Origin of the sequence: Bradyrhizobium sp. HKCCYLS3013 (assembly GCF_051167615.1) — a bacterium.
Lineage (GTDB): Bacteria > Pseudomonadota > Alphaproteobacteria > Rhizobiales > Xanthobacteraceae > Bradyrhizobium.
In genome coordinates this window covers 229,259-281,413 of record NZ_JBNPTK010000009.1, presented here as the reverse complement: position 1 = coordinate 281,413, position 52,155 = coordinate 229,259, and the positions used below count along the sequence as shown (strand labels likewise).

At 65.3% G+C, this 52,155-nt stretch carries 48 protein-coding genes and 1 tRNA gene (1 of these 49 running past the window's edge); 23 read left to right on the top strand and 26 right to left on the bottom strand.

The window, feature by feature from the left end; genetic code table 11:
* Positions 1 to 218: 218 nt before the first annotated feature.
* The gene (gene ybaL, locus ACQR1F_RS18570) at positions 219 to 1,967 is read right to left on the bottom strand and encodes a YbaL family putative K(+) efflux transporter (RefSeq protein ID WP_434913601.1); all 1,749 of its coding nucleotides are present in this window, start codon (positions 1,965 to 1,967) and stop codon (positions 219 to 221) included.
* Between the two features lie 165 nt (positions 1,968 to 2,132).
* Here ybaL and ACQR1F_RS18565 point away from each other — a divergent pair, with 165 nt between their 5' ends.
* The gene (locus tag ACQR1F_RS18565; RefSeq protein WP_434839001.1) at positions 2,133 to 2,696 is read left to right on the top strand and encodes a DinB family protein; all 564 of its coding nucleotides are present in this window, start codon (positions 2,133 to 2,135) and stop codon (positions 2,694 to 2,696) included.
* A gap of 84 nt (positions 2,697 to 2,780) precedes the next feature.
* Here ACQR1F_RS18565 and ACQR1F_RS18560 read toward each other — a convergent pair whose 3' ends face one another.
* The 7 genes from ACQR1F_RS18560 to ACQR1F_RS18530 form a co-directional block, all read right to left on the bottom strand.
* A complete protein-coding gene (locus tag ACQR1F_RS18560) occupies positions 2,781 to 3,335 on the bottom strand; it encodes a GNAT family N-acetyltransferase (protein ID WP_434839000.1) in 555 nt (184 codons plus the stop codon).
* Positions 3,336 to 3,503: 168 nt separating this feature from the next.
* The gene (locus tag ACQR1F_RS18555) at positions 3,504 to 4,673 is read right to left on the bottom strand and encodes an acetyl-CoA acetyltransferase (RefSeq protein ID WP_434838999.1); all 1,170 of its coding nucleotides are present in this window, start codon (positions 4,671 to 4,673) and stop codon (positions 3,504 to 3,506) included.
* A 72-nt stretch (positions 4,674 to 4,745) separates the two neighbouring features.
* Positions 4,746 to 5,729, bottom strand: coding sequence for a D-erythronate dehydrogenase (gene denD / locus ACQR1F_RS18550; protein ID WP_315803138.1), 984 nt, complete (start codon positions 5,727 to 5,729; stop codon positions 4,746 to 4,748).
* A gap of 270 nt (positions 5,730 to 5,999) precedes the next feature.
* A complete protein-coding gene (locus tag ACQR1F_RS18545; RefSeq protein ID WP_316180726.1) occupies positions 6,000 to 6,935 on the bottom strand; it encodes a carbohydrate ABC transporter permease in 936 nt (311 codons plus the stop codon).
* Positions 6,932 to 7,888: a carbohydrate ABC transporter permease gene (locus ACQR1F_RS18540; RefSeq protein WP_315803136.1), complete on the bottom strand. Its 957-nt coding sequence runs from the start codon at positions 7,886 to 7,888 to the stop codon at positions 6,932 to 6,934. Before ACQR1F_RS18540 ends, ACQR1F_RS18545 begins: the two co-directional genes overlap by 4 nt.
* A 247-nt stretch (positions 7,889 to 8,135) precedes the next feature.
* Positions 8,136 to 9,458 carry an ABC transporter substrate-binding protein gene (locus ACQR1F_RS18535; RefSeq protein ID WP_315803135.1) on the bottom strand — a complete coding sequence of 441 codons (1,323 nt, stop codon included), beginning with the start codon at positions 9,456 to 9,458 and terminating at the stop codon, positions 8,136 to 8,138.
* A 69-nt stretch (positions 9,459 to 9,527) separates the two neighbouring features.
* On the bottom strand, positions 9,528 to 10,589 hold the full coding sequence (locus ACQR1F_RS18530) for an ABC transporter ATP-binding protein (RefSeq protein WP_315803134.1): 1,062 nt from the start codon (positions 10,587 to 10,589) through the stop codon (positions 9,528 to 9,530).
* 303 nt (positions 10,590 to 10,892) lie between these two features.
* On the opposite strand from ACQR1F_RS18530, the gene ACQR1F_RS18525 reads away from it, so the two are divergent.
* The 7 genes from ACQR1F_RS18525 (at position 10,893) to ACQR1F_RS18495 (ending at position 17,367) form a co-directional block, all read left to right on the top strand.
* Positions 10,893 to 11,972: a LacI family DNA-binding transcriptional regulator gene (locus ACQR1F_RS18525; protein ID WP_434892526.1), complete on the top strand. Its 1,080-nt coding sequence runs from the start codon at positions 10,893 to 10,895 to the stop codon at positions 11,970 to 11,972.
* A gap of 138 nt (positions 11,973 to 12,110) precedes the next feature.
* A complete protein-coding gene (locus ACQR1F_RS18520; RefSeq protein WP_316180723.1) occupies positions 12,111 to 13,934 on the top strand; it encodes an IlvD/Edd family dehydratase in 1,824 nt (607 codons plus the stop codon).
* Between the two features lie 137 nt (positions 13,935 to 14,071).
* Positions 14,072 to 14,806, top strand: coding sequence for an SDR family oxidoreductase (locus ACQR1F_RS18515; RefSeq protein ID WP_315803131.1), 735 nt, complete (start codon positions 14,072 to 14,074; stop codon positions 14,804 to 14,806).
* 126 nt (positions 14,807 to 14,932) lie between these two features.
* A complete protein-coding gene (locus ACQR1F_RS18510; protein WP_434913600.1) occupies positions 14,933 to 15,679 on the top strand; it encodes an SDR family NAD(P)-dependent oxidoreductase in 747 nt (248 codons plus the stop codon).
* 97 nt (positions 15,680 to 15,776) lie between these two features.
* Positions 15,777 to 16,166, top strand: coding sequence for a GFA family protein (locus ACQR1F_RS18505; RefSeq protein WP_316216296.1), 390 nt, complete (start codon positions 15,777 to 15,779; stop codon positions 16,164 to 16,166).
* Positions 16,167 to 16,220: 54 nt separating this feature from the next.
* Positions 16,221 to 16,901, top strand: a complete 681-nt coding sequence (locus ACQR1F_RS18500; protein WP_434873002.1) for a site-2 protease family protein — start codon at positions 16,221 to 16,223, stop codon at positions 16,899 to 16,901.
* Between the two features lie 61 nt (positions 16,902 to 16,962).
* A complete protein-coding gene (locus ACQR1F_RS18495; protein WP_316180740.1) occupies positions 16,963 to 17,367 on the top strand; it encodes a hypothetical protein in 405 nt (134 codons plus the stop codon).
* Between the two features lie 21 nt (positions 17,368 to 17,388).
* Here the strand turns inward: ACQR1F_RS18495 and ACQR1F_RS18490 are convergent, their stop codons facing one another.
* The 7 genes from ACQR1F_RS18490 to ACQR1F_RS18460 form a co-directional block, all read right to left on the bottom strand.
* A complete protein-coding gene (locus ACQR1F_RS18490; RefSeq protein WP_315803127.1) occupies positions 17,389 to 18,177 on the bottom strand; it encodes a cell envelope integrity protein TolA in 789 nt (262 codons plus the stop codon).
* Positions 18,178 to 18,193: 16 nt separating this feature from the next.
* On the bottom strand, positions 18,194 to 18,673 hold the full coding sequence (gene exbD / locus ACQR1F_RS18485; RefSeq protein WP_434873003.1) for a TonB system transport protein ExbD: 480 nt from the start codon (positions 18,671 to 18,673) through the stop codon (positions 18,194 to 18,196).
* A 6-nt stretch (positions 18,674 to 18,679) separates the two neighbouring features.
* The gene (gene exbB / locus ACQR1F_RS18480) at positions 18,680 to 19,615 is read right to left on the bottom strand and encodes a tonB-system energizer ExbB (RefSeq protein ID WP_434913599.1); all 936 of its coding nucleotides are present in this window, start codon (positions 19,613 to 19,615) and stop codon (positions 18,680 to 18,682) included.
* 11 nt (positions 19,616 to 19,626) lie between these two features.
* A complete protein-coding gene (locus ACQR1F_RS18475; protein ID WP_434873005.1) occupies positions 19,627 to 20,316 on the bottom strand; it encodes a Fe2+-dependent dioxygenase in 690 nt (229 codons plus the stop codon).
* Positions 20,317 to 20,318: 2 nt separating this feature from the next.
* Entirely contained in the window at positions 20,319 to 22,739 is a 2,421-nt protein-coding gene (locus ACQR1F_RS18470; protein WP_434913598.1) for a TonB-dependent receptor, read from the bottom strand.
* Positions 22,740 to 22,998: 259 nt separating this feature from the next.
* On the bottom strand, positions 22,999 to 23,259 hold the full coding sequence (locus tag ACQR1F_RS18465; RefSeq protein ID WP_316237838.1) for a hypothetical protein: 261 nt from the start codon (positions 23,257 to 23,259) through the stop codon (positions 22,999 to 23,001).
* 375 nt (positions 23,260 to 23,634) lie between these two features.
* Positions 23,635 to 24,096: a MarR family winged helix-turn-helix transcriptional regulator gene (locus ACQR1F_RS18460; RefSeq protein ID WP_434838991.1), complete on the bottom strand. Its 462-nt coding sequence runs from the start codon at positions 24,094 to 24,096 to the stop codon at positions 23,635 to 23,637.
* 146 nt (positions 24,097 to 24,242) lie between these two features.
* Here ACQR1F_RS18460 and ACQR1F_RS18455 point away from each other — a divergent pair, with 146 nt between their 5' ends.
* Positions 24,243 to 25,424 carry an efflux RND transporter periplasmic adaptor subunit gene (locus tag ACQR1F_RS18455; RefSeq protein ID WP_409997941.1) on the top strand — a complete coding sequence of 394 codons (1,182 nt, stop codon included), beginning with the start codon at positions 24,243 to 24,245 and terminating at the stop codon, positions 25,422 to 25,424.
* Positions 25,421 to 28,567 carry a multidrug efflux RND transporter permease subunit gene (locus tag ACQR1F_RS18450; protein ID WP_434838990.1) on the top strand — a complete coding sequence of 1,049 codons (3,147 nt, stop codon included), beginning with the start codon at positions 25,421 to 25,423 and terminating at the stop codon, positions 28,565 to 28,567. The genes ACQR1F_RS18455 and ACQR1F_RS18450 overlap by 4 nt, the downstream gene beginning before the upstream one ends.
* A 26-nt stretch (positions 28,568 to 28,593) precedes the next feature.
* Here the strand turns inward: ACQR1F_RS18450 and ACQR1F_RS18445 are convergent, their stop codons facing one another.
* Complete coding sequence (locus ACQR1F_RS18445; RefSeq protein WP_434913597.1) at positions 28,594 to 30,873, bottom strand: sulfatase-like hydrolase/transferase; 2,280 nt, start codon at positions 30,871 to 30,873, stop codon at positions 28,594 to 28,596.
* A gap of 168 nt (positions 30,874 to 31,041) precedes the next feature.
* On the opposite strand from ACQR1F_RS18445, the gene ACQR1F_RS18440 reads away from it, so the two are divergent.
* From ACQR1F_RS18440 to ACQR1F_RS18430, 3 genes are all read left to right on the top strand, one after another.
* A complete protein-coding gene (locus ACQR1F_RS18440; RefSeq protein ID WP_434913596.1) occupies positions 31,042 to 31,752 on the top strand; it encodes a TetR/AcrR family transcriptional regulator in 711 nt (236 codons plus the stop codon).
* A 181-nt stretch (positions 31,753 to 31,933) separates the two neighbouring features.
* Positions 31,934 to 32,007 (top strand) — tRNA-Gln (locus tag ACQR1F_RS18435).
* Between the two features lie 230 nt (positions 32,008 to 32,237).
* Positions 32,238 to 34,466 carry a tetratricopeptide repeat protein gene (locus ACQR1F_RS18430; protein WP_434913595.1) on the top strand — a complete coding sequence of 743 codons (2,229 nt, stop codon included), beginning with the start codon at positions 32,238 to 32,240 and terminating at the stop codon, positions 34,464 to 34,466.
* Positions 34,467 to 34,486: 20 nt separating this feature from the next.
* Here the strand turns inward: ACQR1F_RS18430 and ACQR1F_RS18425 are convergent, their stop codons facing one another.
* Entirely contained in the window at positions 34,487 to 35,824 is a 1,338-nt protein-coding gene (locus ACQR1F_RS18425) for a sulfotransferase family protein (protein ID WP_434913594.1), read from the bottom strand.
* Between the two features lie 232 nt (positions 35,825 to 36,056).
* On the opposite strand from ACQR1F_RS18425, the gene ACQR1F_RS18420 reads away from it, so the two are divergent.
* Positions 36,057 to 36,212: a hypothetical protein gene (locus ACQR1F_RS18420; RefSeq protein WP_315803114.1), complete on the top strand. Its 156-nt coding sequence runs from the start codon at positions 36,057 to 36,059 to the stop codon at positions 36,210 to 36,212.
* A 26-nt stretch (positions 36,213 to 36,238) separates the two neighbouring features.
* Here the strand turns inward: ACQR1F_RS18420 and ACQR1F_RS18415 are convergent, their stop codons facing one another.
* The 4 genes from ACQR1F_RS18415 to ACQR1F_RS18400 all read right to left on the bottom strand — a co-directional run bounded on the left by ACQR1F_RS18415 (position 36,239) and on the right by ACQR1F_RS18400 (position 38,731).
* Positions 36,239 to 36,757, bottom strand: coding sequence for a hypothetical protein (locus tag ACQR1F_RS18415; protein WP_315803113.1), 519 nt, complete (start codon positions 36,755 to 36,757; stop codon positions 36,239 to 36,241).
* 168 nt (positions 36,758 to 36,925) lie between these two features.
* On the bottom strand, positions 36,926 to 37,843 hold the full coding sequence (gene hpaD / locus ACQR1F_RS18410; protein ID WP_315827378.1) for a 3,4-dihydroxyphenylacetate 2,3-dioxygenase: 918 nt from the start codon (positions 37,841 to 37,843) through the stop codon (positions 36,926 to 36,928).
* 170 nt (positions 37,844 to 38,013) lie between these two features.
* The gene (locus ACQR1F_RS18405) at positions 38,014 to 38,535 is read right to left on the bottom strand and encodes an Hsp20/alpha crystallin family protein (RefSeq protein ID WP_315714485.1); all 522 of its coding nucleotides are present in this window, start codon (positions 38,533 to 38,535) and stop codon (positions 38,014 to 38,016) included.
* 28 nt (positions 38,536 to 38,563) lie between these two features.
* On the bottom strand, positions 38,564 to 38,731 hold the full coding sequence (locus ACQR1F_RS18400; protein ID WP_434913593.1) for a hypothetical protein: 168 nt from the start codon (positions 38,729 to 38,731) through the stop codon (positions 38,564 to 38,566).
* Between the two features lie 291 nt (positions 38,732 to 39,022).
* Here ACQR1F_RS18400 and ACQR1F_RS18395 point away from each other — a divergent pair, with 291 nt between their 5' ends.
* Positions 39,023 to 40,777, top strand: coding sequence for an ATP-binding protein (locus ACQR1F_RS18395; protein ID WP_315803111.1), 1,755 nt, complete (start codon positions 39,023 to 39,025; stop codon positions 40,775 to 40,777).
* Between the two features lie 158 nt (positions 40,778 to 40,935).
* Positions 40,936 to 41,520, top strand: a complete 585-nt coding sequence (locus tag ACQR1F_RS18390) for a peroxidase-related enzyme (RefSeq protein ID WP_315803110.1) — start codon at positions 40,936 to 40,938, stop codon at positions 41,518 to 41,520.
* Between the two features lie 5 nt (positions 41,521 to 41,525).
* Here the strand turns inward: ACQR1F_RS18390 and ACQR1F_RS18385 are convergent, their stop codons facing one another.
* Entirely contained in the window at positions 41,526 to 42,152 is a 627-nt protein-coding gene (locus tag ACQR1F_RS18385) for a ParB-like protein (RefSeq protein ID WP_315803109.1), read from the bottom strand.
* A 239-nt stretch (positions 42,153 to 42,391) separates the two neighbouring features.
* Here ACQR1F_RS18385 and ACQR1F_RS18380 point away from each other — a divergent pair, with 239 nt between their 5' ends.
* From ACQR1F_RS18380 to ACQR1F_RS18350, 7 genes are all read left to right on the top strand, one after another.
* Positions 42,392 to 42,742 carry a hypothetical protein gene (locus ACQR1F_RS18380; protein ID WP_315803108.1) on the top strand — a complete coding sequence of 117 codons (351 nt, stop codon included), beginning with the start codon at positions 42,392 to 42,394 and terminating at the stop codon, positions 42,740 to 42,742.
* A 216-nt stretch (positions 42,743 to 42,958) separates the two neighbouring features.
* The gene (locus ACQR1F_RS18375) at positions 42,959 to 43,240 is read left to right on the top strand and encodes an acyl carrier protein (RefSeq protein WP_006609130.1); all 282 of its coding nucleotides are present in this window, start codon (positions 42,959 to 42,961) and stop codon (positions 43,238 to 43,240) included.
* A 9-nt stretch (positions 43,241 to 43,249) separates the two neighbouring features.
* Positions 43,250 to 43,720: a 3-hydroxyacyl-ACP dehydratase FabZ family protein gene (locus ACQR1F_RS18370; RefSeq protein WP_315803107.1), complete on the top strand. Its 471-nt coding sequence runs from the start codon at positions 43,250 to 43,252 to the stop codon at positions 43,718 to 43,720.
* On the top strand, positions 43,717 to 44,922 hold the full coding sequence (locus ACQR1F_RS18365) for a beta-ketoacyl-ACP synthase (protein ID WP_315803106.1): 1,206 nt from the start codon (positions 43,717 to 43,719) through the stop codon (positions 44,920 to 44,922). Before ACQR1F_RS18370 ends, ACQR1F_RS18365 begins: the two co-directional genes overlap by 4 nt.
* A 38-nt stretch (positions 44,923 to 44,960) precedes the next feature.
* A complete protein-coding gene (locus ACQR1F_RS18360) occupies positions 44,961 to 46,235 on the top strand; it encodes a beta-ketoacyl-ACP synthase (protein ID WP_409997940.1) in 1,275 nt (424 codons plus the stop codon).
* Positions 46,236 to 46,251: 16 nt separating this feature from the next.
* Entirely contained in the window at positions 46,252 to 47,184 is a 933-nt protein-coding gene (locus tag ACQR1F_RS18355) for a lipid A biosynthesis lauroyl acyltransferase (protein WP_434913592.1), read from the top strand.
* A 158-nt stretch (positions 47,185 to 47,342) separates the two neighbouring features.
* The gene (locus tag ACQR1F_RS18350; RefSeq protein ID WP_315803104.1) at positions 47,343 to 47,720 is read left to right on the top strand and encodes a VOC family protein; all 378 of its coding nucleotides are present in this window, start codon (positions 47,343 to 47,345) and stop codon (positions 47,718 to 47,720) included.
* Positions 47,721 to 47,822: 102 nt separating this feature from the next.
* On the opposite strand, the gene ACQR1F_RS18345 is transcribed toward ACQR1F_RS18350, so the two are convergent.
* The 4 genes from ACQR1F_RS18345 to ACQR1F_RS18330 form a co-directional block, all read right to left on the bottom strand.
* A complete protein-coding gene (locus tag ACQR1F_RS18345) occupies positions 47,823 to 48,929 on the bottom strand; it encodes a polyamine ABC transporter substrate-binding protein (RefSeq protein ID WP_316180696.1) in 1,107 nt (368 codons plus the stop codon).
* 12 nt (positions 48,930 to 48,941) lie between these two features.
* Positions 48,942 to 50,105 carry an aminotransferase gene (locus tag ACQR1F_RS18340; protein ID WP_434907836.1) on the bottom strand — a complete coding sequence of 388 codons (1,164 nt, stop codon included), beginning with the start codon at positions 50,103 to 50,105 and terminating at the stop codon, positions 48,942 to 48,944.
* A gap of 9 nt (positions 50,106 to 50,114) precedes the next feature.
* A complete protein-coding gene (locus ACQR1F_RS18335; RefSeq protein WP_315714496.1) occupies positions 50,115 to 50,444 on the bottom strand; it encodes a rhodanese-like domain-containing protein in 330 nt (109 codons plus the stop codon).
* A 108-nt stretch (positions 50,445 to 50,552) separates the two neighbouring features.
* Positions 50,553 to 52,155, bottom strand: partial view of a potassium transporter Kup gene (locus ACQR1F_RS18330; RefSeq protein ID WP_316180692.1) — the 3' portion only. 320 nt of this gene lie beyond the right edge of the window; the window shows 1,603 of its 1,923 coding nt (coding positions 321–1,923); its start codon lies beyond the right edge, outside the window; its stop codon occupies positions 50,553 to 50,555.

Here is a 52,155-nt window from a genome sequence, read left to right as displayed (position 1 = left end):
TTGGCGATGCTCAAGATCGCAGAAGAATCCACGCCATGCGCCTTGTCCAGCCTGCCTGAACCGGACAGCCGTGGGCTCCGTCCCGGGCATCCACGTCGTTCTCGGCACGCCGAGCGACGTGGATGGCCGGGACAAGCCCGGCCATGACGACGCTGAGGGAGATGGGCACAAAACAAAGCTGCAGCCCTTGAATCCGTAGTGACAAGCCTGCGCCCGGGCTACGCCTGGACCTGCACGCTCTCCGCCGCGCGTTCCGGCACCAGCTCGGGCGCGGCATCAGGCGGCCGCGTGTCCAGCTCCTCGATCATGCCGCGCGCGATCTCGCGCTCGCCCATGATGACCCTGTCGGCGCCGAGCGACTTCAAGTGCTCGACTTCGGCATCGGAATGCGCGCGCGCCACGATGTGCAGGGCTGGATTGGCGGCGCGCGCCTGCTCGACGATCTGCCCGGCCTCGAACGCCTCGGGGATGGCGATCACCAGCGCATGCGCGCCAGCCGGATTGGTCGCACGAAGCACGTTGCTCCGGGCCGCGTTGCCGGTGATGGTCTCGACACCGGCTTCCTTCAGCTGCTTCAGGATGTCCTCGGAGGTCTCCACCGCGAGGAACGCGTGCCCACGCTGCCGCAGGGCCTCGCCGACCAGACGGCCGACGCGGCCGTATCCGATGATGATCGTGTGCTCGGTCAACTGAGTCACCGGCATCTCGGCAGGCTTCGGCGCTGGCGTTGCAGCCTCATCCGTACGACGGCGCCGCAGCCGCGGCAGCAGCCAATCCAGCGCAGCGAACATCAGCGGATTGAGCATGATCGAGATGATGGCGCCGGCCAGGATCAGGTCGCGCCCGGCTTTCGGCAAGAGATTCGAGGCGCCGCCGATCTCGGCGAGGATGAAGGAGAATTCGCCGATCTGCGCAAGGCTCGCGGAGATCGTCAGCGCGGTCGAAGCCGGACGGCGGAAAGCGATCACGATCAGGAACGCGGCAACCGACTTGCCGAACAGGATGATGAACAAGGTCGCGAGCAGCGGCCAGGGCTCGCGGATCACGCTTCCCGGATCGAACAGCATGCCGGCGGAGACGAAGAACAGCACCGCGAAGGCATCGCGCAGCGGCAGCGATTCCTGCGCGGCGCGCTGGCTCAGCGGGGACTCGCCGAGCATCATGCCGGCGAAGAAGGCGCCGAGCGCGAGCGACACGCCGAACAGCTTTGTCGAGCCGAAGGCGACGCCGAGCGCGATTGCGAGCACCGCCAGGCGAAACAGCTCGCGCGAGCCGGTGTGGGCGATGTAGTGCAGGATCCACGGGATCAGGCGGCGGCCGACCAGCAGCATCACCGCCATGAACACGCCGATCTTGACGAAGGTCAGCAGCAGCACGCCGGTCAGCCCGAGCCCGAAGCGGGCGGCGAGCGGATCGGCGGCGGCGACGTCGCCATTGCCGTTCTGCAGGCTGGCAAAGGCTGGGATCAGCACCAGCGCCAGCACCATCGCGAGGTCTTCGACGATCAGCCAGCCCACCGCGATGCGGCCGCGCTCGGTGTCCATCAGCCGCCGCTCCTGCATCGCGCGCAGCAGCACCACAGTGCTGGCGACCGAGAGCGCGAGACCGAACACGAGGCCCCCGCCGATCGACCAGCCCATCGCCCAGCTCAAGGCCATGCCCATCAGGGTCGCCACCGTGATCTGCACGATCGCGCCGGGCACGGCGATCGCGCGCACCGACATCAGGTCCTTGAGCGAGAAGTGCAGGCCGACGCCGAACATCAGGAGAATGATGCCGAGCTCGGCGAGCTCGGTCGCCAGCGCCTGGTCGGCGACGAAGCCGGGTGTGAACGGACCGACGGCGACGCCGGCGAGGAGGTAGCCGACCAGCGGCGGGAACCGGAACCGTTGCGCGAGCGCTCCGAAGACGAAGGCCAGTCCAAGGCCGGCGACGATGGTCGCGATGAGGGGTGTGTCGTGCGGCATCTCAACTTGTTGCACAGGAGGCGCAGCGATGCACCGCGACCAATTGTGGCAGAGTTCCGCAAATGCGCATGGGGATGGTGCACGGACGGCTGCGGAAATCGGTGGTGAATGGCGTCATCAGTTCCGTATGATGTGAAGCGAGCCATCACGGGGTGCCCTGTCCCAATGCCCGCCGATCTCGTTCAGACGTTTCGCGCCTTCGCCTATAACAACGCCTGGGCCAATCACCGGCTGCTGACCTCCTGCGGCCAGCTCAGCGCCGAGGACTTCGCCGCCGAGCGCACCGGCTTCTTCCCGAGCCTGCAGAAGACGCTGAACCACATCTACATCATCGACCTGTTCTACGTCGACGCGCTGGAAGGCGGCTGGCTCGGCCCGATGGCGTGGCAGAACGAGGTGCCGTTCCCGCGCCTCGCAGATCTTGCGAAGGCGCAGGGCGCGATGGACCGCCGGCTGATCGCGTTCTGCGAGGCGCTGACGCCCGCGCGCCTCGACGACACCGTTCGCATCAACCGCGAGAGCCGGGTGCAGAACGAGCGCTGCGACCGGCTGCTGCTGCATCTGTTCCAGCACGACATCCATCACCGCGGCCAGGCGCATGCGATGCTGTCGGCGACGTCCGTCAAGCCGCCGCAGCTGGATGAGTTCTTTCCGGCCGATGACGCCGGCCTGCGCGCGAAGGATTTCGCCGAGTTGGGGTTCAGCGAGGAGAAGATCTGGAAGCCGTAGCCCAGATGACTGCCCACGACGCACACTCTCTCCGTCATTCCGGAGCGCGCGCTGCGCGAGCCCCGGAACGACGAGGAGGAGAGATCAGCGCGAGGCGCCTTCCCACAGGGCGCGTGGGAGCCGGTACATCACTTGCCGGCACAACGGGCTGTCCGCCTCGACGCGCGGATGATCGAAATCGGAGGCCTCGTCCCTGATCATGCCGAGCTTGCGCATGACGTTCTGCGAGGCTTCGTTGGCCGGCGCGGCGTAGGCGATGATCTCATCGAGACCGAGCCGATCGAAGCCGAAGGCGAGCGATGCGCGCGCGGCTTCCGTCGTTATCCCCCGCCCCCAGGCCGCGCGCGCGAGCCGCCAACCGATCTCGACCGCCGGCGTGAACGGCGCATCGAAGAACACGCGGAATAAGCCGGTTGCTCCGAGGAAGCTGCCGGTGGCGCGGTCTTCGACCACCCAGAAACCGAAGCCGTGCTCGGCCCAATGCTTGATCTGAAAGTCGATCCACTGATCGCAGGCCTGCCGCGTCGGCAGCGCGCGCAAGTATCGCATCACCGCGGTATCCGCCGACATCGCCGCAAACGGCGCGCGATCATCGTCGCACCATTTGCGCAAGATAAGGCGGTCGGTTTGGATGATCATGACAGATCACTGAGGAGGCTGACGACCAGATTACCCTGCCTTGAAGCCCCCCTGGGTCACCGTCATTGTGAGGAGCGAAGCGACGAAGCAATCCAGAATCCCGCGCGCGGCCCTGGATTGCGTCGCTGCGCTCGCAATGACGGTGGATGGCCCCTCTTGAAACGTAGCCTACTTCGTCGGCTCCAGAATCGACACATAGTTGGCCACCGCGGCGCCGCCCATGTTGAAGATGCCGCCGAGCTTGGCGTTGGGGAGCTGCATGCCCTCGGGCGCGGTGCCGGTGAGCTGCATCGCCGTCATGACGTGCATGGAGACGCCGGTGGCGCCGATCGGGTGACCCTTGGCCTTGAGGCCGCCGGACGGATTGACCGGCAGCTTGCCGTCCTTGAGCGTCCAGCCCTCCTTGATGGCGCGGGCGCCCTGCCCGCGCGGCGTCAGGCCCATCGCCTCGTACTCGATCAACTCGGCGACCGTGAAGCAGTCATGGGTCTCGACGAAGGAGAGATCGGACAGCGTGACGCCGGCTTTCTCCAGCGCGCGCTGCCAGGCCACGGTGCAGCCCTCGAAGGCGAGGATGTCGCGCTTGGACATCGGCAGGAAATCCTGCGCGTGCGCCGTCGCGCGCACGTTGACCGCTTTCGCGAAGGACTTCGCGGTCTCGCTGTCGGTGAGCACCAAAGCGGCGGCGCCGTCGGAGACCAGCGAGCAGTCGGTGCGCTTCAGGGGACCTGCCACGTACGGGTTCTTCTCGCTCTCCGAGCGGCAGAACTCGAAGCCGAAATCCTTGCGCATCTGCGCATAGGGATTGGCGACGCCGTTCTTGTGGTTCTTGGCCGCGATCAGCGCCAGTGCGTCGGACTGGTCGCCGTACTTCTGGAAATAGCCCTGCGCGATCTTGCCGAACACGCCAGCGAAGCCGCCGACGGTGTCGCCGTCCTCCGGCAGGTAGGACGCCTTGAGCAGGTTCTTGCCGATCTCCGGCCCGGGCGTGCGCGTCATCTGCTCGACGCCGACGACGAGCACGATCTTCGCGGCGCCGGCCGCGATGGCGCGGATGCCCTGGTGGACGGCGGCGGAACCCGTCGCGCAGGCGTTCTCCACCCGCGTCGCCGGCTTGAAGCGCAGTGCCGGATCGGCCTGCAGCACCAGCGAGGCCGTGAAGTCCTGGGCTGAGAAGCCGGCGTTGAAATGGCCGAGCACGATCTCGTCGACGTCGCCCGCCGAAATGCCGGCGTCGGCGAGCGCCTCATTGGCGACCTTGACGACGAGGCTCTCGACGGTCTCGGCGTCGAACTTTCCGAACGGCGTATGCGCCCATCCGACGATGCTGGCGGTCATGATTTCTCTCCCGAATGTCTCCCTGCTCAAATGGCGCTTTGCGCCATTGGAGTCCAGAGGCTGGTGGCGTTCTCAGGCCACGAACTTACCACCGAGCTCGTCCTCGATGTGAATCCGGATGATGTCGTCGAACGTCTTTTCCTCGGTGGTGAAGCCGAGCTCGCGGGCCCGCTTGGCCTCGAAATTCCGCGGCCAGCCGGCGACGATGCCGATGATGAAGGGATCCGGAACCCTCTGGATGCGGTTGGCAACGTTGTCGCCCGCCACGCGCCGAAGCGCGGCGATCTGCTCGCCGACGGTGGCCGTCAGGCCGGGCATGGTGAGATTGCGGCGCGGGCCGATCTTCGCGGTGTCCATCGTCGCGGCATGCAGCAGGAAGCCGACCGCCGAACGCGGCGTGGCATGCCAATGCTGGACGTCCTCGGACACCGGCAGCACGGCCTCCTTGCCGGCGAGCGGCTCGCGCAGGATGTTGGAGAAGAAGCCCGAGGCGGCCTTGTTCGGCGCGCCGGGGCGGATGCAGATGGTCGGCAGGCGAATGCCGACGCCGTCGAAGAAGCCGCGGCGGCTGTAGTCGGCCAGCAGGAGCTCGCCGATCGCCTTCTGGGTGCCGTAGCTGAGCAGCGGCGCATTGACGAACTCGTCGCCGATGGCGTCGGGGAACGGCGCGCCGAACACCGCGATCGACGAGGTGAAGACCAGGCGCGGCTTGTAACCGTCGCCGATCAGCCTGACCGCGTCGAACAGCATCCGCGTGCCGTCGAGATTGATGCGGTAGCCCTTGTCGAAATCGAGCTCGGCCTCGCCGGAAACGATCGCGGCGAGATGGAAGATCACGTCGGGACGCGCGGCGACCAGCTTCTCGGCGAAGCCCGGCACGGCAAAGTCGCCGGCGATGGTCTCGACCGCGATGGGCGTGTCGGGCTTCGCCGGCGCGACGATGTCCTGCAAGGTCATGCGGGTGATGGCTGCCTGGCCGAGGCGGCCGTCGCGGACCAGACGCTCGACCAGCTTGCGTCCGACCATGCCGGCGGCGCCGAGAACGAGAATATGCAAGGGGATGCTCCTTGTTTCTTGTTATTTCAATACGGCCACTGTGATCGGCGCCGCGACCGCGGTGGACACTACTGCGCCCTCTCCCCTTGTGGGAGAGGGCATCACCGCTGGTACCGCACACACGTTTGGGTGAGGGGTTAGTCCAACAAGCACCGCCATCGCGGAGAGAGACCCCTCACCCGGCAGCCTTCGGCTGCCACCCTCTCCCACAAGGGGAGAGGGTGCACTGAGCGTGGCGCGACATCGGATTCCACCAACGAAAAGTTCGCCCTACTCCTTCACCGCGCCGGTCATGGCCGACACATAATGCTCGACGAAGAAGGCGTAAAGGATGACCAGCGGCAGCGAGCCGACCAGGGCGCCGGCCATCAGCGATCCCCATTTGTAGATGTCACCGTCGACGAACTCGTTGACGATGGCGACCGGCACGGTCTTGTTCGGCGTCGACTGCAGGAAGGTCAGCGCGTAGATGAACTCGTTCCAGCACAAGGTGAACGAGAAGATGAAGGCCGAGATCAGGCCGGGCACGGCGAGCGGCACGACGATCTTGACCAGGATCTGCCAGCGGCTGGCGCCGTCGATCAGGGCGCATTCCTCGAGCTCGAAGGGGATCGTCTTGAAGTAGCCCATCAGCAGCCAGGTCGAGAACGGGATCAGCAAGGTCGGATAGACCAGGATCAGCGACAGCGGCGAGTCGAACAGCCCGTAGGCCTGGATCACCGAGGCCAGCGGGATGAACAGGATCGACGGCGGCACCAGATAGGCGAAGAAGATCAGCACGCCCACCGTGTCGGCGCCCTTGAAGCGCAGCCGCACGATCGCATAGGCCGCGAGCACGGATGCGAAGATCGACAGCGTGGTGGCGCCGACCGCGACATACATCGTGTTCCACAGCCAGCGCGGATACTGCGTCTCGAACAGCAGCTTCGAGATGTGCTTGAAGGTCGGATGCACCACCCAGAACGGGTTGTACTTCTCCATGTCGATCAGCTGCTCGTCCGGTTTGATCGACGTCAGCCCCATCCAGTAGAACGGGAACAGCAGCACCAGGAGAATGATGCCGAGCGGCAGATACAGCGTGATCAGCCGTCGCGGCAGCGACTCGAGATAGCTCATGCCCTCGCTGTCGTCGTCGGCCGCGAGCGCGGCCGCCGTCGTCGTGGCGTTGGATTGCGTCTTGGATTGCAGCGCAGCAGTCTCGGTCATTGGTCGGATCCTTGCTGCCATTTGCGCCGTTGCATGCCGAACCAGGAGATCGCGATCGCCGCGAGCAGGAACGGGATCATGGCGGTGGCGATCGCTGCACCCTCGCCGAGGCGGCCGGAGATGATGCCGCGCTGATAGCTCAAGGTCGCCATCAGGTGGGTGGCATTGACGGGACCGCCGCGGGTCAGCGCCCAGATCAGCTGGAAATCGGTGAAGGTGAACAGTACCGAGAACGTCATCACCACCGCGATGATCGGGGTCAGCAACGGATAGGTGATGAAGCGGAAGCGCTGCCAGCTGGTGGCACCGTCGAGCGTGGCGGCCTCATACAGGGAGGGCGAGACGGTCTGCAGGCCGGCCAGCAGCGTGATCGCGACGAACGGTACGCCGCGCCATATGTTGGCGATGATCACGGAGGCGCGTGCCCAGTTGGTGTCGCCCAGGAAGTTGATGTTCTGGCTGATGAGGCCGAGCTTGATCAGCGACCAGGAGATGATGGAGAACTGGGAATCGTAGATCCACCAGAACGCGATCGCCGACAGCACCGTCGGAACGATGAAAGGCACCAGCACGATCGCACGGACCATGGCCTTGAACGGCATCCGCCGGTTCAACAGCAGCGCCAGATAGAGGCCGATCGCGAATTTGATGGCGCTTGCGACGATCGTGTAGAGCAGCGTGTTGAACACCGCGAGCCAGAAGATCGCGTCATCCCACAGCCACTCGTAGTTCTCCAGCCCGACGAAGACGCCGGCGCGGCCGATCTTCTCGTCGGTGAAGCTCATCCAGACGCCGAGGCCCAGCGGATAGGCCAGGAACAGGATCAGGAATGCTGCCGCCGGCAGCATGAACCAGAGCGCGACGAAGTTGCGGTTGGTCTTGATGCGTTCCCACGCGGAGGGCTCGCCGGTCACGGCCGCGCCACGTGGCAGCGAAGTCTGAATGGTACTCATCGTATCGAGCAGCTCCCTTCGAACCTTGGGATGGGCAAACCGCAGCATGCCCACCGGCGTTCGGGACGGATGGTTCTGGTCCGCCATTGCGAGAAGCCCCCCGGGTCTCGCCGTCGGCGAGCCCGTGGGCAGGCTCCGTGACGAAGCAACCCAGAGTCGAGCGCACTGCCCTGGATTGCTTCGCTTCGCTCGCAATGACGGCGAGCACGGCGGGTTGCGCCCTTGCCCACCCTACGCAGTCATCACCTCAGCGGAAGATGCGCTTGGCGGAGCGCTCGGCGCTCGCCATCGCCGTCTTCACGTCCTCGCGGCCCGTGCAGTAGTTCGCGAACATGTCGACCACGACGAAGTCGGCGATCGCGGCGGCTGCCGCCTCGCCGAGCTTGCCGACGCCGGCCGGCGTGACAGCCGTCGCCGCGACGTCGCGATACGGCGTGTTCTTCGGATCGGCGGTCCAGATCGGGTTGGCGTCGTAGGCCTTGAGGAAGTGCGACAGGTAGCCCTGCGCCGCCTCGATCCACGGGTTGAACTGCTCCGGCTCCAGCAGGAAGGCCGTGAACGCCTTGCAGGTCTGCGGGAACTTGGTGAAGTTGTAGATCAGGATCGGGAAGCCGAGATGCAGCTCGCGGGTCTTGCCGTCGAGGCCCGCCGGCAGATGCGCGTGGTTCATGTCCTTCGCGACTTCCGGATTGTCCTTCTTCGCCGCGACGTAGATCGAGATGCCGTTCACCGTCAGATAGAGCTGTCCGGCCACGAACGCCTTGTTGTTGGACGAGTCGTTCCACGACGCGGTGCCCGGCACGAAATTGTCGTACAGGCCCTTGACGTATTCGAGCGCCTTGGCGGTCTCCGGCGAGTTGATGACGACCTTGTTGTCCTTGTCGATCAGGTTGCCGCCATGCGCCCACAGCGCCCAGTGCAGCCAGCCGTTGGCGTCGCCCGAGGCGTGGCCGAGCGCCATGCCGCCCGGCGTGCCGTTCTTGTTCATGCCCTTCACAAGGTCGGCGAAGCCCGCGAGATCCTTCGGAAACTCCTTGTGGCCGGCCTTCTCCATCGCCGAGATGCGGTAGTTGACGAGGCCGCCGGTGGCCGCCACCGGGATGCCGATCCACTTGCCGTCGAGCATGCCGTAGGCCTTGCCCGAGTCGGTCCAGCCGCCGCACTTCTTGCCGAGATAGTCGGCCACGTCGCTGACATCGGTGACCTTGTTGGAGAACAGGAACGGCAAGGTGTAGAGGCCCCACACCATGTCGAGGCCCTGACCGGTGTTGGCGGCGACCGAGGCCTTCGGCTGGATGTCGTCGTAGGATTCGTTGGAGACGTTGATGGTGACGTTGTTGGCCTTCTGGAACGCATCGACGATCTTCATGAAGGCCACGTCCTCGGCCTCGACGAAGCGCTTCCAGCGCAGAAGATTGATCTTGGCACCGGCTTCCGGCTTCCACGGCGAGGTCTGCGCCCAGGCCTTGGCATAGCCGAGCAGTTCGTCGGCCGACATCGTCGCCGCGGCCGCCAGCAAGGTCGCACCACCCTTGAGCAGGGACCGGCGATCGGTGGGGAAATGAGTCATCTGAAGTTTTCTCCCGTTGAGTATTTGCTTGTTTTGTTTGTTGTCAGTTCTGCGCCTCGAGCGCCCGGATCAGAGTCTCCGGCCGCTGTCCTTGTCGAACAGATGCGCCGCCGACGCGCGCGGGCGCAAATGGATCTTCTCCCCGGGATTGACCTCGTGGCGGTCGCGGAAGACCGCGATGATGTCCTGGGTGCCGATGCGGGCGACGATCTGCGTCTCCGAGCCGGTCGGCTCGACGACGACGACCTCGGCCTCGATGCCGTCATCGGCAAGCTCGAGATGCTCGGGCCGCACGCCGTAGACCACGGGGCGGCCGTCGGAGGCGGCCGGCGCGGTCAGCAGCGGCAGCTTGGCGCCGTTGTCGGTCTCGACATAGACCGAGCCGTTCGACTTGAGGTGGCCGTTGAGGAAGTTCATCGCCGGCGAGCCGATGAAGCCGGCGACGAACTGGTTGTCCGGCTTGTCGTAGAGATCGAGCGGCGAGCCCATCTGCTCGACGATGCCGTCATGCATGACGACGATCTTGTCGGCCATCGTCATGGCCTCGATCTGGTCGTGAGTGACGTAAACGGTGGTGGTCTTGAGCCGCTGATGCAGCTCCTTGATCTCGGTGCGCATCGCGACGCGCAGCTTGGCGTCGAGGTTCGACAACGGCTCGTCGAACAGGAACACCTGCGGATCGCGCACGATGGCGCGGCCCATCGCGACGCGCTGGCGCTGGCCACCGGAGAGCTGGCGCGGATAGCGGTCGAGCAGCGGCGTCAGCGCCAGGATCTCGGCGGCGCGCGCGACGCCCTTCTTGATGTCCTCGGGCCGTGCGCCGCGCAGCTTGAGCGAGAAGCCCATGTTGTCGGCGACGGTCATATGCGGATAGAGCGCGTAGTTCTGGAACACCATCGCGATGTCGCGCTCTTTCGGCTGCACGTTGTTGACGACGCGCTCGCCGATCGAGATGGTTCCGGAGGTGATGTTCTCGAGCCCTGCGAGCATGCGCAGCAGCGTCGACTTGCCGCAGCCGGACGGCCCGACCAGCACGACGAACTCGCCATCCTCGATCGGAATCGTCACGCCGTGCAGCACCTCGAATCCGCCGAATGATTTGCGCACGTCGCGAATTTGCACCGACGACATCAATTTCCTCCTCAAAGACCGACAGCATTGGCTGCTTGCCGGCGGCATTCTGACCGTTGTTCTCGGCCGTTTGATCAGGCCGTTTGTCGTTTTGTAGTCCTGGTCGTGCAGTCTTGTTCTTGGTGGTCTTGTTCTTGGTAGTCTTGTTGTTGGCTCCGGTCGCTCCGACTGGCTCCGAAACAGGGCCAGCTCGGCTGGCATTGTCCGCAGTTCAGTTCGCTTCCGCAATGTCTCGCTTAGCAACCGCGTGATAGCGCTGTCAATATCGCTTGTGTACCAGACCGCCTATGCTATGAGCGAGGCATGGGACGGAAACGCATCGAGCCGGGCAAAGTCCGGCTGACCGAAGTTGCGGCACTGGCGGGCGTCAGCCCGATCACGGTGTCACGCTTCTTCCGTAATCCCGCCACGGTCTCGGCCGGCCGCCGCACGCGGATCGAAAGCGCCGCCAAGGAACTCGGTTACGTGCCGAACCTCGCCGCGCGCGCGCTCGCATCGCAGCGCACCGAAGTGATCGGCGTGCTGATACCGTCCCTCACCAACAACGTGTTCTCCGACGTGCTGCGCGGCATCTATGATGCGTTCGAAGGCAGCCGCTACAGCATCCAGCTCGCCAACACCCGCTACAGCGTGTTGCAGGAGGAGCGCCTGCTGCGGTTGTTCCTGATGCAGAAGCCGGCCGGCTTGATCGTGACCGGTCTCGACCAGACGGCGGAGAGCCGGTTGATCATCCAGGCGGCGGACTGTCCCGTCGTGCAGATCATGGAGCTCGGCGCCGAGCCGATCGACATGATGATCGGATTTTCGCACGTCGATGCCTGTTTTGCAGCCATTTCACACCTTCTCGCGCAGGGCTGCCGCCGCATCGGCTTCATCGGCGCCCGCATGGACCCAAGGGTGCAGCGCAGGCTGCAGGGCTATCAGAACGCGATGAAGGAGGCCGGTTTGTTCGACCCGCGTCTCATCGTCACGGCGCCTGTTCCGACCTCGACCACGATGGGCGGCAGCCTGTTCTCCGATCTGCTGATGAAGGCGCCGGATCTCGATGCGGTGTTCTGCGCCAATGACGATCTCGCGCTCGGCGTGCTGTTCGAATGCCAGCGCCGGCACATCGCGGTGCCCGAGCAGATCGCGATCGTCGGCTTCAATGACATGGAATTCATGGCCGCGGCGGTTCCGACGCTCACCAGCGTGCGCACCAATCGCTACGAGATGGGTCGGCGTGCGGCGACGATGATCATGGACGCCGTGGAAGGCCGTCCCGTGGCGCAGCGTGTCGTCGATCTCGGCTTCGAGGTGATCGAACGGCAGAGCTCGACCTTGCAGCGCGGCACCGCAAATCCGCAGCCTGCGTCGGGGCGCGCTGCCGGAACAAAATGGTAGCGCAACCAAAAACCATGCACTAGAACCACTCGAACCAACAACGACTTGAACGAAAGACGTAGGCGATCCTCGACAGCGGGCCGATGGCGCACAGACGACGGACCGGCCTCGCCACGTTTGCACTGCGGGAGAAAACACATGACGAACTCGAACGGGCATGCCGGCAACGGCGCTGACAAGAGCCGCAAGCTGCGCTCGCAGGCGTGGTTCAACGATCCGCACAATCCGGGCATGACCGCGCTCTATCTCGAGCGCTACCTGAATTACGGCCTGACCCGGGCTGAGCTGCAGTCGGGCAAGCCGATCATCGGCATTGCCCAGACCGGCAACGATCTCTCGCCCTGCAACCGCCACCACATCGAGCTGGCGCACCGCGTCCGGGAGGGCATCCGCGCCGCCGGCGGCATCGCGATGGAATTTCCGACCCATCCGATCCAGGAGACCGGCAAGCGCCCGACGGCCGCGCTCGACCGCAACCTCGCTTATCTCGGCCTGGTCGAAATCCTGTTCGGCTATCCGCTCGACGGCGTGGTGCTGACCACCGGCTGCGACAAGACGACGCCGGCCTGCCTGATGGCCGCGGCGACCGTGAACATCCCCGCCATCGTGCTGTCGGGCGGCCCGATGCTGAACGGCTGGCACGAAGGCCAGCGCACCGGCTCCGGCACCGTGGTGTGGAAGTCGCGCGAACGGCTCGCCGCCGGCGAGATCGGCTATGAGGAGTTCATGGAGATCGTCGCCTCCTCGGCGCCGTCGGTCGGCCATTGCAACACCATGGGCACGGCCTCGACGATGAATGCGCTGGCCGAGGCGCTCGGCATGTCCCTGCCGGGCTGCGCCGCGATTCCAGCTCCATATCGCGAGCGCGGCCAGATCGCCTACGAGACCGGAACGCGCATCGTCGACATGGTGTGGGAAGACCTGAAGCCGTCGGACATCCTGACGCGCAAGGCATTCGAGAACTGCATCGTCGCCAACTCCGCGATCGGCGGCTCGACCAACGCGCCGATCCACATCAACGCGCTGGCGCGCCATGTCGGCGTCGAGCTCGACATCGACGACTGGCAGAAGGTCGGCCACGACGTACCGCTGCTCGTCAACATGCAACCGGCCGGCTTCTATCTCGGCGAGGAGTTCCATCGCGCGGGCGGCGTGCCGGCCGTGATCGGCGAGTTGATGCGGCACAAGCGCATCCACGAGGACGTCATCACCGTCAACGGCCGCAGCATGGGCGACAATTGCCGCGAGGCGCCGAAGCCGGACAACGACGTGATCTGGTCCTACGACAAGCCGCTGGTGAAGGATGCCGGCTTCCTCGTGCTGCGCGGCAACCTGTTCGATTCCGCGATCATGAAGACCAGCGTGATCTCCAAGGAGTTCCGCGACCGCTATCTCGTCAATCCGAAGGACCCGAACGCCTTCGAAGGCCGCGCCATCGTGTTCGAGGGTCCGGAGGACTATCACGACCGCATCGACGATGCATCGCTCGAGATCGACGAGCACTGCGTGCTGTTCATCCGCGGCGCCGGCCCGATCGGCTATCCCGGCGGCGCCGAAGTGGTGAACATGCAGCCGCCGGCAGCGCTGATCAAACGCGGCATCCTGTCCTTGCCCTGCATCGGCGACGGCCGGCAATCCGGCACTTCGGGCTCCCCGTCAATTCTCAACGCGTCGCCAGAGGCCGCCGCCGATGGCGGGCTCGCAATCCTCAAGACCGGCGATCGCGTGCGCATCGACCTCAACAAGGGCTCGGCCAACATCCTGATCTCGGACGAGGAGCTTGCGACGCGGCGCGCCGAGCTGAAGGCCAAGGGCGGCTTCCCACACCCCGCCAACCAGACGCCGTGGCAGGAGCTCTATCGCAACACCGTCGGCCAGCAGGCCACCGGCGCCTGCATGGAGCTTGCCACGCGCTATCACAACATCGCTGGCACTGTCGGCGTGGCAAGGCATAATCACTAGACACGCCGCGCAAAGCCGGCCACCGTCATTGCGAGGAGCGAAGCGACGAAGCAATCCAGAGCCGCGCGCGCAGCCCTGGATTGCTTCGCTGCGCTCGCAATGACGAAAGAATCAACGAGCATCCCAAGGGAGACCCCATGTCCGACCGCCTCAAGGGCAAGCGCGCCTTTGTCACCGCCGCCGCAGCCGGCATCGGCCGCGCCTGCGCGATCGCTTTCGCGCGTCAGGGCGCGACCGTGTTCGCCACCGATATCGATGAGAACGGCCTGAGCACGCTGAAGAGCGAAGGCATTGCCGAGGTCGCGACGCTCGACGTGCGCAACACCGCGGCCGTGAACGCGATGGCCGATCGCGTCGGCAAGGTCGAGATCCTGCTCAACGCTGCCGGCTTCGTGCACAACGGCACCATCCTCGACTGCTCCGACGACGACTGGGATTTCTCGTTCGACCTGAACGTCAAGTCGATGCATCGCACGATCCGCGCCTTCCTGCCTGACATGCTCGATCAGGGCGGCGGCGCCATCGTCAACATCGCCTCCGCCGCCGGCGTGTTCAAGGCGGCACCGAACCGCTACGTCTACGGCGCGACCAAGGCGGCGGTGGCGGCGCTGACGCGCTCGGTCGCAGCCGATTTCGTCGGCAAGAAAATCCGCTGCAACTGCATCTGCCCCGGCACGATCGAAACGCCCTCGATGCTCGGACGCGCGGCCTCGGCCGGCCCGAACGGGCTCGAGATGTTCATCTCGCGCCAGCCGATGGGCCGGCTCGGCACGGCGGAGGAGATCGCCCATCTCGCGGTCTATCTCGCCAGCGACGAGAGCGCGTTCACGACCGGCGTCGCGCACACCATCGACGGCGGCTGGACACTGTAGCTTCTCCTCATCCTGAGGAGCCGCGCAGCGGCGTCTCGAAGGATGAGGCCCGGATGTCAGGGGCCTCATGGTTCGAGACGCGCTGCGCGCTCCTCACCATGAGGGTCGAAAGAGGAGTCTTTCTTCATGAACCACATCGATCTCGCCAATCGCTGCGCCGTCGTCACCGGCGGCGCGCAGGGCTTTGGCCGCGCCATCACCGAGCGCTTCAGGGCCTCCGGGGCCAAGGTCGCGATCTGGGATCACGACATCGCGCGGGCGGAGAAGACCGCGCAGGAGATCGGTCCGGAGGTGCTGGCGCTGCAGGTCGACGTCACCGACACCAAAGCGGTCGAAGGCGCGCGTGACGCGACGCTGGCCGCGTTCGGCAGCATCGACATCCTGGTCAACAATGCCGGCATCGCCGGCATCAACAAGACGGTGTGGGAGACCGATCTCGATGAGTGGCGCAAGGTGCTGCGCATCAATCTCGACGGTCCCTTCATCTGCGCCAAGGCGATCGTGCCGGTGATGCTGAAGCAGGGCTATGGCCGCGTCGTCAACATCGCCTCGATCGCCGGCAAGGAGGGCAACCCGAATGCCGCGCACTACTCGGCGTCCAAAGCCGGCCTGATCGCGCTGACCAAGTCGCTCGGCAAGGAACTGGCGCAGCACAACATCACGGTGAATGCGGTGACGCCGGCGGCGGCGAAGACCGCGATCTTCGACCAGATGACGGACGCGCACATCAACTTCATGCTGTCGAAGATCCCGAAGGGCCGCTTCGTGCTGGTGGAAGAGCTCGCCGCGCTGGTGTCGTGGCTGGCCTCGGAGGAGTGTTCGTTCTCGACCGGCGCCGTGTTCGACATTTCCGGCGGCCGCGCGACCTATTAGTTTGCGGCGGGGCGAGCAAAGGTGCCAACGCAGACGGCGATGGGCCCACCTTCGTCTCGCTGGCGATACGGATGTCCCGATCCATGGAGCTTGCCTGATGACCCGCCATGGCGGCTGCTTCTGCGGCGCGGTGCGCTTCCAATGCACGGGCGAGCCGATCAATGTGCGCGTCTGCCATTGCCGCAACTGCCAGCGGGCGACGGGCGCGCCGTTCTTCGCCCGCGCGCTGTTCTCGCACGACGCTTTGACGATCACCGGCGAAACCGCGCGCTTCCCCTCCTCCGACGCGCTCGACCGCATGTTCTGCCCGCGCTGCGGAGTCAGGCTGTTCTCATGGCGCACCACGCGCCCGGTGGTCGGCGTGGCCCTGGCCTGCTTCGACGACCGCAACGCCTTTGCCCCGACCGAGCACATCTGGGTCTCGGAAAAGATCGATTGGGTGCAGCTCAGCGACGGACTGCCGCAATTTCCGGAAAATCCCGCGTAGCATCAAGGAACCATCGTGCCTATGTAGGACACAACGCGTCCGGAAACCCGATCCTTGAACATCTCGCTCTACGGCATTTCCGTCTGGATCCTGCCGATCATCATCGCCATCACCTTTCATGAGGCTGCTCACGCCTTCGTCGCCTGGCGGTTCGGCGACGAGACCGCGTTGCGACTCGGTCGCGTCAGCTTCAACCCGGTCCGGCACATCGATCCGTTCGGCACGATTCTGCTGCCGGGCATGCTGCTGCTGTCCGGCTCGCCGTTCCTGTTCGGCTACGCCAAGCCGGTGCCGGTCGATTTTCGCAATCTGCAGCCGCTCCGCGCCGGCATGGTGATGGTGGCGCTGGCGGGACCCGCCACCAACATCGCGCTCGCGCTGGCGGCGGGACTGGCGTTCCACGCCCTTCCGCTGGTTCCACCTGAGGCCGCGCGGTGGGTGGCGAGCAATCTATGGAATATTTTCTCGTTCAACATTCTGCTCGCCGTGTTCAACATGCTCCCGATACCGCCGCTCGACGGGGGCCGGGTCGCGGTCGGTGTCCTGCCGGCGGTGCTGGCGCGGCCGCTGGCCCGGCTCGAGCCGTACGGCATGCTGATTCTGATCGGATGCCTGATCCTCCTGCCGCTGGCGGGTTCCCAGTTCGGTCTCAATCTTGATCTTGTGTCGGGGCTGCTCCGCGCCACGACCGATTCTCTGAAGCATCTGCTTCTGCTATTGACGGGTAATGTCTAGATCTACCCGTCAGGGATGGTAACGAACGAGCCCCGAGGCACTCTTGGTCAAAGCCGCTGACATGATGATCGCACGCCGCGCCGACACCCGCGCCCGTGCCGATTTCGCGACCTGGAAGATGATCGCCAAGCTGAACGGCGCCTCCGGCCTGCCGCCGGCGGCGCAGGAATTCCTGGCCAGCTACAAGGCCCGCCTTGGCGACATGCCGGAGGACGAAGCGACCGAGGCCACCATCCGCGAGATGTACAAGGCCTATTATGCCGAGATGGGCGGCGGCGGCGCCCCGCCCGAGGTCAAGCCGGTCACAGCTGAGCCGGTGACCGACAATGTCACCGCCTTCCGCAAGCTGCCGCCGAAGCCGAAGGCGGCGCAAAGCGGGACGACCGCTCCGCGCAAGCTGCCGGTCGGGCTGATCTTCGCCGCGCTCTGCGTGGTCTATGTCGGGATCAGGCTGTATTGGCAGTGAGGCCAGCCGAACCCCACCCGCTCATTTCGGCGGGTTGAACTTGACCGGCAGGATGAAGGAGAACTCGTCGTCGGTGAGGCCCGCGGGAGGCTTTGGCACGGGATCCGAACGGCGGACCATGCTGACGGCGGCCTGATCGAACTCCGGATCGCCGGACGTTTCCCTGACGTCTACCGAGACGACACGGCCGAGCCGGTTGAGCACGAGCGCCAGCTTGAGCTGAGCAGCGGTCTTCTTTCCGGATGGATACTTCTTGTGCAGCTCGAAATAGGCGCTGATCTTGCGGCCCCAATTGGCCGTCAACCTTTGCACGTCCTTGCCGATGCCGGCATTCGGCGCTTTGGTCTTCTCGGCTTCAGGAACCTTCTCGTCCAGGGCCTTGCGCGCGCTGTCCTCGGAGGCTTCCTGTGCCTCTGACGCCTGTGTCTGGACCGTCGCGACCTTCTGCTCCTCGGTCGGCTTCTTCACGTCAGAGGTCGTGACCTCGCGGTCGGCCTCCTCGGTCGTGGTCGGGACATCCTTCTGCAGATCGGTCTGCTCGACCTCGGCCTTCTGCTCCTGCATCTGCGGAGCGGCGGTCTGCGCCACCGAGTCCTGTCCGACCGGAACCTCGTCGTCGTCGACCTTCGGCGAGCCCATATCGATGTCGATGACCTCGGCGCCCGCCGCGCCGAGGCCGCCGACGTCCTCGTCGTCCTTCAGATGTGTCAGCGCCAGCGCGGCCCCGCCGACATGCAGCATCAGCGCGCCCATGATCGCCAGAAACCAGAGACGGCGCGAGGGGGAGTGCCCGACGTCGAGGTCGCTCATCACACGTCGGCGCTCCTCACGGCTGCGCGGGCTGGGCCGGCGGCGCTGCCGCAAGTCCCTGGGCAGCCGCGGCTGGCGGCGCTTCCAGGGCCACCAGCTTGATCTTGGTGTAGCCGCCGGCGCGCAGCAGCTCCAGAACTCCCATCAGCTCGCCATAGGGCACCAGCTTGTCAGCGCGCAGGAAGATCGGCCGGTCCTTCGGCCGATCGGTCATGGCATCGAGATCGCGCACGAGATCGACGCGCTTGACCAGATTTTCCCCGATCGCCAGCGACAGGTCCGGCTTGATCGAGACGTAGGTCGGCTTGTCCGGCTTCTTCTGCGGCGTCGCCGTCGACGACGGCAGGTCGATCGGCAGGTCGACGGTCGAGAGCGGCGCGGCCACCATGAAGATGATCAAGAGCACCAGGATGACGTCGATGAACGGCGTCACGTTGATGTCGTGGGTCTCGTCGAAATCGTCGTCGAGATCGCCTTCGGAGAGCGAGACGGCCATCGTCGGCTACTCCGCCGCCCGGACGTGAAGACCGCCATGGCTGCGATCGAGATCGCGCGACAGCAATCGTCCGGTCGTGCCCGAGGCGCGGTTGACGAGCTCGAGATAGCCCTTCGTGACCCGCGAGAAGTGGTTGTAGATGATGACCGCCGGGATCGCGGCAGCGAGACCGATCGCGGTCGCCAGCAGCGCTTCCGCGATGCCCGGCGCGACCACCGCGAGGTTGGTGGTCTGCGATTTGGAAATGCCGATGAAGCTGTTCATGATGCCCCAGACGGTGCCGAACAGCCCGACGAACGGCGAGATCGCGCCGACGGTGGCGAGCAGGCCCATGCCGGTCCGCACCCGCCGCGCTTCGGCGCGGACGATCTCGGTGAAGCTCGAGGCCGCGCGCTCCTTGATGCCCTCGTCACTGCCGAGCCCGGCCGACAGCCGCGCCTCGGTGAGCGCCGCCTGCAGCAGCATTGCCGCGACGTTCTTGCCCTGTCCGAGCACGAGCTGGGCCTCGGCCAGCGACTTGGCTCCGGTCAGCTTGCGCAGCGCGCCGATCAGCCGTCGGCGCAGGACGGAAAATTCGAGGCTCTTGGCGATCAGGATCGTCCAGCTCGCGACCGAGGCCAGCGCGAGCATGATCATGACCGTTTTGACGACGATGTCGGCCTTGAGAAACATGCCGAGCGGTGACAGCTCGTCGAGCCCGGTGGTCACCGACCTGCCAGCTCGGGTGGCGCTCTCACTGCCCGCCGGCGCAGGGGTCGTTGCGGCCTGGCCCGACGCGGGAGGGGCCATCGTCTGCGCTGTGCCCGGTGCCGGCGCGGAGAGATCGGTCGAGACCGCCGGCGCGGACCTGGCCGGCTCCTGCTGCGCATGTGCAGGTAGCCCCACAGCAACAGACAGACATGACAGGACGATTGCAAACCTAACGAGGAACGATGTCATCATATCTCGGCCCATTAGACCTCGGCCCATTGCCGGATCAGATTGTGATAGATGCCGGTCAGCTTGACCGCATCGGGATCGTCCCTCCCGAGGCGTTCCGCCAAGCTCTGGATCGCCGTGTCCAGATCGAAGATCATGCTCCGGACGTGGGCATCCCGTATCATGCTCTGCATCCAGAAAAAAGAGGCGACCCGGGCGCCGCGCGTGACCGGCGTGACCATGTGAAGGCTCGATGACGGATACAGCACCGCGTGCCCCGCGGGCAACTTGACTTCGTGTGAGCCGTAGGTGTCCTCGATCACAAGCTCGCCACCGTCATAGCTGTCGGGCTCGGCCAGGAACAAGGTCATCGACAGATCGGTGCGGATGCGCAGGCCTGTCAAGGGATCGCCACGCACGGCATTGTCGACATGGATGCCGAAATGGTCGCCCCGCGCGGCGGTGTAGCGGTTGAACAAGGGCGGAAAGATCTGCAGCGGGATCGCTGCCGACAGGAAGCGCGGATTTTTCGTCAGCGCCGTGATGATGCGCTGGCCCAGCACCCGCGCCGCCTCGCCGTCCGGCGGCAGCTGCTCGTTGCGCTTGACCATGGCCGACTGCGCCCCGGCCGTCGAGCGGCCGTCCTCCCACTCCGCCGCATCCATGATGCGGCGGAAGTCGGCGACCTCGTCTTTGGACAGAACGTCCGGGATGCAGATCAGCATGATCAGAACTTCGCAGTGGTGACGATGTAGAAGGCGCGCCCCGGGGCCACGGCGACGAACGGCACCGCGCTCCGATACAGCGTGTCGTAGTACAGCTTGTTGGTCAGGTTCTGCGCGTAGAGCTTCATCGTCCAGTTCTTGTCGAGCTGCTTCTCGACGAAGGCGTCGAAGCGCCAGTAGCTCGGCAGCTCGTTGCCGGTGTTGGCCGCGAAGGTGCCGCCATACACCTTGGAGCGGTAGACCGCCTGCCCGCCGATCTCCCAGCCATTGTCGAGCTTGTACTTCGACAGCATGCTGAACGACTGGTGGGCGATATTGGCGAGCTGTAAGCCGATGTTGGAGGCGACGCCGCTCTGCGTGACCTTCGACTGCATCAGCACCAGGCCGCCGAAGATGCTCCAGCGATCGGTAAGCTTGCCTTCCGCCTCGATGTCGATGCCCTGGATGCGGTAGGCCGCGCCCGAGGTGAGCAGGCCGCCGACGGTCTCGCGGGCATTGTCCTTGGTTGTCTGGAACAGCGCGGCTGAGACCAGCAGATGGCGATCGACCAGCTCCCATTTGGTGCCGAGCTCGGCCGCCTTGTTGCGCTCGGGTCCGAGCAGGACTGCGGTGTTGGCGGGTACGCCGCCGTAGTCGGTACCGGTGGCGTCGAGCTCGGAGCCGAACGGATTGGCCGAGGTCGCATAGGCCGCGTAGATGCTGCCGATCGGCATCGGCTTGTAGACCAGGCCGACATTGTAGTTGACCAGGTCGGCGTTCATCTTGAGGAATTTCGGCGAATTGGTCGACGAGCTCATGTTGTAGCCGTCATAGCGCACCCCGCCGTTCAGGATGATGATGTCCCGCCAATTGGCGGTATCCATCGCGTAGACGCTGTTGGTGTTGACGCCGTAGCGCGTCGGGTTGCCGGACAGCGACGGTGTGTTGCTGAACGGAATGTAGGTATATTGCGGCGAGTAAACGTTGACGCCGGTGACGGCGCCGTTGCTGGTCGAGCCGCCGCCGAACAGCTCCGATGACAGTCCGGTGTAGCGGTCGATCGAGATGTTCTCGTTCGAGAACTCGGTGCCGAGCACCGCAGTGTGCTTGACGCCGCCGGTGTCGAGCTTGAACGTCGCATCGTTCTGGTTGGCCCAGACGTCCACCGTCTGGTAGCGGCTCTGCGCACTCGCCGTCGTGGTCCAGAGCAGCGGATTCGCGTTGGTCGTGTTCGGACCCTGCGGCAGCGTGCCGATATAGTTGAGAAGCGAGTGCTCGCCGCGGAACTTGCTGCTGAGCGTGATGGCCTCGTTGACCTTGTACTCGGCCGCGGCGGTGCCGAAATCCTGGCGCGCGGTCTGGAAATCGCGGTTGAGGAACCCGTACCAGGTGCCGCGCGGAATGCCGGCCGAAGTCACCGGCACGTTGCCCTGTTTGTAGTAGGGCACGCCGAAATCGGGATAGCCGGACAGATCGGTGTGAACGTAGTTGGTCGTGATCTTGAGATCGTCGATCGGCGTCCACTTGGTCGAGAGAAAGGCGCCCCAGCGGTCGTCGGTGACGAAATTGCGCCCGGCGACGTTGGAGTCCTGGAACAGACCGCCGGTGCGCACCGAGACGGTCGGCGAGATCACCTGGTTGACGTCGAGCGTGACGCGCTTCTGCTGATCGGTGCCGAACTCGGTATCCATCCGCTTGAAATTGGTATCGCCAGCCTGCTTGGTGACGATGTTGATGGCGCCGCCGGCGGTGCCGCGCCCGGCATAGGACGACGCCGGACCGCGCAGGATCTCGATCTGCTCGGTGAAGAAGTTCTCGCGGATCGACACCGCGGGATCGCGGATGCCGTCGATGAAGACGTCGTTGCGAGCGTCGAATCCGCGGATGAAGAAGCGGTCGCCGAACGCATTGCCGCCCTCGCCCGACCCGAGCGTGACGCCCGCGGTCGAGCGGCCGATTTCCTTGAGCGCGGTGACGTGCTTGTCGGCAAGCACCTCCTTGCTCATCACCGTGATGGTCTTGGGCGTGTTCAGCAGCGGCTCGGGAAACTTGCCCGATGCCTGCACGCGGTTGACCTTGTAGGGCTCGGCTGCGTCCGCGTAGGGGTTGGCGTCCGGCGCGGACAGGCCGCCTGCGTTCGGAAACGCGACCGCGGCCTGCTGCGCCGCCTGCTGGCGGGCCGCCGCGCGGCGCAGGGCATTGCGCGCGCGGACCTGCTCGGCGGTCGGCTTGGAGGACGTCGGCTTGGCCCGCGCGATCGGCGCATCGACGTTGACGGGCGGCAGGTCGGACGCCGGCTGCGCCTCGGCCGACGACATCGACGCCACCGCCATCAGCCCGGCCACCGCCGACACCTTGGTGACGGAAGGCCCCTCTCCTCGTCCGTCATTGAACTTCATCGCTGCGACCCCACGCAGCGATAGCGGTGCTCTCACTTGTCCCATTTATTTTCACGCGCCCCAGATTTTCGTTCCACATCGCTCACGCGGATCATTCGCAGTGCGACGATGGGTCGTTGGTATCGGGCGCGTTTCAGGGGGTCAATTTGAGGAGCCCTAATTTGGCCTTGAATAGTTCCAGATCAAAACAATTCTAAAAATGCTCAACTAACAACATACGGAACTTGAAATCGTTCTAAACAGCGCGATTTTGACTCGCGCTGTCGTCGAATCACCACTGCGTCGCGCCCAACTCCGGCGCAGGTCAGTTCGACGAGCCAGCCGGCTCGTCGCTGCTCGGCGGCTTCATCAACGAGAACAGCTCGTCTACGGTCTGCACCGCGATCTGGCGCACGCGGTCGGAATCATCGATCCCCGCGATCCGCACGCCCTTGACGACGGCCCTGATCTCATCGCGAAAATCGCTCAGGAAGCGCAAGGGATCGCGCTGCTCGTTGGCGACGCGCGCGATCAGGCCAGTGACCAGGATCTGGCACGCGAGCATCTTTCCATTCAGTTCTTCCATCGTGAGCTCCCCATTCGCTATCGTCGCACGGCGCATCGTCGGACGACGCGGCCTCGCTCCGGTTGAATCCTGCCGCTGCCCGACGGCGCCATGACGGCGGCCGGACTCATCGGCTTCTAATCAGCTCCCATCGGGCGCGACAAGACGGCGAGAATAGGTCGGAGTGCGGCGTTCGCACGAGAGACCCGCGCGGCCCGCGAATGGTCCGGAGCGGCGCGCTGCCCGACGATGGCGGCAGAGGATCGCCACAGACCGCCCTGCTCTCGCGCAGGCCACGCTGCGCGGCAAGGCCAAGCTTGTCCGCGGCTTTTCGCACTCAAGATGTTTTACGATACGACACAACTCAAGATGAGACCGGTCTGCGCTGCGCCTCGGCTATTTGAGCGCCACCTCGGCTTTCGGATCGGACAGCGTCTTGATCCGATCCTTCAGGTTCCTGAGCGTCGACAGGCTGGTGGCGACGGCCTCGTCCGGAATGTCGTGCAGAACGTCGCCGGCGATCGCATCGCGCAGCTCGTCGAGATCATCGACGAGCTCTCGTCCCGCGGCGGTGAGATGGAGACGGTTCGCGCGGCGATCCCTCGGATCGTGCCGGCGCTCCAGCAACCCCTGCTCCACCAGCCTGTCGAGCAGACGCACCAGTGAAATCGGCTGCAGTTCCAGCACTTCTGCGAGATCGACCTGTGACATCCCCTCATGCGCGCGCAGCCGAAACAGCACCACCCATTGGGCGCGGGTCGTGCCGCGCTGTTTGGCACGATGATCAATATAGTTGCGCAGGATGCGCGAGCTTTCGACAAGCTGCGTAACGAGCTGCCGTCTCATATCCAGCGACATGGCTGTGAACTCCCTTGCGATCCCTCGAAGCTTGCCGATTGTTTAGGTTTGTCCACGCGCTCGTGTGTTTACACATTAATTGCGTGCGTACTATATCTGGCATGCTGGGAATGGTTTTAAAGACCGGTTATCCTGTTCGTCTCAGCATGTGGGCCAGCATGAAGACATCACGAACCCTCGGTTGGATCCTGCTTGTCGCGGCTCTCGGCGGCGCCGGCTATTATGGCTGGCAGCGTCATCAGGGCGCCGAGGCAGCGAAGAAGACCGCTGAGCAGAAATCGGCCCGACCGCAGGCGGTTCGGGTCTCGACCGTGCCGGTCGAGAAGACGGACTTTCCGGTCTTCCTCACCGGCCTGGGGACCGTGCAAGGCTTCAACACCGTCCAGGTCCGCACCCGCGTCGACGGCCAGATCGACAAGATCGCCTTCACCGAAGGCCAACTCGTCAAGGAAGGCGACCTGCTGGTCGAGATCGACCCGAGGCCGTTCCAGGCCGCGCTCGACCAGGCCAAGGCCAAGCGGGCGCAGGACGAGGCCAATCTCAACAACGCCAATCTCGACCTGCAGCGCACCACCAAGCTCGGCGAGTTCGCGACCCGGCAGCAGCAGGACACCCAGCGCGCCACCGTCGCACAGCTCACGGCGCAGATCGCCGCCGACGACGCCGCGATCGCCAATGCCCAGACCCAGCTCAGCTACACCCAGGTCAAGGCGCCGATCTCCGGGGTCGCCGGCCTCCGCCAGGTCGACATCGGCAACATCGTCAACGCCTCGAGCCAGACCGGCATCGTCTCGATCGCGCAGATCGAACCGATCGCGGTGATCTTCACCGCGCCGGAAGAGCAGTTGCCCTACATCAACGAGGCGCAGAAGACCGCCCCGTTGAAGGTGATCGCGTTCACCACCGACGGCAGGAAGCAGCTCGCCGAGGGCAAGCTGATGGTCGTGAACAACCAGGTCGACACGTCCAGCGGAACGATCCGGCTGAAAGCGGTGTTCGACAACAAGGACCACGTGCTGTGGCCCGGACAGTCGGTCTCGACGCGGCTCCTGGTGCGGACGCTGAAGGACGCCACGGTGGTTCCCGACGACGCGGTCCAGCATTCGACCAGCGGGCTGTATTCCTACACGGTGAGCCCGGACAACAAGGCCGAGCTGCGCAAGGTGAAGGTCGGCGTTTCGCTCGATGGCCGGACCGTCGTCGAAGAAGGGCTGACGCCCGGCCAGCAGGTGATTACCGGCGGTCAATTCAAAGTGCAGCCAGGCTCGGTCGTGACCACCGCGGTGGCCAGCTCGGAGCCGGCGCCAGCTAAGGTCCGGCAGGAATGAACGGCGGCGGCATCTCGGCACCCTTCATCAAATACCCCATCGGCACCTCGCTGCTGATGGCAGGTATCCTGTTCATTGGCCTGGTTGCCTACCCGCTGCTGCCGGTCGCACCGCTGCCGCAGGTCGACTTCCCGACCATCCAGGTGACCGCCAATCTGCCGGGCGCCAGCCCTGAGACCATGGCGACCTCGGTCGCCCAGCCGCTGGAGCGGCAATTCGCACAGATTCCCGGCATCGCCCAGATGACGTCGACCAGTTACCTGGGCACTGCATCGGTCACGATCCAGTTCGACCTGAATCGCAACATCGACGGCGCCGCCAACGACGTCCAGGGCGCCATCAACGCCGCCTCGGGCCAGTTGCCCAAGACCCTGCCGTCGCCGCCGACCTACCGCAAGGTCAACCCGGCGGACGCGCCGATCCTGATTTTGTCCGCCACGTCCGAGACGCTGCCGCTGACGACGGTCTCCGACTCCGTCGATGCGCAGCTCGCGCAGCAGATCAGCCAGATCTCGGGTGTTGCCCAGGTGATCATCGGCGGCCAGCAGAAGCCGTCGATCCGTATCCAGATCGACCCGGCCAAGCTGGTCGCCAAGGGCCTCTCGATGGAGGACGTGCGCAGCCAGATCGCGATCACCACGGTGGACAGCCCGAAGGGCAACATCGACGGCGAGCGTCGGGCCTACACCATTTACGCCAATGACCAGCTCACCGAGTCGAAGGACTGGAACGACGTCATCATCGCCTACCGCAATGGCGGTCCGTTGCGCATCCGTGACATTGGCCGGGCGGTGACCGGATCGGAGGATGCCAAGCAGGCCGCCTGGGCCAACGGCAAGCGCGGCGTGTTCCTGGTGGTCTTCAAGCAGCCTGGCGCCAACGTCATCGAAACCGTCGACAAGATCAAGGCGACGCTGCCGCGCCTGGTTGCGGCGATCCCGCCGGCCATCAAGGTCGAGCTGATGTCGGATCGCACGACGACCATCCGTGCCGCGGTCGAAGACGTCCAGTTCACGCTGCTCCTGACCATCTTTCTGGTGGTCATGGTCATCTTCATCTTCCTGCGCAGCTTCTGGGCCACGGTGATCCCGACGATCACCGTGCCGCTCGCCCTGCTCGGCGCCTGCGCGATGATGTGGGGGGTCGGCTATTCACTCGACAACCTCTCGCTGATGGCGCTGACGATCGCGGTCGGCTTCGTCGTCGACGACGCCATCGTCATGCTCGAGAACATCTCTCGCTATGTCGAGGAAGGCGAGTCCCCGATGGCTGCCGCCTACAAGGGGGCCAAGGAGATTGGCTTCACCATTGTCTCGATCTCGATCTCGCTGGTCGCCGTGCTGATCCCGCTCTTGCTGATGGGCGGCATCATCGGGCGCCTGTTCCGCGAATTCGCGGTCGTGCTGGCGATGACGATCTTCGTCTCGATGTTCGTCTCGCTGACGTTGACGCCGATGATGGCCTCGCGTTTCCTGCGCGGCGGCCACCAGGCTCATGGCAAATTCTACCAATGGAGCGAGCGCGGCTTCGAGGCGCTGCTCAGGGCCTACGAGAAGGGATTGGACATCGCACTGCGCTGGCGCTTCACCACGCTGATGGTGTTCTTCGCCACGCTCGGCCTGTCGATCTACCTGTTCGTGCTGATCCCCAAGGGTTTCTTCCCGCAGCAGGACAACGGCCTGATCACCGCCGCGTCGGAGGCGTCGCAGGACATCTCCTTCAAGGCGATGCAGTCGCGCCAGGAGGCGCTGGCCAAGATCGTGCAGGATGATCCGGGCGTGGCCAGCGTCGCAATGGCGATCGGCGGCTCCGGCCGCGCCGGCAATACCGGCAATCTGTTCATCACCTTGAAGCCGCGTGACGAGCGTGATGCATCGGCGCAGCAGATCATCACACGCCTGAGGCCGCAGCTGGAGAAGGTCGAGGGAGCCCGGCTCTACATGCAGGCCGCGCAGGACGTCCGCCTCGGTGGCCGGCCGTCCCGAACCCAGTTCGAGTTCACGCTGCAGGACTCCAATCTCGCCGAGCTCAACGAGTGGGCGCCGAAGATCCTGGAGAAGATGCGCTCGCTGCCGCAGCTGCGCGACGTCGCCACAGACCAGCAGGCCGACGGCACCACCGTACAGCTCACGATCAACCGCGACACCGCCTCGCGGTACGGCATCTCGCCGCAGCTGATCGACGACACGCTGTATGACGCCTTCGGCCAGCGCCAGGTCGCGCAGTACTTCACCCAGCTCAACTCCTACCGCGTGATCCTGGAGATCCTGCCTGAGCTGCAGGGCAACATCGACACGCTCAACAAGCTCTACGTGAAATCGCCGACCACCGGCGACCAGGTGCCGCTCTCGACCTTCGCCAGTTGGACCAACGTGCCGGTGAGGCCGCTGTCGATCAGCCACCAGGGTCAGTTCCCGTCGATCACGATCAGCTTCAACCTCGCCCAGGGCGTCGCGCTCGGCCAGGCCACCGATGCGGTGCAGCGCGCGATGGTCGAGCTCGGCGCGCCCGCAACCTTGAACTCGAGCTTCCAGGGCACCGCGCAGGCGTTCCAGCAGTCGCTGTCGACCGTGCCGCTCTTGATCCTCGCCGCCCTCGTCGTGGTCTATCTGATCCTCGGCATCCTCTACGAGAGCTACATCCACCCGATCACGATTCTCTCGACGCTGCCCTCGGCCGGCGTCGGCGCGCTCGCGATCCTGATGGCTTTCGGCTACGATTTCAGCCTGATTGCGCTGATCGGCGTCATTCTCCTGATCGGCATCGTGAAGAAGAACGGCATCATGATGGTCGACTTCGCCATCGCCGCCGAACGCGACCAGCACCTGCCGCCCGAGCAGTCGATCCGCCAAGCCGCCCTGCTGCGCTTCCGTCCGATCATGATGACGACGATGGCAGCCCTGCTCGGCGGCGTGCCTCTGATGCTCGGCAACGGCACCGGCTCGGAGATCCGCCAGCCACTCGGTTATGCGATGGTCGGCGGCCTGATCGTCAGCCAGATGCTGACGCTGTTCACGACGCCGGTGATCTATCTCTATCTCGACAAGGTCAACAACGCCTTCGCGCGCTGGGGGCGCGCGCATATCGACCACGAGCCCGACGCGGCCGCTCCCGGAGGCGCCGTGAAGGAAGCGGCGGAATAACGATCCGCCGCTTCCCTGGTCGTCGACTATTGTCGCGCCATCTCGGCGTTGCCGACGCTTTCGCCATCCAGGCTCTGCTCATTCTGCATCGTCACGGTCACGTGCGACAGCCGTCCGGTGAATGCGAACGGCGCCGCGTAGTCCGACACCGGGCTGCCGCGGTCGTGGCCGATGTCGAGCCCCGACCATGAGATCAGCGTGTGAAAGGCCAGCTGCGTCGTCAGCGCGCCGGCCTCCTGGCCGTCGATCAGCAACGTGTACTGGCTCAGGCCGGTGCGCGCGCCCTTGGCCGGCTCGGTCTGCCGCCTCAGACGTTCGACGCGCACGCCCAGGCGATGCGATCCCGCCGGCACCGGGCGGGCCGAGCTGACGATCTCGTGGCGGCCGCCGATGTTGAGATCGTGCACGAGATGGCCGTCCTTGACGTAGAGGCTGTAGCCTGACGTGGCATCGCCATGGGCGATCAATACGCCGGATGCGCCCTCTGCATCGATCTCGACATGGGCCTCGATCAGATAGTCGCGGCTGCGCACGTCGGGGGCGACGTCGGTCGGCACATGGCCCATGCCGGCGTGGAACGTGAAGCGCGTACGCGCGCCGTGGAAACGCGCGGCGTTCTCGGCAAAGCGCGGGCCGAAGCGATCGTCGAGCGGCAGTACCTGGTGCGCCTCCGCCTGCTCCCACCACAGCTTCACCAGTGCCGCGAGCCGCTCCGGCTCGGCGGCGGCGAGATCATGCGTCTCGGAGAAATCCTGCGTGAGATGAAACAGCTCCCATTTATCGTTGTCGAACGGCGTGCCCGACGGGTGAAAGGCCACCGCCTTCCAACCGTCGTGCCAGAGGCCGCGATGGCCGAACATCTCGAAATATTGCGGCACGGGCTTCGACGGCGCGGACGGATCGGTGATGGAGGCGGCGAAGCTCACGCCCTCGAGCGGCATCTGCGGCACACCCGCGATCGTGGCCGGCGCATCGATGCCGATCAGGTCGAGCAGGGTCGGCACGAGGTCGCAGGCATGGACGAACTGGTGGCGGACTTCGCCGCGCGCCGCGATGCGCTGCGGCCAGGAGACGATGAAGGGATCGCGGATGCCGCCGCCATGGGTGTTCTGCTTGTAGCGGCGCAGCGGCGTGTTCGACGCCATCGCCCAGCCATGCGGGAAGTTCGAGTGCGTATCCGGCCCGCCGATGTCGTCGATCCGCGCGAGCTTCTCGGCGACCGGCTCCGGCTTGAAGTTGAATGGTCCCATCGCGTTGACGAAGCCGAGCGGCCCGCCCTCCTGGCTGGCGCCATTGTCGGACATGACGATCACGAGCGTGTTGTCGCGCTGGCCGGTCTTGTCGAGAAAGGCGAGCAGCCGCGCCAGATGCTGGTCGGCATGATCGAGCATGCCGGCGAAGGCCGATTGCAGCCGGGTGAAGACGCGCCGTTCGTCGTCGGAATGCGCGTCCCAGGCCTTCACGCCGTCATTGCGCGGAGGCAGATCGGTATTTTCCGGCACCAGCCCCATCGCCTTCTGCCGTGCCAGCCGCTGCGCGCGCTCGGCGTCCCAGCCATGAGCAAAGGCCGGGTCGTAGCTCTCGATGATCTCGCGGGGCGCCTGGTGCGGCGCGTGGCAGGCACCGAGGGCGAGCCAGGTCAGCCACGGCAATTCCGGTCGGTCGGCGGTGTGGTCGGCGATGAAGCGAATGGTCTGATCGACCAGATCGGCAGTCAGGTGATAGCCGTCGGCGTAGCTGCCGGGCGGACTGACAGGGGTGTTGTCGAGCACGAGCTCCGGCGCATATTGATCGGTTTCGGCGTCGAGGAAGCCGTAGAAGCGGTCGAAGCCGCGCCCCAGCGGCCAGCCGTCGAACGGCCCGGTCGCGCCGCTCTCGGTCAAGGGCGTCACGTGCCACTTGCCGACCATGTAGTTGCGATAGGCATGGGTGCGCAGCATCTCCGCCAGCGTCCCTGCCTCGCGCGCGATCTTGCCGCGATAGCCGGGATAGCCCGAGTCGAAATTGGCAAGGCAGCCGACGCCGACCGAATGATGGTTGCGGCCGGTGAGGAGCGCCGCCCGCGTGGTCGAACACATCGCGGTGGTGTGGAAGCCCGAATAGCGCAGGCCCTGCGCGGCCAGCGCGTCGATCGCGGGGGTGCGGATGGGCGAGCCGTAGCAGCCGAAATCGGAAAAGCCGACATCGTCGAACAGCACCACCAGGATGTTGGGCGCGCCCTTCGGCGGCTGCTGCGGCGCCGGCCACCACGGCCTGGAGCCTGCAATGGTCCTGCCGATCGTGCCACCGAATGCGGGCTCGCTCATGCCTCGTCCTCCCTCTTGCTCGCGTCCCGGCCGCGCCTGGCAGCCCGCACGAGTTGTATCGTTCTGATGGCTCTGGGATCCGCGACGTCCCGGGCAGGGGCGGCACGGCCAGGCTTGCCTCAGATCATAATCATAATTATGATTATTGTTCTAGAGGGAGCCAGCGACATGCCTCAGCGGATCGCGCCGGACCACCTGCCCGGCGTCACCCCGTCGCGGCAGCAGCGCAGCCGCGAGACGACGCTTGCCCTGCTGACGGCCGGCGCGGAGCTGCTGCACACGCGCGGCCTCGCGGAGCTGTCGATCAGCGACCTCTGTGCGCATATCGGGGCAACGGTCGGCGCCTTCTACAGCCGGTTCGACAGCAAGGAGGCCTACTTCAACGCCCTGCTCTCGCTCACCCTGGCGGACGGGCGGAAGCAGCTCTCGAGACTCCAGCCGCCCGATCCCGCCCGCGCGGGCGACCTGAACCGGCAATGCCACCTGCTGGTGCGCGGCACCGTGCTGTGGATGCGCCGTCACAAGGGCGTGCTGCGCGCCGCGCTGGTGCGCAGCGAGCGCGGCGCGAACCACTGGAGCGGCTTCAAGGAGCTGGCACAGGCACTGTCGGAGCGTGCGGCGCTGCTGCTGCCTGGGGGCGGGCGCGCCGGCGCGGCGTCGCGCACGCGGTCGGGAACAGCGGACGCGCGAAAGACGGTCGCGTTCGGCGTCCAGGTCGTGCTCGGCACCCTGGTGAACGCCATCCTCAACGATCCCGGCCCGCTGTCGATCGACGACGACGAGATTGCGGAACGGCTCGGTGCCTGTCTGGTCCTGCTGGTGCGCGGCGGCCCGGACGGCGCGCCACGAAAGCCGCGGGCCGCGAGAGGCGAGCGCTAGACCCGGCCAGCCCGTGGCGCGACGGGCGGCAGAGCACGTTGGAAATCCGTCATCCAGCGGCTTGCCAAAGCCTGATACATACGGGTAGAAGGACGCGTCGTCGCCGCCCGAGCTTTGCCGGCCGGCGCGCAGAACGGTGCCAAACAGTCCGGCAATTGCTTGAAACTGCACGGCATTCCGTTGGGGAATGGTGTAACGGTAGCACAACAGACTCTGACTCTGTTTGTCTTGGTTCGAATCCAGGTTCCCCAGCCAGCTTGATCATTGCCGCGACGGCTTGAAACTCCACCGCCTCGTCCTTGTGATCTGAGAAGCATCCGGCTCGGTTTTGCCCTACGCCCGAGATTGCATGCCCATGCGGGACGCGCTGCGGCGTCCGCCACCCCTTCGGCGCGCGGTCCCGCGCGTTAACGTCTGCTCATTGCGAATCGGCGAGAACGGAACAACCATTGCGAGCAATGGACCGGTTCTGTGGAGGAAAACACTTGCAAAGCAGCGTCGGCTCCCGCGCCTTCCAGAACGCAAGGCTGCAAAAGCGGGCCAAGAAACAGGCGGACGTGCTGCTGCCGGCAGCGGTCAAGGCCTACCGCGAGGGCCGGCATCCGGAGGCTCAGGCCCTGTGCCAGCAGATCCTGCAGGACCTGCCGCACCATCTCGGCGCCCTGCATCTGCTCGGCGTGTCCGAGCGGGACTGCGGCCGCTTCGACCAGTCGGTGCGCGTGCTGACACGCGCGACCGAGATCGATCCGCGCTCGGCCGACGCCCAGTCTGATCTCGGCCTGTCGCTGTCCCGGCTCGGCCGCCACGAGGACGCTCGCGCCCGCTTCGAGCGCGCCATCGCGCTCAGGCCGAACTTCCCGACCGCGCTCACGCATCTGGGCAACGCGCTGATGAGCCTCTTCCGTTTCGAGGAGGCGATCTCAGCGCATGACCGCGCCATTGCCCTGAAGCCCGACTATGCCGAGGCCTACGCTAATCGCGGCATGGCGCTGCTGTTCACGAGCCGCAACGACGAGGCCGGTCAGAACTTCGATCGCGCGCTGGCGCTGCAGCCGCGGTTGCTGACGGCCCTGTTCGGCAAGGGCGTGGCCAGCATGAACCTGCGGGAGTTCGATTCCGCGCTGGCCGCGCTGGATGCGGCGCTGGCGATCAATCCGAAGGCCGCCGCCGTGCTCGCCCAGCGCGGCCGGGCGTATCAGGAGATGGGCAAGTTCGACCAGGCGGAAGCCGATTTCGACGCCGCGCTCGCGCTCGAGCCGCTGCTGGAAGAAGCACTTTGCGGCAAGGCCGCGGTGACTCTCGTCCATGGCAATATCGCGCTCGCGATCTCCGTTATCAACAAGGTGCTGGCACAGAACCCGGACTCGGAGATCGCCTGGACCCTGCTCGGCGTCTGCGCTGCAGCGCAGGGCGACACCGCCACGGCGATCGAACATTACGACCGCGCGCTCGCGATCCGACCGAACCATGAGGACGCGATCACCAAGAAGATCTTCGCGCTGGATTTCCTGCCCGACACCGGGGTGGAACGTCTTCAGGAAGCGCGGAGATATTGGTGGGATGCGATCGGCTCGCGGTTAGAGCGCCGCGCGCTCGGCGTGCGAAACATCGACCCCGACCGGCGGCTTGTCGTCGGCTACGTCTCGTCCGATTTCCGCGACCATTCAGCGGCCTTTGCCTTCCTCCCCCTCCTGCGCCACCACGATCGCAACAAGTTCGAAATCCTCGCCTATTCCTGTTCGCCGATGAAGGATGCCAAGACCGACCTGTGCCGCTCGCTGGTCGATCGCTTTGTCGACGCCTCGCTGTGGGGCGACGACAAGCTCGCCGATCAGATCCAGGCCGACAAGGTCGACATCCTCGTCGACCTCTCGGGGCATTCCGCCGGCCACCGGCTCACGATGTTTGCGCGCAAGCCCGCCCCGGTCCAGGTCTCGGCCGTCGGCAGCGTCACCGGGACGGGCCTGCCCGTCATGGATTATCTGCTGGCCGATCCGGTGACGATTCCACCCGCGGTCCGGCATCTGTTCGCCGAAAAGATCTACGACCTGCCGTCGCTGATCACGATCGAACCCCCGCCTCCCATTCCGCCATCGCCGCTGCCGATGCTTCGTAACGGCCACGTCACCTTCGGCGTGTTCAATCGCATCGACAAGATGTCCGAACCTGCTCTCAGACTCTGGTCGCAGCTGATGGCTGCAACGCCCGGCTCGATCATCGTCGTCAAGAACCACTCGATGGGCGATCCCCTGCTGCGCGACCGATTGGTTGCACGCTTCGTCGCTCACGGCATTACCGCGGACCGCGTCCGTTTTGCAGGAAAGACGACGCGCCAGGAGCATCTTGCGATGTTCGCCGAGATCGACATCTCGCTCGATCCGTTCCCGCAGAATGGCGGCATCTCGACCTGGGAATCGCTGCAGATGGGCGTGCCTGTGGTCACCAAGCTCGGCAGCGGCCCTGCCGCCCGCGCGGGCGGCGCGATCGCCAAGGCAGTGGGCCTGGATGCGTGGGTCGCCGAAAACGACGACGGCTATCTCGCGACAGCGCTGAAATTCTGCTCGCGGCCTGCCGAGCTTGCCGCGCTCCGCGCCGAGCTGCCGGCCAGGGTCTCGCATTCAGCGGCCGGAAACGGCGCGCTCTACACGCAGCATGTGGAACAGGGATATCGGACGTTCTGGCGCGACTATTGCCGGCAAGCGCCGATCCGCTAGCGTTTCCTGTTCTGATTGGATCAGGACCGACCGGGCCGGCAGAGCCTCGCGCCCGTGCGCCGTTCCACCCATGCGAGATACTCTTCCGACCGGTCCAGCACCTGCGCCCGCGACAATCCGAATTGCTCGAGCGAGTAGACATGCTTGAAACGGCGGCTGACGGACTCCGCCTGCAAGTGCCGTCGCATGAGGGTCTCGAACTCGCCCGTGAAATCGTAGCCGAACTTCGCATAGATGGTGCGAACGGTCGCGATCGGGTCGCGAGTCAAATCCTCGAACAGGACATCGATGAATTGGCCGGATCTCGCCTCCTCGTCGGCCTGCATCATCCGGGCCATCGACTGCTCGAACAGCTCGAGCATGCGCTGGCCGAGGTCGTGGGCATCGAGGCGCGGCGTATAGGCGATCTGCATCTGCCCGATCAGGCTGGCGAGGGCCGGAATGATCCGGCACGGATCCCGATGCAGCCGAACGATCCGCGCGTCGGGAAAGCTCTTGAACAGCACCGGAAAGAACTGCGCATGAGCCAGCGACTTGCTGACCCAGTGCCCGCCGCGATGAAACAGCTGCAGGTGCTGAACCTGACGTCTGTAGCCGGCGTACAGCATGTCCAACTCTGACGGACTCAACCCTCGGAACCATTGCCAATAGTCCGGTGACCTCAGCCCGAGGATCATGTGCTGCGGGCCGTGCCACATCATGAGCTGGCACTCCTCGGGGGCCGCGGGGGCGAACTCATGGATCTTGTGCAGATCCGGCATCACGGCCGACCGAAAATCGGCGTGCACGCGAAGCCGGTCGATCCGCGGATCCGTCTCATACGTCTCCCGACGAGGCGGTGGCGACGGCTCCTGCAACTCCCAGAGCCGCGGTGCCCGCGCCTGGGGATCGAGGGCCAGCAGATGATGCAGAAACGTGCTTCCAGTCCGGCCGAAACCGACGAGAAACAGAGGCTTTGCAACGGGCACGTCGACGATGTCGGGGAAGTCGGCCACATCCTGCTCGAACTGAAGGTACCGCTCGAGCCAGCCATAGATGTAGTGGCTCGCCATGTAGCGGCCGAGATCGTCATAGTGGGTATCGCGTGCGATCGAGCCTGCCAGGCGCCTGATCCCTTCGAGATGCAGTTCGCTGTGCGTCCCCAGCGGCACCGAGCCGACGCGGCTTTGCGCCAGGTCGAGCAACTGATCGACGTCCAGCACTTGCCTCGCGCCAAGTTCGCGATCCAGGGAGAGCATCCTCGTCAGGAGCTGTACAGCCTTGGGCGAGCGCAGCTCTGGAGCGACGACGATGGTTTCGTCGGAATCGACTTTCCGGCGAGGCATGGAACGCTTCCCTGGGCGCGGTGAGGCGTCCATGCTAGCGAACGGCCCGCCCGATCACAACAGAGGCGCCGCGATCGAGGCTGAATGCGACGCTTGCGTTGCGTCGACGACGCTGTCCTGCCGGTCCCCGCCTCGCATCGTCTCCTCGACTTCACGATCTCGCCAAGGTGCGCCCGATCACGGAATTAACCCGTCATTCACCACGATCCTCATCCGGCCGGAACGATGCAATTTGCTTCAAATTGTCTGGCCAGGGAGACGGGACATGACCAAGCTGATGGACCTCGAAGACCAGATCGAACGCGCCGAGCGACTCGCGCGCAGCATCACCGACACGCTGACGATCGAGCGGCTGCGCCAGTTCGCGGCCGAGTGCCGGTGCGAGCGCGAGCGGCTGTCGCATCAACGCCACGCGGCCTGAAGGATCGCATCAGAGGGCGCAGCCGCTCACGAGCAGGTCGTCACCATGTTGGTGCAGAGCTGCCGCGTCCAGCCGACGCCTTTCTTGACGCGGATCCTGGCGAAGTCGCCGAAGCAGCCGAGCAGCTCGACCGCCTGGTCACCGCTCGCATGCGGGTCGAGCTTCGCGCTCGATGTGGCGTGATCGCGGTAGATCGCCGCGCCGTTCTGCAGGCCGCCGGCGCCGACGATGCTCCGATGCAGGAAGCCCCTGCCCTGAAAGATCACGGTCTCCTTGCCTTGCTCGACGTCGTTCAGCACGGCCCGGTCGATCTCGAACCAGTCACCCTGCTGCGCGGTGAGATGCACGACGATCCAGCCGTCGCTGGTCGGGTTCTTCAAGGCATTGACGATGCCGCCGCCTGGCTCCGCGCGGACATTGGCGCCGTTCGGATCGCGGTCGATGATGTCGGCCTCGACGTTGCAGGCCTCGCGATGCGGCACTTGCGCCGCCGCCATGCCCGGCACGATGAGCATCGCGGTCAGCAACAGAATTCTCGTCAGCATTGAGCGGTCACCGGCCTCCGGTCCATCCCGCATTGGTCGCGCCGCCGACGCCGCGGTTCAACACCGAGCAAATGGCGGCGACCAGCCGGGCTCACGGCGACCGCCGATCAGGTCTATCCGGAGGACATCATCGAAATGCTCCGGCATCCGGAGGTCTGGTGAGCGGCGCTACAGCCGACCGCCCGCGAGCGCGGCGGCGCGCGGCCGGCCGACGTCGTCCAGCGCCTGCGGCATCGGTGAGACCGGAAACACCGCGTTGATCTGGCCCGTCCCTGATGACGGGAAGAACGGCGTCACCACCTCGACGCCGCGGTCGTAGTGGTTCCAGCCGAGCGCGCCCAGCAGCATGGCCGTATCGTGCATGAAGCCCTCGCCATGGCCCTTGCTGGCATATTCCGGCAGCATGTCGCAGAAATCCGGCCACTCGCCGTGCTCCCACATCTGGATCACCTCGTGGTCGAGCCGCTCCAGGAACGGGCTGAACATCCGGTCGCGATACTCGTCGGCGGTGCCGTTCTGGGCGAAGCGGTGGCTCAGCGAGCCCGAGGCGAAGAAGGCGACCGTGCCGTCGTAATGATCCTCGACCGCGCGGCGGAACGCCCAGCCGAGCTTGGCGCTGTCGGCGAGATAATGCGAGGTGCACAGCGCCGAGACGGAGACGACCTTGAAGTGGCGGTCGGGGTTCATGTAGCGCATCGGCACCAAGGTGCCGTATTCCAGCGCCAGCGACGTCGCATCGTGGGCCATGGTGGCAACACCATGGGCGTTGGCGCCCTCGGCGAGGATGTGGCCCAGCTCCGGGTTGCCGTCGTATTCATAGGTCATGTTGGCGATGAAGTGCGGCAGCTCGTTCGAGGTGTAGAGCCCTTCGAAATGCGGCGCGCAATTGATGTGGTAGCCGGCATTGACCAGCCAATGGGTGTCGAACACGACGATGGTGTCGACGCCGGCCTCGCGGCAGCGCCGGCCGATCTCGATATGACCGTCGATCGCCGACTGTCGCTTGCCCTTGGCCGGACCATCCAGCTCGCTGAGATACATCGACGGCACATGCGTGATCTTGGCCGCCAGTGCGAGCTTGCCCATCCTCTCGTCTCCCTTCCGGTCGTTCCCCGGTCCGGCATCGCCGACCGTTTGCTTGGGAGGCAGATTACCCCTGCAGCTCCGCGAAAAAAAGGGCCGCGCGCGCGGCCCTTCCTCGGCGTCCGATCCATCGTCTGTCCCATGATCATGGGACAGAAAGCCACAGGATGCGGTCACGCCGCCTTGATGTCGATGGTCTTGGCGGCCTTCTGTACCTCGGGTTTCTTCGGCAGGGTGACCTTGAGCACCCCCTGCTTGAACACGGCCTCGATCTTGTCGGTGTCGACGCCGTCGGGGATCTGGAAGGAGCGTTCGAACGAGCCGAAGCTGCGCTCACGGACGTAATAGTCCTTCTTCTTCTCCTCCTTGTCCTCCTGCTTCTCGCCCTTGATCGAGAGCACGCCGCTCGCAACCTTCACCTCGACGTTCTTCTCGTCGAGGCCGGGCAACTCAGCCGTGACCTCATAGGCATTGTCGTGCTCGGCGACGTCGACCGCCGGCGCCACGGCAAAGGACCGTGCGCGGGCCAGACCCGGCAGTTGGTCGAACAGCGACGGTGTGCGCCAGATCCCGCCATGGAAGTCCTCGAACACGCGATCGATCTCGCGGCGCAGGTTCTCGAACGGCCGCCATCCCTGCATGGAGGGCGCACCTGCCTTCTCGGTGTTGACGGGCAGCTTGGTAGGTTCAGCCATAACATCATCCTCCTGCTTCACGCGAGGATCAGGTCTGCAACGGCATGGGCGCGACCAATGTCATCCGACGAGATCGGCCGGCATCCGCTCCCTCGCGCTTGACGGGAAAGATATAGCCGGCACGCCCGGGTTCCAGATTGATTGCGATCAAATCGCTGAGCGGCCGGACGGCTTTCGGATCGGTGCGGTAACCCATCCAGGTTGCTTTCGGGGTCGGGGCGTCCAGCGCCGAAGAGCCCTGAAGGAAGAGCCTTGGAGATGGTGAACCGGACGTTAACCCGAACGGCTCGCGCAACGCTTTAGGGAAGGATGCAGAAATCCTTACACTCCAAAGTGTTAGGCCCCATTGAGGAGGCGCGATCGCAACGCTCCGCGCGCCCCTCCGACGGCCGGGCCGGGCGCCGGCGCGTTCACAAACATTGCCCGCTTAACAAATTTTCCAGTCCCAGCAGAGAAGGTGTCAGCTCAACAATTCACCACAGGTTTCATGACCGTGACATCCTTCGGACGCGTGATCTCGGTGCGGGGCTCCCAGGCCCGCGTCGGCATTCTGTCGAAACAGCAGATGAACGTCTCCGATATCCGCGCGACAGTCGGCCGTTTCATCAGCATTCGCTGCCCGAGCGCCACGATCATTGCGATCATCACCGAGGTGACCAGCGAGGACCTCTCGCATGCCAGCGAATACGTCGCGACGGCGTCGGTAGACCTGCTCGGCGAGATTCTCGGGCCGGCCGAACGGCCCAAGTTCCAACGCGGCGTCACCCACTACCCGACCATCGGCGACGCCGTCGACATGATCACGAGCGAGGAGCTGCGCACGATCTACACGCCGACCGCCGGCGACCACATCGACATCGGCGCGCTGCAGCAGGACACCTCCGTGCGCGCCTGTGTCAATGTCGAGGAAATGCTGTCGAAGCATTTCGCGGTGCTTGGATCGACCGGCGTGGGCAAATCGACCGGCGTGTCGCTGCTGCTCAACGAGATCCTGAAGGCGCGGCCGAACCTGCGCATCTTCCTGCTCGACGTCCACAACGAATACGGCCGCTGCTTTGGTGAAAAGGCGCTGGTGCTGAACCCGCGCAACCTGAAGCTGCCGTTCTGGCTGTTCAATTTCGAGGAGATCGTCGACGTCCTGTTCGGCGGCCGGCCCGGCGTGCCGGAAGAGCTCGACATCCTGGCCGAAGTGATCCCGCTGGCAAAGGGCATCTACACCCAGTACCAGAACACGGACCGCATCGGGCTCAAGCGCGTCGACCCCAAGATGGTCGGCTACACCGTCGATACGCCGGTGCCCTACCGCCTCGTCGACCTGATCAACCTGATCGACGAGCGGATGGGCAAGCTCGAGAACCGCTCCTCGCGCATCATCTATCACAAGCTGATCTCGCGCATCGAGACCGTACGCAACGACCCGCGCTACGCCTTCATGTTCGACAACGCCAATGTCGGCGGCGACACCATGGCCGAGGTCATCAGCCACCTGTTCCGCCTGCCCGCCAACGGCCGGCCGATGACGGTGATGCAGCTCGCCGGCTTCCCGGCCGAGGTTGTCGATTCCGTCGTGTCGGTGGTGTGCCGCATGGCGTTCGATTTCGGGCTGTGGAGCGACGGCGTCTCGCCGCTGCTGTTCGTCTGCGAGGAGGCCCACCGCTACGCCTCCGCCGACCGCTCGATCGGCTTCGGCCCGACCCGCAAGGCGATCTCGCGCATTGCCAAGGAAGGCCGGAAATACGGCGTCTATCTCGGCCTGATTACCCAGCGGCCGGCCGAGCTCGACGCCACCATCATCTCCCAGTGCAACACGCTGTTCACGATGCGCCTCGCCAACGAGCGCGACCAGTCGCTGCTGCGCTCGGCGGTGTCGGACGCCGCCGCCAACCTGCTCTCCTTCGTCCCCTCGCTCGGCACCCGCGAGGTGCTGGCGTTCGGCGAAGGCGTCGCGCTGCCGACCCGGCTGCGCTTCAAGGAGGTGCCGCTGCATCAATTGCCGCGCAGCGAGGCGACGATCGCCACCGTCCGCTCGGTGAATGCCGGACACGACATGCATTTCGTCAGTGCCGTGCTGGAGCGCTGGCGCGGAGCGACCTCGAGCCGGGACGCCTCGAGCGGCGACGGCGGCGCCGGCAACCTCGGGGATCGAGGAAGTATGTCCGCATCGCTGGACGCGCCAATGCTGCAGCCGTCGATGGGGCTCGATCCGGACCGCTTCTCCCTGTTGAAGAAGCCGCTGCGCTAAACACGGCGGCCGCCGCTCTCAAATCCCGGTCGATGACGCCCCGAGGAGGCGTTGCGGGCACGTCGCCAAAAGCAAGGTGATGGGCTGAGCTGGACCGTTGCGCCTGCGCGGCGATCGACTAAGGTTCGCCCCCTGCCACGCACGCCGGACCCGTTGCCATGACGCAAGCTCCCATCAGCCGCTTTCCCGTTCCCGCAATCGACGCCTTGCCGGACGACATCCGCACCCGGCTGCTCGGCGTGCAGGAGAAGAGCGGCTTCGTGCCCAACGTGTTCCTGACACTCGCGCACCGGCCGGACGAGTTCCGCGCGTTCTTTGCGTATCACGACGCGCTGATGGAGAAGGACGGCGGGCTGACCAAGGCCGAGCGCGAGATGATCGTGGTGGCGACCTCGAGCGCCAACCAGTGCCAGTATTGCGTCATCGCGCATGGCGCGATCCTGCGCATCCGCGCCAAGAGTCCCCTGATCGCCGACCAGATCGCGATCAACTACCGCAAGGCCGACATCACGCCGCGGCAGCGGGCGATGCTCGATTTCGCGATGAAGGTGGCGCTCGAGGCGCAGACCGTCGGGGACGCCGATTTCAAGGCGCTGGCCGGCCACGGTTTCAGCGACGACGACATCTGGGACATCGCCGCAATCGCGGCATTCTTCGCGCTGTCGAACCGGATGGCGAATGTCACAGGCATGCGGCCCAACGACGAGTTCTACCTGATGGGGCGGCTGCCGAAGACCAAGTGAGACGATCAATCGTCCGACGCCGGCCCGCACCAGCCGGGCAGATAGACCGCGTCGTGGCTCTTTGCGGCCGCCAGCGCGTGCTCCATGGCGGCGGCGAAATGGGTCTCGACCGTCTTGCGCTTGACCTTGCGGCGCAGGAAGTCGGCCCATAGGAACTCGCTGAACGGCGTCGTGTCCTTGGCAAAGCCGCCGGCGCGGCGCAGCTCACCGGCCAGGCTGCGGAACGGATCGTCCTTCAGATTCGCGACGGTCTTCGGCAGATCCTTGAAATGCCGCCGCACGCCCTTGGCGTCGTAAGGATAGACCCAGCGCTTGTTGTCCATCACGCCCCAGAACGCCTCCCGATCGACCATCGAGAGGTCGCCGATCACCGTGACCAGCACATCCTTGACGCCCTCGTCATGGAGCGCGCGGGCGAGGTGATGGTGGTCGACGACGTAGTGCCGCTCGTCGGGACCGAGCACCACCGGGATCATGTGCTTGCCGAGCAGCTCGGCCTGCTTCTTCTTCGACTTGTGCTCGCGCCAGCGCTCGCGCTTCTCCTTCACCTCGCGCATGCCGACGGTCATCTGGGTCGGGCGCAGCGACAGGATCGGCACGGGATGAAGCAGCGGCTCGCGGGTATTGGCCATGGCTGGGCTTCCAGGGGGATGATCAGCATTATGCCACGCCTGCCGAGCCGTTCCAGCGCATCTTCCCCGAGCTGCGACGCCGTTCGGACCGACCGCGGCAGGTTCCAATCACCCGCGGAGCAGGCGCCGACTGGATGCATCCGAGGAGGGAGATGTTTTGCTGATGCAGCTCAATTATGGCAAACTTTCTTTGTGAGAGGTTGGGCCCGCGTGCTAAAAAGGACCATCGGAGTCGAGGCATGAAGTCCCAGCGCCCCATTGCAGCGGAGGAAGAGCATCGCGTGGTGCCGTTCCGGCCGCGCAGCAGTCCGGTGCGGCGCGCGGCCGAGGGCGGCAGTCCGCCGATTCAGCTGCACCGGCGCGAGCAGCCGACACTCGATCTCTCCCGGTATGAGCAGCCGCGTGAGGAGCCCGATGACTTCCGTCACCGCATCCTGGCCAACATCGCCGCCATCGCCTTCACGGTCGCGTTGACCGCGATCGGCATCTGGCTGGCGATGAGCATTGCCGACCTGCGCAAGACCCAGGACTGCCTGCTGACCGGACGGCGCGACTGCGCCCGCATCATCACCGAGACCTACACGCCCTGATCCCCTGCTGGACGCGGCTGCCGCGGCCGGCGGGGCATCACAATCCCGCCACAACCGCCGTGTCCGGCTCCATTGAACTCACCGCGTCGCTCCGATATACGGGCACACGACTCCCCGGGCGACGGGGGTAAAAGGGCTCGCATCAGACGCCCCGGGGGCGCGGTGTCCTCCCGTCGCCACCTACCGGATTAGCTCCAAAATATCAAAGGCTTAGTGATGTCCTCAACATTCGATCAGGTCGCCACGATCATCGCTGAAACCTGCGACATCCCGCGCGACACGATCACGCCGGATAGCCACGCCATCGACGATCTGGGCATCGACAGCCTCGATTTCCTCGACATCGCGTTTGCGATCGACAAGGCCTTCGGGATCAAGCTGCCACTCGAGAAGTGGACGCAGGAAGTCAACGACGGCAAAGCCAGCACCGAGCAGTATTTCGTGCTGAAGAACCTGTGCGCCCGCATCGACGAGCTGGTCGCCGCCAAGGGCGCGTGAGCGCCTGCCATGCAGATCGAATACTTCCTGCTCATCGACCGCATTCTCGATCTTCGGCTGGACGAGAAGGCCATCACCGTCGAAGCCAAGGTCCCCACCGAAAGCACGATCTTCGAAGGACATTTCCCGGGCTATCCGATCATGCCCGGCGTTCTCCTGATCGAATCGATGGCGCAGACATCGGGCTGGCTGCTGCTCGCGCTCATGAAGTTCGAGCGGATGCCGTTCCTCGCCGCGGTCAAGGAGGCCAAGATGCGCGGCTTCGTGTCGCCGGGCGAGGTGCTGACCGTCGAGGCCAACGTGCTGCACGAGGGCTCCGGCTATGCCATGACCGAAGCGCGCGTGAAGGTCGGCGGCAAGCTACGCTCGAACGCGACGATCACCTTCAGCCACGTCCCCTTCCCCAATCCGGAGCTGCGCGGACACATGGACGCCGTCGCCGAGCGCGTCGGCTTTCCGCAACAGGTCCTACAGCGATGAGTGAGACGACAGCCGTGACCTCCGAGCCCGTCGAAGTCTGGATCACCGGTATCGGCCTTGCGACCTCGCTCGGCGAGGGACTCGATGCGAACTGGGAGGCCCTCAACGCCGGCCAGATCAACGTCGACGAGCAGGGTTTTGCACCCTACATCGTGCATCCCTGGGCCAAGGTGAATCTGGAAGCGCAGATCCCGAAGAAGGAGCAGCGCCAGATGGAGGCGTGGCAGCGCATCGGCACCTATGCCGCCGGGCTTGCGCTGGATTCCGCCGGCCTCAAGGGCAACAAGGACATCCTGTCCCGGATGGACATGATCGTGGCCGCGGGCGGCGGCGAGCGCGACATCTCCGTCGACACAGCGATCCTCAACGCGGAGGCCCAGGGCAATTGCACGCCTGGCTTCCTGAACGACCGGCTGATGAGCGACCTGCGCCCGACCCTGTTCCTGGCGCAGTTGTCCAACCTGCTCGCCGGCAACATCGCGATCTCGCACGGCGTCTGCGGCACCTCGCGCACCTTCATGGGCGAGGAGGTTGCGGGCGTCGACGCGTTCAAGATCGCCTTGGCCCGCATCGCCGGCCGCCAGAGCGACATCGCGCTGGTCGGCGGCTCGCACAATGGCGAGCGCAAGGATCTGCTCGTGCTGTACGAGTTCGGCGACTACAATCTGAAGAACGAATTCAAGCCGGTCTGGTCCCGCAAGGACCATCCGGGCTTCGCGCTCGGATCGGCCGGCGCGTTCCTGGTGCTGGAATCCAAGCCGCATGCCGAAGCCCGCGGCGCCAAGCCGCTGGCGCGGCTCAGCAAGGTCGTCGCCGACCGCGCCCGCCGCAAGGAGGCAGGCGCGGTGACCGGAACGCTGGACCGTCTATGGTCGGCGCTCGACGTCCACGAGGCCCCCGGCGCCATCATCACGGGCGCGACCGGTGCGGAGCCGGTGACCTCGGAGGAGCGCGCCTTCCTCGACCATCACAAGGCGTTCGCGGTGCGCTCGAGCGGGACCCGCTTCGGCCACACGATGGAAGCGCATTTCGCGCTTGGTCTGGCGCTTGCCGCACTTTCGATCTCGCGCGGCGCCCTGTTCGCACCGGGCGACGCCTCGGGTGTGGAGGCAGAGATGAAGGAGGCTCCGACCCAGATCGTGGTGGTCGGCGCCGGCCACTACCGCGGCGAAGGCATGGCCTTGGTCGAAGCAGTCAAGTGAACACGGTACGGCCTTAAGAAGACGCGACGGGGGACATCATGAGTGTACGCGACAAGTTTGGACGCCCCATCGTGGTCGTGACCGGGATGGGCATCGTCACCTCCCTTGGGGCCGGCAAGTCCGATAATTGGAACAAGCTCGTGGCCGGCGAGTCCGGCATCCGCACCATCACGCGCTTTCCGATCGACGGCTTGAAGACGACCATGGCCGGCACGGTCGATTTCGTCCCCGTGGCGCCGTTCACGTCGACGGGCCTGTCCGAGCGGCTCGGCCACATGGCCGTCGAGGAAGCCATCGCGCAGGCTGGAATCGGCAGCAAGGGCGACTTCCCGGGCCCGCTGTTTCTCGCCGTGGCGCCCGTCGAGATCGAGTGGCCGCAGCGCCTGGAGCTCGCGCATGAGGTTGGCGGCACTCAGTTCACCTATGACGACCTGCTGAAGGTCTGCGGCGGCGGCAAGTTCGTCAACTATCACCACCGCTTCCTGTTCGGCTCCGTCGCCGATTCGCTGTCCGACACCTTCGGCACCAAGGGCTCGCCGATCTCGCTGTCGACTGCCTGCGCCTCCGGCGCGACCGCGATCCAGCTCGGCGTCGAAGCCATCCGGCGCGGTGAGACTGACGTCGCGCTATGCGCCGCCACCGAAGGCTCGGTCAATCCGGAAGGGCTCGTGCGCTTCTCGCTGCTGTCGGCGCTGTCGACCCAGAACGACCCGCCGCAGGCCGCCTCCAAGCCGTTCTCGAAGAATCGCGATGGCTTCGTGATGGCCGAGGGCGCCGGCGCGCTGGTGCTGGAAAGCTACGACGCGGCCGTGGCGCGCGGCGCCAAGATCCTCGGCGTCGTCGCCGGCTGCGGCGAGCTGACCGACTCCTTCCACCGCACCCGCTCCTCGCCGGACGGCAAGCCGATCATCGGCTGCATCCGCAAGGCGCTCGCCGATGCCGGCATGGCGCCGGAGCAGATCGACCATATCAATGCCCACGGCACCGCCACGCCCGAGAACGACAAGATGGAATATGTCGGCGTCTCCGCCGTGTTTGGCGAGCACACCGGCAAGATCCCGGTGTCGTCGAACAAGTCGATGGTCGGCCACACCATCTCGGCGGCCGGCGCGGTCGAAGCGATCTTCTCGCTGCAGACGCTTGAGCATCAGCGCATTCCGCCGACCATCAACTACGACATTCCGGATCCCGCAATCCTGTTCGACGTCGTCGGCAACAAGGCCCGCGATGCGCGCGTGACCACCGTGATGTCGAATTCGTTCGGCTTCGGCGGCCAGAACGCCTCGCTGATCCTGACGCGCGAACCGGCCTGATCCGCCTGTCACATCGATGAGTCTCCTGCCCCTCCGGACCAAGCTCGTGATCCGCCGAGCCGTGAAGTCGGCCGGGGCCTCCGCCGTCGGTGCGCTGACGGTCGGCATGCTCAGGACCACGCGCTATTTCGACCCGCAGAAGACGGCCGACCGCTTCGCGCGCATCGCGCAGCGGATCGGTCCGCGGCTGCGCGAGCAGCGCATTGGTCGCGACAATCTCACCGCGGCCTTTCCGGAGAAATCGCCCGAGGAGATCGAGAAGATCCTCGCCGGCGTGTGGGACAATCTCGGCCGCGTCGGCGCCGAGTTCGCCCATCTCGACAAGATCTGGGATTACGACGAGGCGCATCCCGAGCGCAGCCGGATCGAGCTGTCGCCGCGCACCCATGAGCTGTTTCATCAGCTCCGTCTCGACGGCAAGCCGGCGCTGATCTTTGCCAGCCACCTCGCCAATTGGGAGATGCCGGCGCTGGCGGCGGTCGCCCATAAGCTCGATACGGCGATCCTCTATCGCCGGCCCAACATCGCCGCCGCCGACCGCATCATCCAGGAGATGCGGCAGGTCAAGATGGGCACACTGGTCCCGGCCGGCCGCGACGCACCGCTGCGGCTGGCACAGGCGCTCAAGAACGGCCAGCACGTTGCCATGCTGGTCGATCAGTACCTGACCGGCGGCGTCGAGGTCACCTTCTTCGGCCGCAAGACCCGCGCCAATCCGATGCTCGCCCGCCTGTTGCGCCAGGTCGAATGCCCGGTGCACGGCGTCCGCATCATCCGCCTCCCCGGCAATCGCTTCCGCGCCGAAGTCTCGGAGGAGGTGAAGCCGGTCCGGACGGCCGATGGTCAGATCGACATCCAGGGCACGACGCAGGCGATCACCGACGTCGTCGAGAGTTGGGTGCGCGAATATCCCGAGCAATGGCTCTGGCTGCATCGGCGCTGGCGGTAGCCCGCGCCCGGACAAATTCCGCTGCAGGGAAGCAGCGCTGCAGCACCACTTACCGCTGACGGGCCCTTGAAAGAAAACGCTTACCTCATCCATCGACGCTCGCTACCTTGGTCGCGTATCCGACGGCTGTTCGGAAGCTGCAGGGAGGACAAGCGCGAATGTTTTCGCATGTGATGATCGGCACCAACGACCTCGACAAGGCCAAGGCCTTCTACGACAAGCTGCTGGGAACGCTCGGCGTGAGGCCGGCACGGGTCGACGGCCACCGCATCTTCTACATCACGCCGACCGGCATTTTCGGGGTGTCGAAGCCGATCAACGGTGAGCCGGCCACGCACGCCAATGGCGGCACGATCGGCTTTGCCTGCAACTCACCTGAGCAGGCAGACGCCTGGCATGCAGCCGGGCTCGAAGCCGGCGGCACCAGCTGCGAAAATCCGCCCGGCGTTCGTGAAGGCTCCGCCGGCAAACTCTATCTGGCATATCTGCGCGACCTCGACGGCAACAAGCTCTGCGCGATGCATCGGCTGGGGTAATCCCGCGGAGTCATTGCGAGGAGCAACGCGACGAAGCAACCCAGATCTTCTTCTCAGCCCTGGATTGCTTCGCAGCGTTCGCAATGCCGGCAGCAGCGCTGGCTACCGCCCGGTCTTCACCTTCGTCCAGAGCCGGTTGATGACGCGCTGCGTCGCGGGCTCGCGGGCGGTGATGACGAACAGCTTCTTCAGCGTCGTCTCATCCGGATAGATGTTCTTGTCGCCAAAGATTTTTGGATCGATCAGCTTCTGGCTCGCCAGGTTGCCGTTGGCATAGGACAGGAAGTCGGAGTTCTTGGCCGCGACCTCGGGCCGGTAGAGATAATTGATCAGCGCATAGGCTTCGGCCACGTGCGGAGCGTCAGTGGGAATCGCAAAATTGTCGAAGAACATCTGCGCGCCCTCTTTCGGGATTGCGTAGCCGATCTCGACGCCGTTCTTCGCTTCTTCCGCGCGGCTGCGCGCCTGCATGATGTCGCCGGACCAGCCGACGACGAGGCAGATCTCGCCGGTGGCGAGCGCGCTTAAGTATTCCGACGAATGAAACTTGCGCACGGATGGTGCGACCTTGCCGACCACCTCGGCCGCCTTCTCCAGATCGGCCTGCCTGGTCGAGTTCGGGTCGAGGCCAAGATAGTTCAGCGCCGCCGGAAAGATGTCGTCGGCGGAATCCAGCATGTGGACGCCGCAGTCCTTGAACTTGGCGAGGTTCTCCGGCTTGAACACCATGTCCCAGCTGTCGATCCGCGCGCCGGGCCCCAGGATCTTCTCGACCGCCTTGACGTTGTAGCCGATCCCGGTCGTGCCCCACATGTAGTTGGCGGCGAACTGATTGCCGGGGTCGTAGGTCGCCAGACGCTCGGTCACGGCGGGCCACGCATTGACGAGATTGGGCAGCTTCGACTTGTCGAGCGGCTGGAATATCTTGGCCTTGATCTGGCGCTGCAGGAAGTACGCGGTCGGCACCACGACGTCGTAGCCGGATTTGCCGGCGAGCAGCCGCGTCTCCAGGGTCTCGTTGGCGTCGAATGTGTCGTAGACCACCTTGATGCCGGTCTCCTTGGTGAAGTCGTCAAGGACACCGGGCGCCATGTAGTTCGACCAGTTGTAGAAGTTGACGACGCGCTCCTCTGCGCGACCGGCCGCCCCCGTGAGCGTCAGCGCCGCGACAGCCAGCGCCAGAGCCGAACCCATGCAGCCGCGCGTCATCACTCGTGTCTCCTAGCGCCGGTGGATGGCGTCCGAGAGGCGCTCCAGCGCCGTATCCAGGGTGGCGTCCTTCTTGGCGAAGCAGAACCGCACCACGGACGTCACGGCATCCGTCTCGTAGAACGCCGACACCGGGATGGCGGCCACCTTGTAGTCGTGGACGATGCGGCGGCAGAACTGCTCGTCGGTCTCGTTGAGGCCGAGCGGCGAAAGGTCGACGGTGAGGAAGTACGTCCCCTGCGCTTTCAGCACGGGAAAGCCCAGGCTTTCGAGACCGGCCGTGAGCCGATCGCGGCTGCGCGCGAGCTCGCTGCGCATGTTGATGAAGTAGTCGTCCGACTTGCCGAGGCCGTAGGCGACCGCGACCTGAAGATTCGGCGCCGTCGTGAAGGTCAGGAATTGATGCACCTTGGCGGCGACGCGCAGCAGATGCGGCGCGGCGCAGACGAAGCCGATCTTCCAGCCCGTCAGCGAGAAGATCTTGCCCGCCGAGCCGACCTTGATGGTGCGGTCGCGCATGCCGGGAATGCTGATCAGCGGGATGTGCGCGCGGCCGTCGAACACGACGTGCTCCCAGACCTCGTCGCAGATCGCCACCGCGTCGAACTCCTGGCAGAAGCGCGCCAGCAGCTCGAGATCCTCGCGCGGGTAGACCACCGCGGCCGGGTTGAGCGGGTTGTTGAACAGCACCGCCTTGGTCTTTGGCGAGAACGCCTGCCGCAGCATCTCCTCCGACAGCCGCCAGTGCGGCGGCTCCAGACGGACGAGGCGCGGAATGCCGCCGGCCTGGCGGATGATCGGCAAGTATGAATCATAGACCGGCTGGAAGCAGATCACCTCGTCGCCCGGCTCCACCACCGACAGGATCGCCGACGTCAGCGCCTCGGTGCCGCCGGAGGTGACCATGACCTCGCTCATCGGATCGAGATCGAGCTTGTGCCAGTGCTTGTAGTGCGCGGCAATGGCCTGACGCAGCTCCGGCAGGCCCATCATCGACGGATACTGGTTGTAGCCGTTGAGGACCGCGTCGGCCGCGGCGCGGCGGATATCCTCCGGACCCGGATCGTCGGGAAAGCCCTGCCCCAGATTGATCGCGTCGTTGTCGCGCGCGAGCTGCGACATCTGCTCGAAAATGGTGACGGGCAGGTCGGCAAAGACCTTGTTCTGCGAGATCATGATCGCCTGTCAGCCGCCAGTCCTGGTCGGCAGGCCAGCCGCCTTCCAGCCGAGCATACCGCCCTGGAGATGCTTGTCGTAGGGCAGACCGGCGGCCTGCGCGGCCAGCGAGGCCGTGACCGAGCGCTTGCCGGAGCGGCAGGCGAACACGACGTCCTTGCCTTGCGGATCCGGGATCAGCTTCGGGTCGAAGCCCGACAGCGGAACGACGACGCCGTCGGGATAGGCTTCCGCAGAAACTTCATTCGGCTCGCGCACGTCAACCAGAAGAATTCGCCCTTCCGCGATCCCCTGGGCCACGTCCTGCGGGGTCAAATCGTGCACAACAGCCACGCCCATCCTCCAAGCCTTCACCAGGGCCATATCGGCCCCAATCCGGTCGCCAAACTCACCCCAGACGCTACGAAAATCAAGCGCTTCGGCACGCTGAGGAGACGGGTCTCGAGCTCAGATCGTAACCTGGGTGCCGACCTCCACCACCCGTCCGCTCGGGATCTGAAAATAGTCGGTCGCGTCGTTGGCGGAGCGGCTCATTGAGATGAACAGGTGATCCTGCCAGCGCGGCATGCCTGAATGCGCAGCCGGCTTCAGCGCACGGCGCGACAGGAAGAACGAGGTCGACATGATGTCGAACTGCCAGCCGAGCTTGCGCGCGATCGCAAGTGCGCGCGGCACGTTGGGCGATTCCATGAAGCCGAAGCGCAACGTCACCTTGGAAAACGTCGGACTGATCTGCTCGAGGCGAACCCGTTCGGACGGCTCGATGCGCGGCGTCGGCGCGGTCTCGATCGTCAGGATGACGTTCTTTTCGTGCAGCACCTTGTAGTGCTTGAGGCTGTGCATCAGCGCGGTCGGCGCGCTCAAGGGATCGCTGGTCAGGAACACGGCGGTGCCGGCCACCCGTTGCGGCGGACGCTTCTCAAGCATGGTCACGAGATCGGCGAGCGGGAATTCGAGCTTGCGCGACTTGTCGAACAAGAGCCGGCTGCCGCGCCGCCACGTGTACATCAGCGTCATCACGAAGCCGCCCAGCGCCAGCGGCACCCAGCCGCCTTCGAACACCTTCAGGAGGTTCGCCGCCAGGAAGGTCAGATCCAGGAACAGGAACGGCGCGATCAGGGCGGCCGCCGCAATCGGCGACCATCGCCAGACCTTCCAGATCACGACGAAGCCCATCATGGCGGTGACGACCATGGTGCCGGTGACCGAGATGCCGTAGGCCGAGGCGAGCGCGCTCGATGACTTGAACATCAGCACCAGCAGCATGACCGAGATCAGCAGCAGCTTGTTGATGCGCGGAATGTAGATCTGGCCCGAATGCGCCTCGGAGGTGTGGCGGATCTCGAAGCGTGGCAGCAGGCCGAGCTGAATCGCCTGACGCGTCAGCGAATAGGCACCGGTAATGACGGCCTGGCTCGCGATGACGGTCGCCATGGTGGCGAGCGCGACCATCGGGATCAGCGCCCACTCCGGAAACATCAGGAAGAAGGGGTTCTCGATCGCCTTCGCGTCGGCGATCACCAGCGCGCCCTGCCCCAGATAGTTCAGCGCCAGCGACGGCAGCACGATGAACAGCCAGGCGGTTTGGATCGGCCGCTTGCCGAAATGGCCGAGGTCGGCATACAGCGCCTCCGCGCCGGTGACGGCCAGAAACACCGCGCCGAGCGTGATGAAGCCGATGATGCCGTGATGCAGCATGAAGGTCACGGCATTCAGCGGGTTGATCGCCCACAGCACCTCGGGATGGCGCAGGATCGGCGGCAGCGCCGCGATGCCGATCACCAGGAACCAGATCAGCATGATCGGGCCGAAGAACGCAGCAACCTTGGCCGTTCCGCGCGCCTGGACAGCGAACAGCGCGACCAGAATCACGACGGTCAACGGCACGACGTAGGGCTCGAACGCCGCCGTGACCAGCTTGATGCCCTCGATCGCCGACAGCACGGACAGAGCCGGCGTGATCACCGCATCGCCATAGAACAGCGCGCCCGAGATGATGCCGAGCAGCACGATGATGCTGGCGCCGCGCGCGACTCCGCGCTGGGCGAGC

Excerpts from the sequence above, each read along its gene's own strand:
- ACQR1F_RS18555 (WP_434838999.1), bottom strand. The coding sequence starts at position 4,673 with ATGACCGCCAGCATCGTCGGATGGGCGCATACGCCGTTCGGAAAGTTC.
- ACQR1F_RS18360 (WP_409997940.1), top strand. The coding sequence starts at position 44,961 with ATGAGTGTACGCGACAAGTTTGGACGCCCCATCGTGGTCGTGACCGGG.
- ACQR1F_RS18530 (WP_315803134.1), bottom strand. The coding sequence starts at position 10,589 with ATGTCGTCGGTGCAAATTCGCGACGTGCGCAAATCATTCGGCGGATTC.
- ACQR1F_RS18540 (WP_315803136.1), bottom strand. The coding sequence starts at position 7,888 with ATGAGTACCATTCAGACTTCGCTGCCACGTGGCGCGGCCGTGACCGGC.
- ACQR1F_RS18460 (WP_434838991.1), bottom strand. The coding sequence starts at position 24,096 with ATGTCGCTGGATATGAGACGGCAGCTCGTTACGCAGCTTGTCGAAAGC.
- ACQR1F_RS18510 (WP_434913600.1), top strand. The coding sequence starts at position 14,933 with ATGAACCACATCGATCTCGCCAATCGCTGCGCCGTCGTCACCGGCGGC.
- ACQR1F_RS18545 (WP_316180726.1), bottom strand. The coding sequence starts at position 6,935 with ATGACCGAGACTGCTGCGCTGCAATCCAAGACGCAATCCAACGCCACG.
- ACQR1F_RS18420 (WP_315803114.1), top strand. The coding sequence starts at position 36,057 with ATGACCAAGCTGATGGACCTCGAAGACCAGATCGAACGCGCCGAGCGA.
- ACQR1F_RS18400 (WP_434913593.1), bottom strand. The coding sequence starts at position 38,731 with ATGGGTTACCGCACCGATCCGAAAGCCGTCCGGCCGCTCAGCGATTTG.
- ACQR1F_RS18345 (WP_316180696.1), bottom strand. The coding sequence starts at position 48,929 with ATGACGCGCGGCTGCATGGGTTCGGCTCTGGCGCTGGCTGTCGCGGCG.
- ACQR1F_RS18355 (WP_434913592.1), top strand. The coding sequence starts at position 46,252 with ATGAGTCTCCTGCCCCTCCGGACCAAGCTCGTGATCCGCCGAGCCGTG.
- ACQR1F_RS18380 (WP_315803108.1), top strand. The coding sequence starts at position 42,392 with ATGAAGTCCCAGCGCCCCATTGCAGCGGAGGAAGAGCATCGCGTGGTG.
- ACQR1F_RS18495 (WP_316180740.1), top strand. The coding sequence starts at position 16,963 with ATGATGATCGCACGCCGCGCCGACACCCGCGCCCGTGCCGATTTCGCG.
- ACQR1F_RS18390 (WP_315803110.1), top strand. The coding sequence starts at position 40,936 with ATGACGCAAGCTCCCATCAGCCGCTTTCCCGTTCCCGCAATCGACGCC.
- ACQR1F_RS18385 (WP_315803109.1), bottom strand. The coding sequence starts at position 42,152 with ATGGCCAATACCCGCGAGCCGCTGCTTCATCCCGTGCCGATCCTGTCG.
- ACQR1F_RS18375 (WP_006609130.1), top strand. The coding sequence starts at position 42,959 with ATGTCCTCAACATTCGATCAGGTCGCCACGATCATCGCTGAAACCTGC.
- ACQR1F_RS18535 (WP_315803135.1), bottom strand. The coding sequence starts at position 9,458 with ATGACTCATTTCCCCACCGATCGCCGGTCCCTGCTCAAGGGTGGTGCG.
- ACQR1F_RS18395 (WP_315803111.1), top strand. The coding sequence starts at position 39,023 with ATGACCGTGACATCCTTCGGACGCGTGATCTCGGTGCGGGGCTCCCAG.
- ACQR1F_RS18475 (WP_434873005.1), bottom strand. The coding sequence starts at position 20,316 with ATGCTGATCTGCATCCCGGACGTTCTGTCCAAAGACGAGGTCGCCGAC.
- exbD (WP_434873003.1), bottom strand. The coding sequence starts at position 18,673 with ATGGCCGTCTCGCTCTCCGAAGGCGATCTCGACGACGATTTCGACGAG.
- ACQR1F_RS18490 (WP_315803127.1), bottom strand. The coding sequence starts at position 18,177 with ATGAGCGACCTCGACGTCGGGCACTCCCCCTCGCGCCGTCTCTGGTTT.
- ACQR1F_RS18565 (WP_434839001.1), top strand. The coding sequence starts at position 2,133 with ATGCCCGCCGATCTCGTTCAGACGTTTCGCGCCTTCGCCTATAACAAC.
- ACQR1F_RS18520 (WP_316180723.1), top strand. The coding sequence starts at position 12,111 with ATGACGAACTCGAACGGGCATGCCGGCAACGGCGCTGACAAGAGCCGC.
- ACQR1F_RS18465 (WP_316237838.1), bottom strand. The coding sequence starts at position 23,259 with ATGGAAGAACTGAATGGAAAGATGCTCGCGTGCCAGATCCTGGTCACT.
- hpaD (WP_315827378.1), bottom strand. The coding sequence starts at position 37,843 with ATGGGCAAGCTCGCACTGGCGGCCAAGATCACGCATGTGCCGTCGATG.
- ACQR1F_RS18405 (WP_315714485.1), bottom strand. The coding sequence starts at position 38,535 with ATGGCTGAACCTACCAAGCTGCCCGTCAACACCGAGAAGGCAGGTGCG.
- ACQR1F_RS18445 (WP_434913597.1), bottom strand. The coding sequence starts at position 30,873 with ATGAGCGAGCCCGCATTCGGTGGCACGATCGGCAGGACCATTGCAGGC.
- ACQR1F_RS18350 (WP_315803104.1), top strand. The coding sequence starts at position 47,343 with ATGTTTTCGCATGTGATGATCGGCACCAACGACCTCGACAAGGCCAAG.
- ACQR1F_RS18515 (WP_315803131.1), top strand. The coding sequence starts at position 14,072 with ATGTCCGACCGCCTCAAGGGCAAGCGCGCCTTTGTCACCGCCGCCGCA.
- ACQR1F_RS18425 (WP_434913594.1), bottom strand. The coding sequence starts at position 35,824 with ATGGACGCCTCACCGCGCCCAGGGAAGCGTTCCATGCCTCGCCGGAAA.
- ybaL (WP_434913601.1), bottom strand. The coding sequence starts at position 1,967 with ATGCCGCACGACACACCCCTCATCGCGACCATCGTCGCCGGCCTTGGA.
- ACQR1F_RS18365 (WP_315803106.1), top strand. The coding sequence starts at position 43,717 with ATGAGTGAGACGACAGCCGTGACCTCCGAGCCCGTCGAAGTCTGGATC.
- exbB (WP_434913599.1), bottom strand. The coding sequence starts at position 19,615 with ATGATGACATCGTTCCTCGTTAGGTTTGCAATCGTCCTGTCATGTCTG.
- ACQR1F_RS18440 (WP_434913596.1), top strand. The coding sequence starts at position 31,042 with ATGCCTCAGCGGATCGCGCCGGACCACCTGCCCGGCGTCACCCCGTCG.
- ACQR1F_RS18505 (WP_316216296.1), top strand. The coding sequence starts at position 15,777 with ATGACCCGCCATGGCGGCTGCTTCTGCGGCGCGGTGCGCTTCCAATGC.
- ACQR1F_RS18455 (WP_409997941.1), top strand. The coding sequence starts at position 24,243 with ATGTGGGCCAGCATGAAGACATCACGAACCCTCGGTTGGATCCTGCTT.
- ACQR1F_RS18415 (WP_315803113.1), bottom strand. The coding sequence starts at position 36,757 with ATGCTGACGAGAATTCTGTTGCTGACCGCGATGCTCATCGTGCCGGGC.
- ACQR1F_RS18470 (WP_434913598.1), bottom strand. The coding sequence starts at position 22,739 with ATGGGACAAGTGAGAGCACCGCTATCGCTGCGTGGGGTCGCAGCGATG.
- ACQR1F_RS18370 (WP_315803107.1), top strand. The coding sequence starts at position 43,250 with ATGCAGATCGAATACTTCCTGCTCATCGACCGCATTCTCGATCTTCGG.
- ACQR1F_RS18450 (WP_434838990.1), top strand. The coding sequence starts at position 25,421 with ATGAACGGCGGCGGCATCTCGGCACCCTTCATCAAATACCCCATCGGC.
- ACQR1F_RS18525 (WP_434892526.1), top strand. The coding sequence starts at position 10,893 with ATGGGACGGAAACGCATCGAGCCGGGCAAAGTCCGGCTGACCGAAGTT.
- ACQR1F_RS18560 (WP_434839000.1), bottom strand. The coding sequence starts at position 3,335 with ATGATCATCCAAACCGACCGCCTTATCTTGCGCAAATGGTGCGACGAT.
- ACQR1F_RS18335 (WP_315714496.1), bottom strand. The coding sequence starts at position 50,444 with ATGGGCGTGGCTGTTGTGCACGATTTGACCCCGCAGGACGTGGCCCAG.
- ACQR1F_RS18340 (WP_434907836.1), bottom strand. The coding sequence starts at position 50,105 with ATGATCTCGCAGAACAAGGTCTTTGCCGACCTGCCCGTCACCATTTTC.